This window comes from Undibacterium sp. JH2W (assembly GCF_049340425.1).
In the GTDB taxonomy this organism is placed as follows: Bacteria; Pseudomonadota; Gammaproteobacteria; order Burkholderiales; family Burkholderiaceae_D; genus Undibacterium.
In genome coordinates this window covers 229,284-281,730 of record NZ_JBMPOT010000010.1, presented here as the reverse complement: position 1 = coordinate 281,730, position 52,447 = coordinate 229,284, and the positions used below count along the sequence as shown (strand labels likewise).

General features: G+C 49.9%; 52 protein-coding genes and 1 tRNA gene. 9 read left to right on the top strand and 44 right to left on the bottom strand.

The window, feature by feature from the left end:
• Positions 1 to 962 precede the first annotated feature (962 nt).
• Positions 963 to 1,697 (top strand): MobA/MobL family protein, encoded by a 735-nt coding sequence (locus tag ACO0LC_RS17310; protein WP_423005268.1) that lies wholly within the window; start codon positions 963 to 965, stop codon positions 1,695 to 1,697.
• Between the two features lie 157 nt (positions 1,698 to 1,854).
• On the opposite strand, the gene ACO0LC_RS17305 is transcribed toward ACO0LC_RS17310, so the two are convergent.
• Entirely contained in the window at positions 1,855 to 2,967 is a 1,113-nt protein-coding gene (locus tag ACO0LC_RS17305) for a YagK/YfjJ domain-containing protein (protein WP_423005266.1), read from the bottom strand.
• An 834-nt stretch (positions 2,968 to 3,801) separates the two neighbouring features.
• On the opposite strand from ACO0LC_RS17305, the gene ACO0LC_RS17300 reads away from it, so the two are divergent.
• Complete coding sequence (locus ACO0LC_RS17300; RefSeq protein ID WP_423005264.1) at positions 3,802 to 4,500, top strand: hypothetical protein; 699 nt, start codon at positions 3,802 to 3,804, stop codon at positions 4,498 to 4,500.
• A 338-nt stretch (positions 4,501 to 4,838) separates the two neighbouring features.
• Here the strand turns inward: ACO0LC_RS17300 and ACO0LC_RS17295 are convergent, their stop codons facing one another.
• The 7 genes from ACO0LC_RS17295 to petA form a co-directional block, all read right to left on the bottom strand.
• The gene (locus tag ACO0LC_RS17295; RefSeq protein ID WP_423005262.1) at positions 4,839 to 6,086 is read right to left on the bottom strand and encodes a tyrosine-type recombinase/integrase; all 1,248 of its coding nucleotides are present in this window, start codon (positions 6,084 to 6,086) and stop codon (positions 4,839 to 4,841) included.
• A 152-nt stretch (positions 6,087 to 6,238) separates the two neighbouring features.
• A tRNA-Thr gene (locus tag ACO0LC_RS17290) sits at positions 6,239 to 6,314 on the bottom strand.
• Between the two features lie 58 nt (positions 6,315 to 6,372).
• Entirely contained in the window at positions 6,373 to 6,864 is a 492-nt protein-coding gene (locus ACO0LC_RS17285) for a ClpXP protease specificity-enhancing factor (RefSeq protein WP_423005260.1), read from the bottom strand.
• 107 nt (positions 6,865 to 6,971) lie between these two features.
• Complete coding sequence (locus ACO0LC_RS17280) at positions 6,972 to 7,583, bottom strand: glutathione S-transferase N-terminal domain-containing protein (RefSeq protein WP_423005258.1); 612 nt, start codon at positions 7,581 to 7,583, stop codon at positions 6,972 to 6,974.
• A gap of 151 nt (positions 7,584 to 7,734) precedes the next feature.
• Complete coding sequence (locus tag ACO0LC_RS17275; RefSeq protein WP_423005256.1) at positions 7,735 to 8,499, bottom strand: cytochrome c1; 765 nt, start codon at positions 8,497 to 8,499, stop codon at positions 7,735 to 7,737.
• A gap of 22 nt (positions 8,500 to 8,521) precedes the next feature.
• On the bottom strand, positions 8,522 to 9,934 hold the full coding sequence (locus ACO0LC_RS17270; RefSeq protein WP_423005290.1) for a cytochrome b: 1,413 nt from the start codon (positions 9,932 to 9,934) through the stop codon (positions 8,522 to 8,524).
• Positions 9,934 to 10,548 carry a ubiquinol-cytochrome c reductase iron-sulfur subunit gene (gene petA, locus ACO0LC_RS17265; RefSeq protein WP_423005254.1) on the bottom strand — a complete coding sequence of 205 codons (615 nt, stop codon included), beginning with the start codon at positions 10,546 to 10,548 and terminating at the stop codon, positions 9,934 to 9,936. Before petA ends, ACO0LC_RS17270 begins: the two co-directional genes overlap by 1 nt.
• A 392-nt stretch (positions 10,549 to 10,940) precedes the next feature.
• Here petA and mscL point away from each other — a divergent pair, with 392 nt between their 5' ends.
• Positions 10,941 to 11,360 (top strand): large conductance mechanosensitive channel protein MscL, encoded by a 420-nt coding sequence (gene mscL, locus ACO0LC_RS17260; protein ID WP_423005252.1) that lies wholly within the window; start codon positions 10,941 to 10,943, stop codon positions 11,358 to 11,360.
• A gap of 275 nt (positions 11,361 to 11,635) precedes the next feature.
• Here mscL and ACO0LC_RS17255 read toward each other — a convergent pair whose 3' ends face one another.
• The gene (locus ACO0LC_RS17255; protein ID WP_423005250.1) at positions 11,636 to 12,397 is read right to left on the bottom strand and encodes a Nif3-like dinuclear metal center hexameric protein; all 762 of its coding nucleotides are present in this window, start codon (positions 12,395 to 12,397) and stop codon (positions 11,636 to 11,638) included.
• Positions 12,398 to 12,408: 11 nt separating this feature from the next.
• On the opposite strand from ACO0LC_RS17255, the gene ACO0LC_RS17250 reads away from it, so the two are divergent.
• Both ACO0LC_RS17250 and ACO0LC_RS17245 read left to right on the top strand, forming a co-directional pair.
• On the top strand, positions 12,409 to 13,584 hold the full coding sequence (locus ACO0LC_RS17250; protein ID WP_423005248.1) for a Do family serine endopeptidase: 1,176 nt from the start codon (positions 12,409 to 12,411) through the stop codon (positions 13,582 to 13,584).
• 6 nt (positions 13,585 to 13,590) lie between these two features.
• Positions 13,591 to 14,265 carry a DUF2461 domain-containing protein gene (locus ACO0LC_RS17245; RefSeq protein WP_423005246.1) on the top strand — a complete coding sequence of 225 codons (675 nt, stop codon included), beginning with the start codon at positions 13,591 to 13,593 and terminating at the stop codon, positions 14,263 to 14,265.
• Here ACO0LC_RS17245 and tatC read toward each other — a convergent pair.
• The 30 genes from tatC to ACO0LC_RS17095 all read right to left on the bottom strand — a co-directional run bounded on the left by tatC (position 14,251) and on the right by ACO0LC_RS17095 (position 42,799).
• Entirely contained in the window at positions 14,251 to 15,024 is a 774-nt protein-coding gene (gene tatC / locus ACO0LC_RS17240) for a twin-arginine translocase subunit TatC (protein WP_423005244.1), read from the bottom strand. The genes ACO0LC_RS17245 and tatC overlap by 15 nt on opposite strands.
• Before the next feature lie 44 nt (positions 15,025 to 15,068).
• Positions 15,069 to 15,554, bottom strand: a complete 486-nt coding sequence (tatB, locus tag ACO0LC_RS17235) for a Sec-independent protein translocase protein TatB (RefSeq protein WP_423005242.1) — start codon at positions 15,552 to 15,554, stop codon at positions 15,069 to 15,071.
• Between the two features lie 46 nt (positions 15,555 to 15,600).
• The gene (tatA, locus tag ACO0LC_RS17230) at positions 15,601 to 15,819 is read right to left on the bottom strand and encodes a Sec-independent protein translocase subunit TatA (RefSeq protein WP_423005240.1); all 219 of its coding nucleotides are present in this window, start codon (positions 15,817 to 15,819) and stop codon (positions 15,601 to 15,603) included.
• 78 nt (positions 15,820 to 15,897) lie between these two features.
• Positions 15,898 to 16,269, bottom strand: coding sequence for a histidine triad nucleotide-binding protein (locus ACO0LC_RS17225; RefSeq protein WP_423005238.1), 372 nt, complete (start codon positions 16,267 to 16,269; stop codon positions 15,898 to 15,900).
• A gap of 75 nt (positions 16,270 to 16,344) precedes the next feature.
• Positions 16,345 to 16,701: a phosphoribosyl-ATP diphosphatase gene (locus ACO0LC_RS17220; RefSeq protein ID WP_423005288.1), complete on the bottom strand. Its 357-nt coding sequence runs from the start codon at positions 16,699 to 16,701 to the stop codon at positions 16,345 to 16,347.
• A gap of 19 nt (positions 16,702 to 16,720) precedes the next feature.
• The gene (hisI, locus tag ACO0LC_RS17215) at positions 16,721 to 17,122 is read right to left on the bottom strand and encodes a phosphoribosyl-AMP cyclohydrolase (RefSeq protein ID WP_423005236.1); all 402 of its coding nucleotides are present in this window, start codon (positions 17,120 to 17,122) and stop codon (positions 16,721 to 16,723) included.
• Positions 17,119 to 17,883, bottom strand: coding sequence for an imidazole glycerol phosphate synthase subunit HisF (gene hisF, locus ACO0LC_RS17210; RefSeq protein ID WP_423005234.1), 765 nt, complete (start codon positions 17,881 to 17,883; stop codon positions 17,119 to 17,121). Before hisF ends, hisI begins: the two co-directional genes overlap by 4 nt.
• Positions 17,880 to 18,671, bottom strand: a complete 792-nt coding sequence (gene hisA, locus ACO0LC_RS17205) for a 1-(5-phosphoribosyl)-5-[(5-phosphoribosylamino)methylideneamino]imidazole-4-carboxamide isomerase (RefSeq protein ID WP_162043493.1) — start codon at positions 18,669 to 18,671, stop codon at positions 17,880 to 17,882. The genes hisF and hisA overlap by 4 nt, the downstream gene beginning before the upstream one ends.
• A 111-nt stretch (positions 18,672 to 18,782) precedes the next feature.
• The gene (hisH, locus tag ACO0LC_RS17200; protein ID WP_423005232.1) at positions 18,783 to 19,421 is read right to left on the bottom strand and encodes an imidazole glycerol phosphate synthase subunit HisH; all 639 of its coding nucleotides are present in this window, start codon (positions 19,419 to 19,421) and stop codon (positions 18,783 to 18,785) included.
• Positions 19,422 to 19,476: 55 nt separating this feature from the next.
• Complete coding sequence (gene hisB / locus ACO0LC_RS17195) at positions 19,477 to 20,079, bottom strand: imidazoleglycerol-phosphate dehydratase HisB (protein WP_110256500.1); 603 nt, start codon at positions 20,077 to 20,079, stop codon at positions 19,477 to 19,479.
• Complete coding sequence (gene hisC / locus ACO0LC_RS17190; RefSeq protein ID WP_423005230.1) at positions 20,076 to 21,152, bottom strand: histidinol-phosphate transaminase; 1,077 nt, start codon at positions 21,150 to 21,152, stop codon at positions 20,076 to 20,078. The genes hisB and hisC overlap by 4 nt, the downstream gene beginning before the upstream one ends.
• A gap of 69 nt (positions 21,153 to 21,221) precedes the next feature.
• Positions 21,222 to 21,998, bottom strand: a complete 777-nt coding sequence (locus tag ACO0LC_RS17185) for a DNA-methyltransferase (RefSeq protein ID WP_423005228.1) — start codon at positions 21,996 to 21,998, stop codon at positions 21,222 to 21,224.
• A 34-nt stretch (positions 21,999 to 22,032) separates the two neighbouring features.
• Positions 22,033 to 23,349, bottom strand: a complete 1,317-nt coding sequence (gene hisD, locus ACO0LC_RS17180; RefSeq protein ID WP_423005226.1) for a histidinol dehydrogenase — start codon at positions 23,347 to 23,349, stop codon at positions 22,033 to 22,035.
• A gap of 17 nt (positions 23,350 to 23,366) precedes the next feature.
• On the bottom strand, positions 23,367 to 24,020 hold the full coding sequence (gene hisG, locus ACO0LC_RS17175) for an ATP phosphoribosyltransferase (RefSeq protein WP_423005224.1): 654 nt from the start codon (positions 24,018 to 24,020) through the stop codon (positions 23,367 to 23,369).
• Positions 24,021 to 25,271: a UDP-N-acetylglucosamine 1-carboxyvinyltransferase gene (gene murA / locus ACO0LC_RS17170; protein ID WP_423005222.1), complete on the bottom strand. Its 1,251-nt coding sequence runs from the start codon at positions 25,269 to 25,271 to the stop codon at positions 24,021 to 24,023.
• Positions 25,271 to 25,507: a BolA family protein gene (locus tag ACO0LC_RS17165; protein ID WP_110256495.1), complete on the bottom strand. Its 237-nt coding sequence runs from the start codon at positions 25,505 to 25,507 to the stop codon at positions 25,271 to 25,273. The genes murA and ACO0LC_RS17165 overlap by 1 nt, the downstream gene beginning before the upstream one ends.
• 65 nt (positions 25,508 to 25,572) lie before the next feature.
• On the bottom strand, positions 25,573 to 26,328 hold the full coding sequence (locus ACO0LC_RS17160; RefSeq protein ID WP_423005286.1) for an ABC transporter permease: 756 nt from the start codon (positions 26,326 to 26,328) through the stop codon (positions 25,573 to 25,575).
• Between the two features lie 5 nt (positions 26,329 to 26,333).
• Complete coding sequence (locus tag ACO0LC_RS17155) at positions 26,334 to 27,254, bottom strand: ABC transporter ATP-binding protein (RefSeq protein ID WP_423005284.1); 921 nt, start codon at positions 27,252 to 27,254, stop codon at positions 26,334 to 26,336.
• 193 nt (positions 27,255 to 27,447) lie between these two features.
• Entirely contained in the window at positions 27,448 to 27,723 is a 276-nt protein-coding gene (locus ACO0LC_RS17150) for an STAS domain-containing protein (protein ID WP_110256492.1), read from the bottom strand.
• A 15-nt stretch (positions 27,724 to 27,738) separates the two neighbouring features.
• Entirely contained in the window at positions 27,739 to 28,398 is a 660-nt protein-coding gene (locus tag ACO0LC_RS17145) for an MlaC/ttg2D family ABC transporter substrate-binding protein (RefSeq protein ID WP_423005219.1), read from the bottom strand.
• 108 nt (positions 28,399 to 28,506) lie between these two features.
• The gene (locus ACO0LC_RS17140) at positions 28,507 to 29,142 is read right to left on the bottom strand and encodes an MlaA family lipoprotein (RefSeq protein ID WP_423005282.1); all 636 of its coding nucleotides are present in this window, start codon (positions 29,140 to 29,142) and stop codon (positions 28,507 to 28,509) included.
• Positions 29,143 to 29,276: 134 nt separating this feature from the next.
• Complete coding sequence (gene mlaD / locus ACO0LC_RS17135; RefSeq protein ID WP_423005217.1) at positions 29,277 to 29,753, bottom strand: outer membrane lipid asymmetry maintenance protein MlaD; 477 nt, start codon at positions 29,751 to 29,753, stop codon at positions 29,277 to 29,279.
• Between the two features lie 113 nt (positions 29,754 to 29,866).
• Positions 29,867 to 30,637 (bottom strand): lipid asymmetry maintenance ABC transporter permease subunit MlaE, encoded by a 771-nt coding sequence (mlaE, locus tag ACO0LC_RS17130; RefSeq protein ID WP_423005215.1) that lies wholly within the window; start codon positions 30,635 to 30,637, stop codon positions 29,867 to 29,869.
• Complete coding sequence (locus ACO0LC_RS17125) at positions 30,634 to 31,437, bottom strand: ABC transporter ATP-binding protein (RefSeq protein WP_423005213.1); 804 nt, start codon at positions 31,435 to 31,437, stop codon at positions 30,634 to 30,636. Before ACO0LC_RS17125 ends, mlaE begins: the two co-directional genes overlap by 4 nt.
• Positions 31,438 to 31,768: 331 nt before the next feature.
• Positions 31,769 to 33,232, bottom strand: a complete 1,464-nt coding sequence (locus tag ACO0LC_RS17120; protein WP_423005211.1) for a glutamate synthase subunit beta — start codon at positions 33,230 to 33,232, stop codon at positions 31,769 to 31,771.
• Positions 33,233 to 33,366: 134 nt separating this feature from the next.
• Positions 33,367 to 38,055: a glutamate synthase-related protein gene (locus ACO0LC_RS17115; RefSeq protein ID WP_423005209.1), complete on the bottom strand. Its 4,689-nt coding sequence runs from the start codon at positions 38,053 to 38,055 to the stop codon at positions 33,367 to 33,369.
• 447 nt (positions 38,056 to 38,502) lie between these two features.
• Entirely contained in the window at positions 38,503 to 39,201 is a 699-nt protein-coding gene (locus tag ACO0LC_RS17110) for a transposase (RefSeq protein ID WP_423005207.1), read from the bottom strand.
• A gap of 222 nt (positions 39,202 to 39,423) precedes the next feature.
• Positions 39,424 to 39,765 (bottom strand): hypothetical protein, encoded by a 342-nt coding sequence (locus tag ACO0LC_RS17105; protein WP_423005205.1) that lies wholly within the window; start codon positions 39,763 to 39,765, stop codon positions 39,424 to 39,426.
• A 220-nt stretch (positions 39,766 to 39,985) separates the two neighbouring features.
• A complete protein-coding gene (gene phnD / locus ACO0LC_RS17100; protein WP_423005203.1) occupies positions 39,986 to 40,963 on the bottom strand; it encodes a phosphate/phosphite/phosphonate ABC transporter substrate-binding protein in 978 nt (325 codons plus the stop codon).
• A 579-nt stretch (positions 40,964 to 41,542) separates the two neighbouring features.
• Positions 41,543 to 42,799, bottom strand: coding sequence for a DEAD/DEAH box helicase (locus ACO0LC_RS17095; protein ID WP_423005201.1), 1,257 nt, complete (start codon positions 42,797 to 42,799; stop codon positions 41,543 to 41,545).
• Positions 42,800 to 43,032: 233 nt separating this feature from the next.
• Here ACO0LC_RS17095 and ACO0LC_RS17090 point away from each other — a divergent pair, with 233 nt between their 5' ends.
• Positions 43,033 to 43,569, top strand: coding sequence for a GNAT family N-acetyltransferase (locus ACO0LC_RS17090; protein ID WP_423005199.1), 537 nt, complete (start codon positions 43,033 to 43,035; stop codon positions 43,567 to 43,569).
• A 35-nt stretch (positions 43,570 to 43,604) separates the two neighbouring features.
• On the opposite strand, the gene msrA is transcribed toward ACO0LC_RS17090, so the two are convergent.
• From msrA to msrB, 3 genes are read right to left on the bottom strand one after another with little or no spacing between them, the layout of a single operon-like run.
• The gene (msrA, locus tag ACO0LC_RS17085; RefSeq protein ID WP_423005197.1) at positions 43,605 to 44,312 is read right to left on the bottom strand and encodes a peptide-methionine (S)-S-oxide reductase MsrA; all 708 of its coding nucleotides are present in this window, start codon (positions 44,310 to 44,312) and stop codon (positions 43,605 to 43,607) included.
• Positions 44,313 to 44,336: 24 nt separating this feature from the next.
• Positions 44,337 to 46,217 carry a cytochrome c biogenesis protein DipZ gene (locus tag ACO0LC_RS17080; protein WP_423005195.1) on the bottom strand — a complete coding sequence of 627 codons (1,881 nt, stop codon included), beginning with the start codon at positions 46,215 to 46,217 and terminating at the stop codon, positions 44,337 to 44,339.
• A gap of 55 nt (positions 46,218 to 46,272) precedes the next feature.
• The gene (gene msrB, locus ACO0LC_RS17075) at positions 46,273 to 46,749 is read right to left on the bottom strand and encodes a peptide-methionine (R)-S-oxide reductase MsrB (protein WP_423005193.1); all 477 of its coding nucleotides are present in this window, start codon (positions 46,747 to 46,749) and stop codon (positions 46,273 to 46,275) included.
• A 153-nt stretch (positions 46,750 to 46,902) separates the two neighbouring features.
• Here msrB and ACO0LC_RS17070 point away from each other — a divergent pair, with 153 nt between their 5' ends.
• From ACO0LC_RS17070 to ACO0LC_RS17060, 3 genes are read left to right on the top strand one after another with little or no spacing between them, the layout of a single operon-like run.
• Complete coding sequence (locus tag ACO0LC_RS17070; protein WP_423005191.1) at positions 46,903 to 47,619, top strand: response regulator transcription factor; 717 nt, start codon at positions 46,903 to 46,905, stop codon at positions 47,617 to 47,619.
• Positions 47,616 to 49,085, top strand: coding sequence for a HAMP domain-containing sensor histidine kinase (locus ACO0LC_RS17065; RefSeq protein WP_423005189.1), 1,470 nt, complete (start codon positions 47,616 to 47,618; stop codon positions 49,083 to 49,085). The genes ACO0LC_RS17070 and ACO0LC_RS17065 overlap by 4 nt, the downstream gene beginning before the upstream one ends.
• 23 nt (positions 49,086 to 49,108) lie before the next feature.
• On the top strand, positions 49,109 to 49,528 hold the full coding sequence (locus ACO0LC_RS17060; protein WP_423005187.1) for a VOC family protein: 420 nt from the start codon (positions 49,109 to 49,111) through the stop codon (positions 49,526 to 49,528).
• 174 nt (positions 49,529 to 49,702) lie between these two features.
• Here ACO0LC_RS17060 and ACO0LC_RS17055 read toward each other — a convergent pair whose 3' ends face one another.
• Positions 49,703 to 50,575 (bottom strand): hypothetical protein, encoded by an 873-nt coding sequence (locus tag ACO0LC_RS17055; RefSeq protein WP_423005185.1) that lies wholly within the window; start codon positions 50,573 to 50,575, stop codon positions 49,703 to 49,705.
• Positions 50,572 to 52,305, bottom strand: coding sequence for a caspase family protein (locus ACO0LC_RS17050; RefSeq protein WP_423005183.1), 1,734 nt, complete (start codon positions 52,303 to 52,305; stop codon positions 50,572 to 50,574). The genes ACO0LC_RS17055 and ACO0LC_RS17050 overlap by 4 nt, the downstream gene beginning before the upstream one ends.
• Positions 52,306 to 52,447 lie beyond the last annotated feature (142 nt).

Genomic DNA, 52,447 nt, shown 5'->3' with positions numbered 1-52,447 from the left:
TCGGCCAGTTTGAGCAATTCCGGGTCAGGCTTGGCCCGCTTGTTACGCTTTGCAACGGTCATCATTTCTCCTTGAAGGTAGCAGTGTCCTGCTAAATGACCGTTTACACAAAATTAATTACACCCTCAAATTAACCCCAGCATCACCTCGAAAATTTAATCAAAGATAGGATAAGAATTCCATTCAAATCCCGTGTCAGAATACAGTGCAATCTAACAGCATACCTAGTACGGTATCTTCAGCAACTCCGCGTGGAAGCCCATATCTCCCAATCGTTGGGAATACTGCGTGAGATTCACTTTGCTAAAGAATGGCATGCGGATTTCGCCTGCACGCTCCTACATAATCGTAAGGATGATCTTGCTACGTAGCGGTAGGACTCTACTATCAAATTCAAATGCACACCGTCTGGCAGATATGCGTCTATTTGAACCACGATATCAGGACTGTGGAGAAGTGTCTCTACGGAGGCATACGCCTGTGAGAACAAATGGCTTAGTACGCCACACAAATTAGTTTACAGGATAATCCATCTTCAAATACAAAACTCCCAATGCATTGTATCAGGTATCTTAACTTCAATTTCCTCTACCAATTTACTTTTGATTGAACATTTCATTAGATATCAACCCTGATATTGACAGATGGTTTTCTTCAAATCAACCTTTGCCCGTCATGTCATTGATGAGTGAATTTCATTGAGATGAATTCACTCAGTTATCTATTGGCTTTACTACTGTAAGTATTTTTTACTCTCAAGTACATGTTATGGAAGAGAGTCAATTCATTGATCATCTACGAGCCATATCATCCTTCACAGATGACAGAGGAAATAAAGGGAGGCGCACTTACCCTTTCTCATTTTCTTATTCATTTTTGATCAGTTTCCTCTTCCGATTTCGGTTGTGCACCAGTGGCAGTCTGGTACACAGCATCGTCCAAATAACAGGAAGAGCTAAAAAATGGCAATATTTCATTTCAGTTTAAAAAGCGGTAGAAAAGGCAGTGCAGCAAATCACGCGAACTATATTGCCCGTAAAGGAAAATATTCCAGTGACGAGTCCAGCGATCTGAAGGCAACGGCACACGGCAATCTGCCTGACTGGGCAGAAAATGATCCGGTGACATTCTGGAGAAAAGCTGATAGTTACGAACGAGCCAATGGAGCTGCGTACCGTGAATACGTTGTGGCACTGCCGAATGAACTCACCCTGGAACAACATCGTCAGGTAGTGCAAGAATTCATTGAGAAGGAAATTGGTAATAAACCTTATCATTACGCCATTCACGATCCTCAGGCATCGATAGGCGGAGGGCAGCAACCTCATGCCCATGTGATGTACTCTGATCGGCTACCTGATGAATTCGTCCGAGCACCAGAATTACATTTCAAGCGCTACAATTCGCACGACCCAGAATTGGGTGGATGCAAAAAGGATAGTGGTGGCAAGGATCGGGGCTCCGTCCGAGAAAAGCTGATCGAGCAGCGTGAAACCTGGGCAACCATTTTGAATACTGCCCTGGAACAGAGCGGTCATTCAGATAGGGTCGATCACCGCAGCCACCGGGACAGAGGACTCGTGCATGCACCGGAAAAACATATTGGTCAGTACGGTGTCAAGAAAATGTCTGAGACGGAAAAGAGCCAGTTGAAGCAATCACGGCAACGCCGAGCGGATTCACCGTCACCTCAATAATCTGCTAACCTGCAGACCAAAATGCAAAAAAAAAAGGAACTTCAATGATGCCTGCCATTTGTAGCAAAAATGGCAGAGCACGGTGTTACACTCGGCGAAGAAGGTGTAAATAAATTTGTGCAAACGGTCATTTAGCTGGATAGAACAGTTACACTTTCTAAGTCTCTTGTGCTTGTGCTGTCGTGCGCATGTGCCCTGCTTTAGCTGTAGCTTTACCCGAATTTGGATTAGGCATATTACCTTTGCCAAAAGTCCGGCCTTTTTCAGGGAGCACCAATTTGATGTAGTAGTCCGTTTTTGTCATGTAACGTATTGCCCTTTGCAATCCGTGCATCGCGCCCAAATCGCTACTATTGACAGTCCCAATTCCCGATTTTTTATAACCAGATTTGTACGCATTGCAGTTGTAGTATAGCCCTCTGCCATCGCTGTTCACTTCCCATTGCTCGCCAATCATTTTCGCGATGTTATCGTCCTGATGCATCTTGGTGCCATCCAAAAAAACTATCAAATGATATTGAAACGATTTTTCCAAACCATACTCTAACTTCCAGGCAAACCCTATTACACCTTCCTTCGCGAGCTTCGCCCTTAAAAAACGTTGGAGCTTTTCACGATGCCCCTTTACAACAGTAGGTGTCACACCTCTGTCGTGTACAGCAGGCCATCTTTTTGGTATTTGATAGCCCAAATCAATCCGTATAATTTTAAGCCTCGAATGCTGTAAAAATAGAGACTTCACGTACGCCATCATTTCCTTAGAATTTTTATTCGATGATCGGTGATAGTTGTTCAATACATTTTTGAAATCTGAGCTCCTGCTGTCATTTCTAACCGCCTGTCCGAATGCATTAAGTGTTTCAATTTGTACTATTAAATCAGCAACGTCCTGGTTTTTTTTTCCAAAAGAGTTTCCCAGCAAGTTGCGAATTTCAGCATGCCGAAAAAAAAGCTCTAAAAATGGATTAAAACAATGCATTGGAAAATATATTTTCAGGTTCACAACATCAAACTGTAATGCCTTCAAAATTTCCAAACCAAGTGGTGTCGCATGAAGATAGCTGAACTGTATATTTTTTTCCTTTTTCTCTGAAAATAGATTACCGTTTGTTTTTGCAAGTCGAGTAACAACAGTTTCTAATCTGCGGATACCATAAGCAATTGAGTTTTCTTCTGTAATAGCCAAATTTACTTTCTCGCCGATATTTGCGTAAGCAAAGGTACTTGCGCACAATGCTTCGCCGATTTCCCATTTTATTTTCTCATTCATATTTACGACTTTACAGTCCCGTAAGTATCCGTGTAATCGCTAATTTTTCGTTTATGGCCTCCACAATTAACGTTGCGACGTCACGTTAGATTCAAGTTCAGCACGCTCTATAAGTAAGCGAATGTCTTTCACGCTCCATACTGTGACGCCTGGGCCAAAGAACTTGTTCGGCTTTGGAAAGCGGCCTGTCTTTATGCCTGCCCACCAAGTAGATTTCGAGACAGGAATGGGACCTTTGGGGCCAATTATCTGCGAGATTCGTACATATCCCTCCAGCGGGAAAGTTGATTTGATTTGCTCCATATGACCTCCAAAATTGGCTTATAAGCCTTGTTAAGATATGGTTATTTTAGGAGTTGGGGAAATACACGACAACGCTGTTAGCTAGTTCACGGACTCCGTTTGCTAGCAAACAGGTACAGAAATTTCTGTTAATTCAAATTTTGACAGTTATGCCAATGCAAATTTTTTCAGAAGTTAATGTAAAGAGCCAATCAGCTTAGAGGGTTGCGCGCAAATTGAGGAACGGTCTATTTGAAAAAACTAGATCGACGCTTAGAAGAAAACAGGTACTTCGTATGTAAGGAATACTTAACCAACTACGCAATAGACCTCTATTGCTTGAGGACTGTGTACTTCACCAGAATAAAGAACCGACAAGCAAATAACTCAAATATGAATTTCAGTGAACCATGACATGTCAGGGCCTGAATCAGACATTGCGAATACTTAAAATATATGTGAATTTGGCTACATTCAGTTTGAATAAGTTTCTTTTCTATGTTTCACTACCAATTGAACATTGGCCCAATCGTAATCGTGAAATTTGTAAAAATGAATAATCAAACTCTACCAAAAAGCGAGGACCGTAATTTGAATAGGTCTTTGGAGATCACAATGAAATACATGAGAACTGTATATCTACGTAAATCCCCAAAGAAAAACTCGGATAATTTTTTGTTAGAGTATCTAGCTCCCATGTCTTCGAATGAAGATACATCTGGCGATACTTTTCTTGCCAACATGATAAATCTAGAAAAGGACTCTCGAGCATATCGACACGGTTTTTTGGTGGTTGCTTGTGCCTACTTTACTCAGGCATTAAGAGCACGCGATAGAAATGAAATTGAGACTTCTTGGTCGTACCTCTGTGATGCAAGGTACTTTTGTGGTGTTGCGATGGCAGATACAACCATGGATCAAATTGCAGACAATATCGGAAAAGCAACCAGAAAAATAACTGCAAAAAATGCTGGGGCTGCACGTACTATTAAATACGATAAGGTCAAGGAAAAATTTTTTGAGTTAGTGATCGGAAAATGTCCCCCTGGGAATGGCTGGCAAACTAAAAAGCAAGCCATTTATGAACTTTCCGAAGAAGTATTTACATTTGCAGAAAGCGTAAAAACCCCCCTTTCTCGTGATCAATTTGAACGGACTGCATACGAATGGCTAAAACTGATGCCAAACCAAGCAAGATACTTCCCAGACTCAAAAGGGAAATTCGATAAGAAAAATGAAACAACGGGCTAACCAGCAGGATAGAATTTATTGGTGACCCGGGGGGCTGGAGCGCATCAAGTTTATCCAACGCCAGATCACCAATAGCTTTGGAGAAACTTACTAAATAGAATTCTATTTCCAGGCTCTTCGACTTAGTTCCTTTTTGGATGTCAAGATAGTTCCGATCCTTAATCTGCGTGGCTTTCCACTACGATGTTTTTTTATCATTAATAGGCGCAACCAGTATGAGGTCCCAACGTTATCTTGAAGATACCGATATCCGTCACACGCCGTAAATTGTAAATGCCTCAAGCGCAGATCGAATCATTTCGGAGGCTAGTATTGCGGGCAGAAAGTGTGTCGCCACATTACCCTGCCGTTCTTACTTGTCTGATAGGAGGAACAACTGCTCCCTCTTTCAGAGAGTCAATATAGTTTGCCCAAGCTATCATCATCATCCGCCGATCCTCAAGATATTTTGCCTTTTGGTATTTCCCTTTAACACCTGGTACAACGTGCGATAACTGACGTTCAATCTTATCCTCACCCCAACCAAGCTCAGCAAGCGCAGTTGCCGCAGTATGCCGAAAACCGTGCGGTTGTATCACGTCGTTTTGATAACCTAAAAGCTTGAGTGCTTTATTTAAGGTACCATCACTAATCGGTTGACGACCGGATTTGGTACTGAAAATATATTCACCAGCTCCATTAAGTGGTCGCATGGATTCCAAAATTTGGATCGCTTGATCTGAGAGTGGAACAATATGGTCTATACCAGTTTTTGTAACAAGAAAGCGCCACTCTTTAGTTTCAAAATTTACATCACTCCATCTTGCATGACGAAGCTCTCCAGGGCGAGTGAACACCAACGGCAAGAGTTTTAATGCTGCTTTGGTGGCTAATGATCCGTCATATGAGTCAATATCACGCATCAATTTCCCCAGTATTTTAGGGTCAACAATATGCGCAAAATTCTTAGAAACATGCTTTTCCAGTGCGTCGAGCAAGTCACGGGCAATATCACGTTCAGCCCTACTTGTTTGTATTGCAAAACGCCATAGCCCAGACATGAGTGATCGAACGCGATTTGCAGTTTCAGTAACTCGCTGCCCCCGATTATTTTTGCGTGATTCAATTTTACGAAGACAGTCGAGCAGTTCTTTTGCCTTGATGTTTGCAATATTTTTTTTGCCCAGATATGGGATTAAGTCATTTTCGAGATATGAACGTGTGCGATTTTGATGCGTTTCAGATAGTGTTTTTATTTTTATGTTAAACCACTCCCACGCAACCTCTTCGAAACTATTTGAAAGCGCCTGAATCTTAGCTACCTTCTCGGCCTTCTTGCTTTCGCTTGGGTCGATACCATCAATTATTTGTTTGCGTGCCGCTGATCTCTTTTCTCTGGCCTCCAGAAGAGATACCAACGGATAAGCGCCGAAGCTCAAACGATTTGTTTTTCCGCTGGTTTGTTTATAGCTCATCCGCCATATTTTCGAGCCGGTGGGTGCAATCTCAAGATACATGCCGCCGCCATCTGCCAAGGTATAAGTTTTTTCCTTTGGCTTAGCATTGCGAATTTTTGTATCGGTTAGCGGTATAGCGAGTTTTGGCATTTTGTATCCATGGTTTTTCTATGGATTTATTATGGATACAAAAATCTTGGATGGCAATGGATGCCATTAAACGGCATAAAACAAAAAACCCTCGTTCCTCATAGAGGAGCAAGGGTTTTTTGCACGTCTTTGAACTGCTTAAGACGCTTATTTGGTGCCGACTGCCGGAATCGAACTGGCCACCTGATGATTACAAGTCAACTGCTCTACCAAATGAGCTAAGTCGGCGAAACTTTTTTCGTTTTTGCTACGTTGCCGTTGCATTCCCGAAGACCAAGATTATAGGCTACTTTATTATTTTTAGCGAGGGCTTTTCTGATTTTTTTTCAGATTTTTTTGGTTCTTCTTCAGAAAGCTGGTTTTCTAATGGGGCAGGCGCACTTTTTACCGATGCCAGGCCAAGTACAGGCTTGCTGATTTCTTCCACTTCTGCAGTAATTTCCTGGCCTTCTTCTTCGGCTTCGCTGAGATCAACTTCAAAAGCCATGCCCTGGCCATTTTCACTGGCATAGACTGCCAGTACGTTTTCTACCGGCACATAGATCTCACGGGAGACGCCACCAAAACGGGCTTTAAAGACCACGGCATCATTATCCATCTTCAGGCCGCTGGTTGCACCGAAACTGATATTGAGTACGATTTCACCATTCCTGACGAATTCCATGGGGACACGGGCGGCATGGTTGACCTTGACCGCCATATAAGGCGTAAAGCCATTGTCGGTGCACCATTCATAGATGGCACGCATAAAATAAGGTTTGGTAGATATTTCTTGCATGTTTATACAGTCGGTGAAAATGTACATTAAGAATAGGCGGACAGCCCAAAAACAACAAGGCTGACGTATACATCAGCCTTGTTATCTTATCCTGAAACAGGTCTTGCTTATCTGCGCATGACTTTTTCAGAAGGTGTCAGTGCTTCAATGTAGGCAGGACGGGAGAAAATACGTTCTGCATATTTCATCAAAGGTGCAGCTGTCTTCGACAATTCTATACCGTAGTGATCGAGGCGCCACAACAATGGAGCAACGGCCACATCCAGCATGGAGAATTCATCACCCAGCATGTATTTGTTCTTGACGAACAATGGGGCGAGCTGGGTCAGGCGGTCGCGGATTTCTGCACGTGCCTTGTCCTGTACCTTGACCGACGCTGTGTTCTTGTCGTTTTCCAGGGTATGGACATGGATGAACAATTCTTTTTCGAAATTGAACAACATCAGACGTGCGCGGGCGCGTTGCAGCGGGTCTGCCGGCATCAGTTGCGGATGCGGGAAGCGCTCATCGATGTATTCGTTGATGATATTGGATTCATACAATATCAATTCACGTTCAACCAGAATAGGCACCTGACCATAGGGATTCATGGTCGAGATATCTTCAGGCTTATTAAACAGATCAACATCGCGGATTTCAAAATCCATGCCTTTTTCGAACAGAACCAGACGGCAACGTTGAGAGAATGGGCAGGTTGTACCCGAATAGAGAACCATCATTTTTATAGTTCCTTAGAAACGATCAGGGCGAGGAGCCTGTTTTGCGCACCTCACCCCAGGGATTACACGTCCGCTTACGACGGAGAAAAACGGACGATCTCAAAAAATTCCTGGCTCATACCAATAACAGCATAAGCCTGAAACCTTACATTTATTTTACTTCTTTCCAGTAGGATGCGTTCAAACGCCAAGCCAGAGTTGCCAGACTTGCCAGGAACAAAATAACCCAACCACCCAGGCGTTTGCGTGTACTTTGTGCTGGTTCCCCCATCCACTGCAGGTAAGCAACCAGGTCACCAACGGCATTGTCATACTCTATCTTGCTCATGGTGCCGGGCTTGACAGTTTCAAAGCCCGCGAACTTGTGAACCTTTTTCGATTCATCATGCGGATCGCTTTCTTCTACCATCTTGACAGTACGTGTACCTTGCAATTCCCACAGTACATGCGGCATGCCTACGTTAGGGAACACCATATTGTTCCAGCCTGTAGGACGAGTATCATCCTTGTAGTAAGTACGCAGATAGGTATAAATCCAATCAGCGCCTGTGCCATCACCAGATGCCTTGGCGCGGGCAATCACGGACAAATCAGGTGGCACTGCGCCAAACCATTCCTTTGCATCCTTAGGAGCCAAAGTGGTTTTCATCAGGTCACCCACTTTTTCGCCAGTGAACAAGAGGTTCTGCTTGATTTGTTCATCTGTCAAACCAATATCTTTCAAACGGTTGTAACGCATGGCCGAAGCAGAATGGCAGTTCAGGCAATAGTTGACGAACAGCTTGGCGCCATTCTGCAGCGCTGGAATGTCAGTGGCACGATCAGGCGCACGATCCAGTGGGAACGTTCCACTATTCGCCATTGCCAATGCAGGAGCAATTGCCAGCACAGCGATCATTTTTTTAAGTAATTTCATGCTTGTTCTTCCTCGCTTTTTCTCAGTGCGCTGCAAATGTTACGCGCTTGGGCACGGGCTTGAATGTGCCCATTGCACTCCACCATGGCATCAGCATGAAAAAGCCGAAGTAAATGATCGCGCAAACTTGGGAAATACGCTCGCGAACTGGTGAAGGCGGTTCGACACCAAGATAACCCAGGGTCACGAAGGCAATACCAAAGACGATGTACACATATTTGTGCCAGTCTGGACGATAACGTATTGATTTAACTGGAGAAACATCCAGCCATGGCAGGAAAGCCAGGATCACGACGGAACCACCGAACAATACCACACCCCAGAATTTTGCATCGAGCGCACCTGGCATCATGCCCGCAACAGCAATCAACGCAATTGCTGCAATGGCAATCTTCAGCAATTGTGGCAATTTAGTCGTCAGCCAGATCAGGGCCACATAAGCAACAGCACCGGCTTGCACCACGAACAGGAACTCAGACGTAGTCGCACGCAAAATCGAATAGAAAGGCGTGAAATACCAGGTCGGCGCAATATGGGACGGCGTTTTCAGTGAATCAGCCGGGATGAAGTTATTGTACTCTAGGAAGTAACCACCCATTTCCGGTGCATAGAACACGACTGCACTGAAAATAGTCAGGAACACAGTCACGCCGAAGATATCGTGGAAAGTGTAATAAGGGTGAGAAGGCACGCCATCAACAGGGTGGCCATCAGGGCCGATATTGTCCTTGATTTCTATGCCGTCAGGATTGTTGGAACCCACTTCATGCAAGGCGATCAAGTGAGCAACCACCAGGCCCAGCAAGACCAGAGGGATAGCGATAACGTGGAAAGAGAAGAAGCGGTTCAATGTCGCATCAGACACCACATAGTCACCACGTATCCACAATGACAGATCAGGGCCTATGAAAGGAATGGCGCCAAACAGGTTAACAATAACCTGAGCACCCCAGTAAGACATCTGACCCCATGGCAGCAGGTAACCAAAGAAGGCTTCGGCCATCAGGCACAGGAAAATCGCAAAACCGAACAACCAGATCAATTCACGTGGCTTGCGGTAAGAACCGTACAGGAAGGCACGGGTCATGTGCAGGTACACGACGATGAAGAATGCCGAAGCGCCTGTCGAGTGCATATAGCGCACCAGCCAGCCCCAGGGCACATCGCGCATGATGTATTCAACTGAAGCAAACGCCAGCGTTGCATCTGGTTTGTAATGCATGACCAGGAAAATACCGGTAACGATCTGGATAACCAGGACCAGCATGGCCAGGGAACCGAAGATGTACCAGAAATTGAAGTTCTTGGGTGCGTAATACTTGCCCCATTGATCATTCCACAGCTTGGTCAGCGGGAAACGTGAGTCTACCCAGTTCAAGGCCTTATCCACAACAGGTGCGTCTGCCGGGAGTTTTTTCTCAACAAATGCCATGATTAAGCCTCGCCTTTCTCATCTTTACCGATGATGATTTTGGTATCCGATAAAAACATGTGACGAGGCACATCCAGATTTTGCGGGGCTGGCTTGTTTTTATATACACGGCCAGCCAGGTCGAAAGTCGAACCGTGGCATGGGCAGAGGAAGCCGCCTTTCCAGTCATCTGGCAGGGACGGTTGCGCGCCTTCCTGGAATTTGGAACTAGGGGAGCAGCCCAAATGCGAGCAAATACCCACGGCAATCAGGATGTCACTATGTTCTTTGCGTGAGCGGCTTTGCTTGTCACAATAGTCTGGCATATCCATGGTGTAAGGCTTTTCCGATTTTGGATCGGCGACCTTGTCCTCAGTCTTTGCCAGACTTGCCATCATTTCTTGTGTGCGTTTCAAAATCCACACTGGTTTACCGCGCCATTCCGTGGTTTGCATTTCGCCTGGTTTCAGGGACGAGATGTCCACTTCCACCGGCGCACCTGCAGCCTTGGCACGCTCGGATGGCTGGAACGTACTTACCAGCGCACCTGCCGTAGCCAAGCCTGCCACACCGCCTGCCGCGCATGTGGCGACGAGCAAACCGCGACGGCCGGAATCGACCTGCTTTTCGATACTCATACCAACCCCAATCTGTCAATAATCAAAACTTGATGAAGCAAAACCCAGCTTCTAGCAACCTTAAATTATAAATGACCCGGATATGGTTTTAAAGAAAAAGATATCCGAAACGCCAACTTGCTGGCTTTTTTCAACAATTCAAGTCCGATTTGTATGTTCAAGCTGCTTGAAATAGGGTATTTAACACAAAATCGGTTGTAATAATGCTTAATTGCAGACTTAATTGAGTACTTCATTGCAAGCCCTATTGCATGGAGCAGGGAAAAGAAAATTGACAAAAAACCGCAGGTTTTTCATGCTCTTTGCGCATTAAAATCTTGCTACTTGAATTTTGAGCATGTAGCTTCCTGCCTGGACTACATCTTTATCAGCCCCTTAACCGGAGATTTTCTATGGGTATGTTGCAAGAATTTAAAGCCTTTGTCAGCCGTGGCAACGTGGTTGATCTGGCCGTCGGTGTCATCATAGGCGCGGCCTTTGGCAAAATCGTGGATTCCCTGGTGGGCGACATAGTCATGCCTGTCATCGGCCGCATCGTCGGTGGACTGGACTTTTCGAATTACTACATCCCCTTGAATGGCCAGGGTACACATCTGGTATTGGCGGAAGCAAAAAAAGCCGGTGGCGTTATTGCTTACGGCAATTTCATTACCGTAAGCGTCGGCTTCATTATCCTGGCTTTCGTGATTTTCCAGATGGTGAAACTGGTCAATGCATTGAAAAAGGCAGAACCAGCACCGGAACCGGCACCAGAAGTCACGCCTGAAGATGTGTTGTTACTGCGTGAGATCAGGGATGCCTTGAGGAAGTGATTATCTCAAGGCTGGACTGCAAACCAGGGGGACGCGCGATCAACGCTCTCCCTATCCCCGCAGGAGCGGCTTCAGCCGCGAATGTGTGACTTCAGCCGGGTGATCGCGGCTAAAGCCGCTCCTACGAAATCAGGCGATTCCAGCATGGCCAGGTTCAAACGGATAGTAATGATTTGATGGGGGAACGGGTTTTCCGCGTAAATTCATTTATCGCTCTTCAAGCAAAACCCATCCCCTCCCTACCCCTTCCTTTGAAAGGGAGGAAAATTCTCGCCTCACACCGGATTATCAATATCCACAAAAGTATGCCGCACCCCAAACCTGTCAGCGATAAACGCCCCCAGGCTCTGCACCCCGAAACGCTCAGTCGCATGATGACCGCAGGCGATGTAAGCCACGCCTGATTCGCGTGCCAGGTGCACGGTAGGCTCAGATATTTCGCCACTCAGGTAAACCGAGGCACCGGCAGCTATCGCCTGGTCCAGCATGCTCTGCGCAGCGCCGGTACACCAGGCCACCCGCCCCACGGCAGCTGCCGGATCACCGATCAGCAAGGGTTCGCGACCCAGCTTTAACTCTATATGTAGTGCCAGGTCGGCCAGCGTAGTGACAGTTTCATCCTCTACCTTACCCAGCCAGCCCAGGTCATTTTCACCAAAACGTCCGTCTGCGGTCAAACCCAGTTGGCGAGCCAAACCTATGTTATTACCCAGCTCTGCATGATTATCCAGCGGCAGATGGTAAGCAAACAGGGAAATATCATTTTCCAGCAAGAGTTTCAGGCGGCGCTGCTTTTGTCCTATGACACGCATATCCTCACCACGCCAGAAGTAACCATGGTGGACCAGAATGGCGTCGGCTTGCATTTCCACGGCTTTTTCCAATAATGCTAAACTGGCAGTCACACCACTGACTATATGTTTAATGGTGTTGCGCCCTTCCACCTGTACGCCGTTTGGGCAATAATCACGAAAGTAAGTTACTTGCAATTCTTTTGCCAGGAATTGCGCCAATTCATCCCGATTCACTGATTTCATACATTCTCTCTATGCGTCGTCTTTGGTTATTGTTTGCCCAAACTGTTACTGTAGGTCTGGCGATCTGGTTTATTGTAACCACCTTGAAACCCGATTGGGTAAAAGCAGGTTATAACTCCAGGCAAACCCAGACGCTGAATGCCGGTGCCATCGTCAAGGAAGCGCCCGCCAATAGCGTACCCGCGCAAAGTTCTTATGGAGCGGCCGCCAAGCATGCCATGCCTTCCGTGGTGAACATTTTCACTTCGAAAGAAGTGCGGCAACGTCGCAACCCGCTCCTCAACGATCCATTTCTGAGACGGTTTTTTGGCGACCAGCAAAATCCGCAGACCGAGCGCCTGTCCAGTCTGGGCTCAGGTGTCATCGTCAGTTCCGAAGGTTATATCCTGACAAATAACCATGTGGTCGAATCTGCGGACGATATTGAAGTTGCCCTGACAGATGGCCGCAAAGCCAGTGCCAAGGTAGTCGGCACTGATCCTGAAACCGATCTGGCGGTCATAAAAATTAATTTACCAGATTTACCGGCGATCACCTTTGGCCGCTCGGACACGGCCAGTGTAGGTGATGTGGTACTCGCCATCGGCAACCCTTTCGGTGTAGGGCAGACTGTCACCATGGGCATTATCTCGGCCCTGGGACGCAATAACCTGACCGACAATGCATTTGAAAACTTTATCCAGACGGATGCTGCTGTCAACCCTGGCAATTCTGGTGGTGCGCTGGTGGATGTGAACGGCAATCTGCTGGGCGTCAACACGGCGATTTATTCCCAGACCGGTGGTTCGGTAGGCATAGGCTTTGCGATACCTGTTTCCACTGTCAAACAGGTCATGGAATCCATCATCACCAATGGCCATGTAGTGCGCGGCTGGATAGGTGTGGAACCGCAAGACATCACGCCTGAGCTGGCCGACAGCTTTGGATTGAAACAAAAATCCGGTGCCATCATTGCCGGCGTGATACGCGGCGGCCCGGCTGACAAGGCTGGCATGAAGCCTGGCGACATCCTGATCGCGATTGAAGGTAAACCGGTAGGCGACACCACCCAGATGTTAAACCTGGTAGCGCAACTAAAACCCGGCAACAAGGCCAAGATCACCGTCTTGCGCGATACCAAGGAACCGACGCTGGAAATCCTGATAGGCAAGCGCCCGGCGGCGCGTAAAGAAGAAACCAAGGAATAGAAATCCATGCATTTGATAGACTTGCAAGCTTATTTGTCTGAACTGGGCGACAACAATAACCGTGCCTGGTTCGTCATGAACAAACCGCGCTATGACATTTTACGGGCAGAATTTTTGCAACTGGTGACTGAACTGATTGCCGAGATCAGCAAATTTGATCCTGCCATCCTGGGCTTGGAACCAAAGAAAGCATTATTCCGTATCAATCGCGATGTGCGTTTTGCACATGACAAATCACCATACAAGACCACCTTCTCTTCTTCCATCGTCCCCAGCGGACGCAAGAAACCCAGCGAAGGCGGCGGGCCAGCCTATTATTTCCAGATGGATGGTACGGGCCGCCTGTTTTACGCAGTCGGTGAATACATGCCGCCATCCGACCGTTTGAAGGCCATCCGCAACCACATCGTGGCCGACCCGGACGGTTTTGCCAAGGTCTTGAAGGACAAGAAACTGAAAGCGCAGTTTGGTACTTTACAGGAAGAAGGCAAGCTGCAACGCCCGCCCAAGGGCTTTGATGCTGACCTGCCGCATATAGAGCAGATCAAGCTGAAGAACTTCATGGTGTGGACAGAATGCCCGCTCAAGGGCATGGATACGGATGAACTGAAAACCACCCTGCTGACAGCTTACAAGAGCGCGATGCCGCTGGTAAGCTGGCTCAGGTCAGCTCCCGTTTGATTCTGTCGATTCTGGTGCCTGGGTTGCTCTTACAAACATGGGGGCAACCAGCAAACCCAGTTCATACAATATCCACATAGGTATAGCCAGTGAAAACTGGCTGACGATATCCGGCGGTGTGACTATGGCCGCAATCACAAAGGCACCAACGATGACATAAGGGCGTATGGCCTTGAGTTTTTCCAGTGGAACCAACCCCATGCGTACCAGCACCACGACAACAACTGGCACTTCAAAGGTCACGCCAAAAGCGAGACACATGGACATGATGAAGTCCAGATAATTTTCTATATCAGGCGAAACATTGATGGACGCCGGGGCAAATTCATTGATGAATTTGAAGACACGACCAAAAACCAGGAAATAGCAAAAGGCTACGCCACACAGAAACAGCACCGATGAAGAAATTACCAGGGGTGCTACCAGGCGTTTTTCATGGGTGTACAGACCAGGCGCAACAAAGGCCCAGACCTGGTACAGTATCCATGGCAGAGCCAGCATAAAAGCCAGCAATAAAGTGACTTTCATTGGCACCAGAAATGGCGAAATGACACCCGTAGCGATCATCTTGGAACCGGGAGGCAATGAGGCCAGCATAGGCTGCGCCAGAAAATCATAGATAGCCGATGGCCCCGGCCAGGCCATCAAGGCAGCACAGGCAATCACCAGGCCATACATGGCCTTGACCAGACGATCGCGCAACTCCACCAAATGGGAAATGAAACTCTCTTCCGGAGCTTGTTCTGTGTGCTCGCTCATGCAAATACCGCCAGATTATAAAAACGCAAAGACATAAGCGAAAATTAAAAGAAGCTGCCGCCAGAACGGGGCGAAGCGCGGTGACGCGCCATTCTTGCCGATCCGGAAATAATATGCTGACGCTGGCCGTTGCGGTTTTTATACCAGGCAGGCAGCGCAGAAGTACGGGCGAGCTTTTTACGGCGGAAGTTTTTTGCCTTGATCGCCAATTGCTCAGGCGATGCCGTATGCAACATGGCGCTATCAGTCTCCTGCCCCAGATTGCGCAATTCCTGTTCGGTCTCAGACCATGTCTGGTGTATGGACTGCTCTACACCGTGAACAGCTTCCTGTACATCCTTTTGCATCTTGCGCAATTCTTCAAGCTCAATTTCACGGCTGACTTCAGACTTGACTTCATTGATATAGCGCTGCGCCCGCCCCAACAGGGTACCGGCCATTCTTGCCACTTTGGGCAATTTCTCAGGGCCGATCACGATCAGGGCAACGACACCTATCAGAGCAAGTTTACTGATTCCCAAGTCTATCATGGGTGCAACCTACGCAAAAAATCCAGATTACCAGTCAATAAAGCAATCACAGCTTGGATTTTTCTTTTGCATCGACGTCAATAGGGGTCTTATCCGCAACTTGTTGAGATGCCACAGGCTTTTCGTCGCGGTCTTTCATGCCTTCCTTGAAATCCCTGACGATTTTACTTGCATCAGTGCCAACATTGCTCAATTTCTTGGTGCCGAAAACCACAATCACGACGACCAGGACGATCAACCAATGCCAAATACTCAATGAACCCATTATTTACTCCTTACGAGAGTTTCATTCCCGAAAATTAATTTGAAAGCTACTGCAAAATAGCAGCCACATGACCAGAAATCAGCGTTGTCCACGCCAAGGCTTGGGGCCGCCTATCACATGCATATGCAGATGATACACCTCTTGCCCGCCATCCGGCCCAGTGTTGATGAGGGTTTTGTAACCACCTGTCAAGCTGCCATCAGCCTCTTGTACGAGAGCACAACCTTGCTCTTGCGCCAACTTTGGCGCCAGCGCCAGCATTTTACCCAGTAAGACCGTATGTTCCGGCTGCACTGAAGACAAGGTCTCTATATGTACTTTGGGGATAATCAACAGATGCACAGGGGCGGCAGGGTTGATATCTTTAAATACCAGCAATTCTTCATCTTCATAGACGCTGGTAGAAGGAATTTGTTTTGCTGCAATCTTACAAAAAATACAGTTATCCACGTTTTATCCATTCATCAACAAGGCGTATGCTTATTTAATGCCACTAATACCCGCTCAGACTAAAGCATTTGCGTCTCACGCATCCTTGCGCGCTGCTTTTTCTTCTATGCCTGAAATACCTTCACGCCTTGCCAGTTCATCCAGCACCTGTTGAGGGCTAAGATTATACTGGGCCAACATGACAAGTGAATGAAACCATAAGTCAGCACATTCATATAAAAGCTTGCTGGTATCACCGGAAACCCGGGCATCCTTGGCAGCCATGACGGTTTCCGTTGCCTCTTCGCCTATCTTTTTCAAGATAGCATCGTCACCCTTGGAAAACAGGCGCGCGACATAGGATTTGTCCGGGTCGCCGCCATTGACCAGCTTACGGCTTTCTATGATCTCTGCCAGACGCTGCAGGGTCTGTTCCTGGGTATTGCTTTGCATATCACTCATTGTGCATTACTCATTTGTAGATGCTTTCCGGATCTTTCAAGACCGGATCGACTGCCTGCCAGTCACCGTCATTGAGGCTGCCTTCAAACTTCTGGAAGAAGCAGGAGTGGCGGCCAGTATGGCAGGCGATGCTGTCAGTCTGTTCTATCTTCAGCAAGACCACGTCTTCATCACAATCCAGGCGGATTTCCTTGACCTTTTGGATATGGCCGGATTCTTCCCCCTTGTGCCAGAGCTTCTTGCGGGAGCGGCTCCAATAGACAGCTTCGCCCAGCTCCACGGTTTTGGTCAGGGCATCGCGGTTCATCCAGGCAAACATCAATACATCATTGCTGCTGGCTTCTTGCGCAATGACAGGCACCAGACCGTGCTCATCCCACTTGACCTTGTTCAACCACTTTGCCGCGCTCATGACAACCTCATCGGTATATGTTGTGCTGCCATAAATTGCTTTGCTTCACCTACTGTATGTTGTCCATAATGGAAGATGCTGGCAGCCAAGACCGCATCTGCGCCTCCGATTTTGATACCATCGGCCAGGTCTTGCAAACCACCCACGCCGCCTGAGGCGATGACGGGTATAGATACTGCATCTGACACCGCGCGCGTCAAGCCCAGATCAAAACCGGAACGGGTACCATCCTTGTCCATGCTGGTCAGCAGGATTTCGCCAGCCCCCAGTTTGGCCATGTGTTGCGCCCATTCGACGGCATCCAGGCCAGTGGCATTGCGGCCACCATGGGTAAACACTTCCCACTTGCCTGGCGCTACATTCTTGGCATCTATGGCCACGACTATGCATTGCGAACCATATTTATGCGCCGCATCCGCCACCAGCTGCGGATTGGTCACGGCAGAAGTATTGATGCCCACCTTGTCAGCACCGGCATTCAGTAAACGGCGTACATCAGCCACCGTACGTACACCACCACCAACAGTCAGCGGAATAAACACTTGTGACGCAACGGCTTCAATAATCGGCAAAATCAGGTCACGGCCATCCGAAGATGCAGTGATATCAAGAAAAGTAATTTCATCTGCACCCTGCCCGTCATAACGGCGGGCAATCTCTACCGGATCACCGGCATCACGCAGTTCCTGGAAATTAATGCCCTTGACGACGCGACCAGCGGTCACATCCAGACAAGGGATAATACGTTTGGCTAAGCTCATTCAGTTTCTTCTTCATCATCGAACTCACCGCTGAGTTCATCGGCACGGTCTTGTGCCGACGACAGATCCAGCGTGCCTTCGTAAATCGAACGGCCACAGATCACACCTTCTATGCCTTCGTCCTGTACAGCGCACAGGGCTTCGACGTCTGCCAGTACATGCACGCCACCAGAAGCAATCACAGGGATGCTGACGGCTTGCGCCAGTTTGACAGTGGCTTCAATATTCACGCCACCCATCATGCCGTCACGGCCTATGTCGGTATAGACGATGGCTTCGACACCATAGTCTTCAAATTTCTTGGCGAGGTCTATGACTTCATGACCAGACAATTTACTCCAGCCATCGGTAGCGACCTTGCCATCCTTGGCATCAATGCCAACGATGATCTGACCAGGGAAGGCGCTGCAGGCATCCGCCAGGAAACCAGGGTTCTTGACTGCGGCTGTGCCTATGATGATGTAGGACAGGCCATCGTCAAGATAACGTTCTATGGTATCGAGATCACGGATGCCGCCACCGAGTTGTACCGGGATTTCTTCGGTATCGGTTTCTTCTGCGTAGTCACGTACCGCTTGTATGATGGCCTTGACCGCCGCCTCGTTCTTGGGCTTGCCGGCAAAAGCACCGTTCAAATCCACCAGATGCAGACGACGCGCACCCTGGCGCAGCCAATGGCGCGCCATTTCGGCAGGGTCTTCAGAAAATACGGTGGCCTGGTCCATGTCACCTTGTTTAAGGCGTACGCAGTGGCCATCTTTCAGGTCTATAGCAGGGATGAGCAGCATGATATGAGAAAAAGTAGGGACGTCAATTAAACAATAAAAGAAGACAATAAGAACGGACAATACCAGTTAACAATCAGGGTAAACAATTTACGTCAGACATTAAATCGGCACTTATGGTTTCCAGTGTACAAAATTCTTATACAGTTGCAAGCCAGTCGACGCACTCTTTTCAGGGTGGAACTGGGTAGCAAAGATATTGTCACGCGCTACTGCGCAGGCAAACAGACTACCGTAATCCGTCATGCCGACTGCATGTTGCGCATCTGCGGGCTGGGCATAATAGCTATGTACAAAATAAAAATAGGCATCATCGGCAATGTCTTGCCACAGAGCATGAAACTGCGATTGCTGCACACGGTTCCAGCCCATTTGTGGCACCTTGTAACGCGAGCCATCTGCCTGTAATTGCCCATCCAGTGCAAAGCGCACCACCTTGCCGGGCAAAAGGCCCAGACCAGGCGTGTCACCTTCTTCACTGACATCAAACAACATTTGCTCACCGACGCAAACGCCAAACAGGGGTTTGCTGCGAGCAGCTTCCAGCAGGGCATCTTGCAGGCCGGATTCGCGCAGGCAGCTCATGCAGTCAGGCATGGCACCCTGCCCTGGTAAAACGATACGATCCGCACTGCGGATATCGGCGACCTCGCCGGAAATCAGGACATTCGCTTCAGGCGCAACAGCACGCAGGGCTTGCGCTACCGAGCGCAAATTACCCATGCCGTAATCTACTACTACAATTTTATTCATAATGAATCACCAGCAAGCTGGTATCTCGTGTCTGCTGTCTGTATTTACATTACGATCAAAGGCTGCCTTTGGTCGAGGGTATGGTTCCTGCCGCACGTGCATCCAGCTCGGTCGCCATGCGCAGGGCGCGGCCAAAGGCTTTGAATACAGTTTCGCATTGATGATGAGAGTTGTCGCCGCGCAAGTTATCGATATGCAAGCTGACTAAAGCATGATTGACGAAGCCCTGAAAAAATTCACGGGTCAGGTCCACGTCAAAATTGCCTATCATGGCACGGGTAAAGGGTATATGGTATTCCAGGCCCGGGCGGCCAGAAAAGTCGATGACCACGCGTGACAATGCCTCGTCCAGAGGCACATAGGCATGACCATAACGGCGTATGCCTTTTTTATCACCAATTGCCTTGGCAAATGCCTGGCCCAGGGTAATACCAACGTCTTCTACCGTGTGATGGGCATCGATATGCAGGTCGCCTACCGCTTCTATGTCCAGATCAATCAGGCCATGACGGGCAATCTGATCCAGCATATGATCCAGGAAAGGGACGCCGGTATTGAGTTTTTGCTGGCCTGTGCCATCCAGATTGATGGCAACACGGATTTGTGTTTCATTGGTATTGCGGGTAACCGCCGCAATGCGTTCTATGGGCTTATTCATTTTGATGATAAAGATGCTGCCAAGGCAGCAAGAAAAAGAGCATTCTCTTCCCGGGTGCTGACTGTAATACGCAGACAGTCGCCCAGCAGATTATGCATTTTACCTACATTTTTGACTAAAATTTTTTGTTCGCGTAATTTCACAAAGACTTGTTCGGCATTCGCAACACGTATCAGCACAAAATTGGCAGAAGAGGGAAAGACTTGCACCTCTGGCAAGCTTGCCAGAGCAGCCATTAATTCCTTGCGTTGCTGGCGCAATTCTGCTGCCTGCGCATCCAGCACTTCTACCCTGTTCAACACAAATTCTGCCGCTGCCTGCGTCAAGACGTTGATATTGTAAGGCGGGCGCACTTTTTCAAATTCATGCATCAGGGCATTATTGCCAGCCATATAACCCAGACGTATGCCTGCCAGGCCCAGCTTGGACACAGTGCGCATGACGACCAGATTATCAAACTCTGCCAGGCGTGACATAAAGCTGGCCTGGGCAAACGGTTGATAAGCTTCATCAACGATGACGATGCCATTCTCACCAACCGCCTGCAGAATAGCGACCATATCGCCAACATTGTAAAGCGTGCCGGTAGGATTGTTGGGATAAGCCAGGTAAATGATGGCTGGTTGATGCTCAGCAATCGCCGCCAGCATGGCTGCCTTGTTCAACGTGAAATCCGGGTTCAGGTCCACGCCAACAAATTCCAGCCCGGCAAACAGAGCGGACATGGCATACATGACAAAGCCTGGCACAGGCGCGAGCACCTTGGCACCCGGTTTGGCACAGGCGATGGAGACCATGCTGATGAGTTCATCCGAGCCATTGCCAAGGACAATGTCATGACCCGCAGGCACACCGAGTTTGTCGGCAATTAATTGCTTGAGACTGGCATAGGCAGGTTGTGGATAACGGTTCAGTGCCACGCCTGCCAGATGCTGGGCCAGTTCCTTCTGCATATCAGGCGGCAGCAGATAAGGGTTTTCCATCGCATCCAGCTTCACAAAACCGCTGGCGTCCGGCACATGATAGGCGGACAGGCTGGCGATTTCAGGGCGTATCAGTTTGGTGATGCTCAATTCTTTGCTCCATGTTCAGGCTTGTACATTGAAAATTTCGCAGACCACATATCAGAACATTTCATGCCATCAGGCAGAAAGTGCTTCCGTATCGATCAAAGCCAGGCGATTTTCTATCATGGCGCAATAGTCGGGATTTAATTCAAATCCGACAAAATCACGCCCGCAACGTTTGGCAGCTACGGCGGTAGTGCCGCTGCCCATGAAGGGATCGAGTACAACACCGCCGGGTGGGCAGGAAGCCTTGATCATGCGCTCGATGATTTCGAGCGGTTTTTGGGTAGGATGTTCTTCACGTTCGGCATGCTCTCTGTGCAGGCGCGAGACACTCCAGACATCCTTGGGATTGAATCCCATTTCCAGCCACTTCGCACCCTCAAAAATCTTGCGGCTGCGGGCTTTCTTGGTGGCTGCATCATACGGGATGCGTATTGCATCCAGGTCAAAATAGTAATCCTTGGCTTTGACAAAAAAGCCTATGGTGTCATGCACCGATGAATATTTTCTTACGGTACCACCCATCGACGGTACGCGCCTGTCCCAGATGATTTCATTCATCATGCTCATGCGCTGCTTGAGCATGACAAAGACTTCCGGCGAATAGCGCCAGGTCAGGAAGATATACAGGCTGCCATTGGCTTTCAGCTTGGGCAAGGCCAGGTCTATCCATTGCGCCATCCATTCCAGATAGGCAGCCGACTCCATCTTGTCTGACTCATTGCCGTAATCCTTACCCAGACCATACGGTGGGTCGGCCAGCAATAAGTCTATGCTGGCATCAGGCAGACGCGCCAGACCTTGCAGCGCATCTTCACAAAAAACCTGGTTACGCCATTCGGCCTTCATATGCAGGTATTCATAGCAGACAGCAATTTTGCTTTCATGACTTGAGCCGCAATTCTGCACTACGCGCGTGGGCTTGCAAGCCTTCGCCATAGGCCAGTTCAGCGGCTACTTTACCCAGGGTTTGAGCACCCTGCTCACTGACAAAAATCATCGATGAACGCTTTTGGAAATCGTAGACACCCAGCGGTGAAGAAAAACGCGCCGTGCGTGAAGTTGGCAAGACATGGTTGGGGCCAGCGCAATAATCACCCAGGGATTCAGATGAATAACGACCGAGGAACATGGCACCGGCATGACGTATCTTGTCTGCCCATTGCTGCGGGTTTTCTGCAGAAATTTCCAGATGCTCAGCCGCGATACTATTCGCAATTTCACAGGCTTCATCCATATCGCGCACCTTGATGAGCGCACCGCGATTGGCCAGAGAAGTACGTATCACTTCATGTCTGGGCATATCCGGCAGCAGTTTGATGATGCTGGCTTGAACAGCTTCTATATACGCTTCATTCGGGCACAATAAAATGGATTGCGCCAGTTCATCATGCTCAGCCTGCGAAAACAAATCCATGGCAACCCAGTCCGGGTCTGTCGTACCATCGCACAAGACCAGAATTTCGGATGGGCCGGCAATCATGTCTATGCCCACCACGCCAAACACGCGGCGCTTGGCAGCAGCCACATAGGCATTGCCGGGGCCTACGATTTTATCAACAGGCGGTATCGTTGCCGTACCATAGGCCAGGGCACCGACAGCCTGCGCACCACCTACCGTAAACACGCGGTCAACACCGGCAATCGCGGCAGCGGCCAATACCAAAGGATTTTTTACACCGTCTGGCGTAGGCACGACCATGATGATTTCTTTGACGCCTGCCACCTTGGCCGGTATCGCATTCATCAATACCGACGATGGATAGGCAGCCTTACCGCCTGGCACATAAATACCAACGCGGTCCAGTGGTGTGACTTTCTGGCCGAGTACGGTGCCATCAGCTTCGGTATAACTGAAACCGGCTGAACCACATTCTGCTTTTTGAATTTCGTGATAGGCGCGTACGCGTGCTGCGGCAGTTTCCAGCGCAGTACGGCGTTCTACATTCAGGGACGCCAGTGCAGCCTGCATTTCTTCCTGCGTCAACTCCAGCGCGGCAACGCTGCTGGCATTGAGGCGGTCAAAACGATTGGTCGCTTCCAGCACGGCAGTATCACCACTGGCTTTGACGCTGGCCAGTATCTGCGCAGCGGCGCGGTCTATTGCTTCATCTTCACTGGCTTCAAAGGCCAGCAATGAAGTCAGTTTCCTGGAAAAATCTGCATCAGTCGTATCAAGCCGGGTAATCAGGGATGCCATGCTTTTCTCTTCATTAATTATGCGTTGGCTTTGGAGGCACGATCAAATGCTTCCAATATCGGTTGCAGGCGTTCACGCTTCAATTTCAATGCAGCCTGGTTAACCACGAGGCGCGAAGAAATTTCCATGATGTGTTCCACTTCCACCAGATTATTCGCACGCAGGGTGCTGCCAGTGCTGACCAGATCAACAATCGCATCTGACAAGCCAACCAGTGGTGCCAGTTCCATAGAGCCATACAGCTTGATCAGATCGACGTGCACTCCCTTGGCAGCAAAATGCTGGCGCGCAGTTTCGGTGTACTTGGTCGCAACGCGAAGGCGCGCACCCTGGCGTACGGCATTTTCATAATCAAAACCCACAGACACCGCAACTGACATGCGGCATTTGGCAATGTTCAGATCGATAGGCTGGTACAGACCAGCGCCGCCATGCTCATGCAAAACATCCTTGCCGGCCACGCCAAAATCAGCAGCGCCATATTGCACATAGGTGGGCACGTCAGACGCGCGCACGATGATGACGCGCACATCAGGATCATTGGTCGCCAAAATCAGCTTGCGCGATTTTTCTGGGTCTTCGGTCACGCGTATGCCTGCTGCTTCCAGCAAGGGCAGGGTTTCTTCAAAGATGCGGCCCTTGGATAAGGCCAGTGTCAATTGTGCAGACATTTATTTGACTCGCTGTATTTGTGCACCGACTGCGGAGAGTTTGACTTCCATGCGGTCATAGCCGCGGTCCAGATGGTAGATGCGGTCTATCAGGGTTTCACCCTCGGCCACCATGGCGGCGATCACCAGCGAGGCAGAGGCGCGCAAGTCAGTTGCCATGACGGGCGCTCCGACGAGCTTGTCTACACCATTGACGATGGCTGTGTGGCCATCAATTTCTATCTTCGCACCCAGGCGGTTCATTTCCTGCACATGCATGAAGCGGTTTTCAAAGATGGTTTCAGTGACGATACTGGTGCCTTGAGCGATGCAGTTCAGCGCCATGAATTGCGCCTGCATATCAGTCGGGAAACCTGGGTATTCAGTCGTGCGGAAACCAACTGCCTTGGGGCGGCCACTCATTTGTGCACGTATCCAGTCCGGGCCTGATGTCAGTATCACGCCTGCTTCGCGCAGCTTATCGAGTGCGACATCAAGGATGTCACTGCGAGTATTTTTCAAGGTGATGTCACCACCAGTGGCAGCTACAGCACACAGGAAGGTTGCCGTCTCTATACGATCAGCGATGACTGTATGGGTCGCGCCGTGTAGGCTCTCAACACCCTGGATGACCAGGCGGTCTGTGCCTATGCCTTCTATCTTCGCACCCATGGCCACCAGCAGGTTGGCCAGGTCAGTGACTTCCGGTTCGCGCGCGGCATTTTCCAGCACGGTTTCACCTTCGGCGAGCGTCGCTGCCATCAGCAAATTCTCTGTGCCTGTCACGGTAATCATGTCAGTGACGACGCGTGCGCCTTTGAGTTTCTTGGCCTTGGCGTGGATGTAACCGGCTTCAATATTGATCTCGGCACCCATGGCTTGCAAGCCCTTGATATGCTGGTCAACCGGGCGCGAACCGATCGCGCAACCACCGGGCAAAGACACTTTCGCTTCACCAAAACGCGCCAGCAGGGGGCCGAGCACCAGTATCGATGCACGCATGGTTTTCACCAGGTCATACGGCGCTTCCAGCTTGTCTATGGCTGCGCCATTGAGTACGGTCACACCATTTTCCTGCGTGACTTGCAAACCCATTTGACGCAACAGCTTCAGCATAGTGCTGACATCTTGCAGAGAAGGCACATTGTGCAATTCGACATTACCAGAAGTCAGCAAGCCTGCGCACAGGATAGGCAGTGCGGCATTTTTTGCGCCGGAAATCGTGATATCACCATTCAGGCGATTGCCGCCTGTAATCAATAATTTATCCATTATGCAGCGTACTCTTCAGGCGTCAGGGTTTTCATGGAAAGGGCGTGTATTTCTTCACGCATGCGATCACCCAGCACGGCGTAAACAATTTGATGACGCTGTATCGGGCGTTTGCCAGCGAAAGCGGCAGACACGATCACTGCTGTGAAATGCTGGCCGTCGCCTTCGACTTCCAGGTGCGTACATTCCAGACCAGCTGCAATGTAATTTTTAATTTGTTCGGGCGTAGGAAACACGGCTAACTCTCTTGATCAAAATGGTGAAGCTGTTGTTGTATTCAGTACTGCGTTCAGTGTCGTACTCAGTGTCTCAACTTATATCCACGTTTCAACATCTGGATGGCAATCGTAGCCAGCAATAATGAAAACACGGTAACGATCATCAGGCTATGCAGAGGATCAACATCGGACTTACCGAAGAAACCAAAGCGGAAGCCATCTATCATGTAGAAAAACGGATTGAAACGCGAAATACTTTGCCAGATGCCAGGCAAGGAATGGATGGAATAAAACACGCCAGACAGGAAGGTGGCAGGCATGATCAAAAAGTTTTGGAAGGCTGCAAGCTGGTCAAATTTCTCTGCCCAGATACCGGCGACCAAACCCATGGTGCCCAGCATGGCAGCACCAAGGAAAGCAAAAATCGCTATCCACCATGGCGCAACGAAATGCAGGTCAGCAAACCAGGCAGTGACGATGAAGACACCGGCGCCGACAGCGACACCGCGCAAAATCGCTGCCAGTACATAGGCACTGAAAATTTCCCAGTGCGACAGCGGTGGCAACAGGATAAATACCAGATTGCCGGTAATCTTGGATTGGATCAGCGAAGAAGATGAATTTGCGAACGCATTTTGCAAGACACTCATCATCACCAGCCCAGGCACCAGAAAGGCCGTGTATTTGACGCCAGGATAAACCTGTACATGATCTTCCAGCACATGGCCAAAAATCAGCAAATACAGGATGGCCGTCATGATGGGTGCAGTGATGGTTTGCGTTGCCACTTTCCAGAAGCGCAAAACTTCTTTGTAGAACAGGGTATTAAAACCGGTCAAGCTACTCATTTGCTGCCCTCCATGATTTGCAGGAAGACATCTTCCAGATCAGCTTGCAATAAATGCATATCTTCGATGACACAACCATCAGCACGGAAGGCAGCCAGCATGCCTTCTACCTGGTTGTAGTCAGTCACGCGCAGGGCAAACTGGCGTGGGTCTGCCTGGATTTCATGGCTGATGACTTTGTCGCGCAAGCTGGCAGGCAAAGTCACCACGCCACTGGCAGCCAGGGTGATGCGTAATTGCGAACCCGAGATGCGCTTGATCAGATTGGCGGTGCTATCCAGGGCCACGACCTTGCCCAGTTTCAGCATGGCGATGCGGTTACACAAAGCTTGCGCTTCTTCGAGGTAATGTGTGGTCAGCACGACAGTATGGCCTTCGCGATTCAGGCGGGCGATGAATTGCCACAGGGTCTGGCGTAATTCAACGTCTACACCTGCAGTCGGCTCATCCAGCACGATGACGGGTGGCTTATGCACCAAAGCTTGCGCGACCAGCACACGGCGCTTCATGCCGCCAGACAGGGCGCGCATATTGACGTCAGCCTTATTCGTTAGATCGAGGTTTTCCATGACCTCGTCTATCCATTTGTCATTGTTCTTCAGGCCAAAATAACCGGACTGCATGCGCAGGGTTTCGCGCACAGTGAAAAAAGGATCAAACACCAGTTCTTGCGGCACCACGCCCAGCTTCTTGCGGGCGTTACGGTAATCGCTGACCACATCATGACCTTGCACAGTGATATTTCCAGCATCAGCTCGGTTCAAGCCTGCCAAAATGGAAATCAAAGTGGTCTTGCCCGCACCATTTGGCCCCAGCAAACCGAAAAACTCACCCTCTTCTATCGTGAGCGAGACACCACCCAGTGCTTGTAGCGACTGGTAGCGTTTTTGTATGTTGCTAATTTGTATGGCTGCCATCTGGCGTGTTTGCACTAAGTGCTCATCAGGGAATTAAGAACCGGAAAACCCGGTTTCTTGTCACTAGTTCACTATTACAGTTCACTAGAATGACGAAACCTTTGATTATAGGGGATTTTCGGGATTTGATCTGAATTGGCATGCCGGTATTGTCAGCATGCATGCCACACAGAAATAGAAACTCAGGATGCGATCAATGTCGCTCTGGTGTATGAAGCTGGAATTGCTCGTTGAGACCGTACAATGCCAATAAACTCAGCAAGCTGGCAGAATAACCACTGAACTGCAGTTGCACGCCCTTCTGGATAGCCTGACGTTGCCAGGCGATCATGACCGCCACAGCACTTGAGTCAATTTTAGTCAGCGCCGACAAGTCGAACGCTGACTGACCTGCAGCTATGGCAGACAAGCCAGCAGCAACAACTGCATTGGCATTATCATGGCTAAGCTCACCTGTTACTGTATACACAATACGTTCCTGGTTTTATTTTGCTGCGGTTTTTGCTGCACCGGATGCCGCCAGTTTTTTATTCTTTTCAGACAGTGTCTTGATCAAGCCATCGATACCAGACTTGCTGATTTCTGCAGAAAAACTGCCTTTATAAGTTTCCACCAACCAGGCACCCAGGACATTGATGTCAAAGATTTTCCAGCCAGCTGGCAATTTTTCCAGGCGATAGTTCAGGACGATAGGCTCGCCACGGCTTTGTATCACTTGGGAACGTACTTCCACTTCCGTATCTTCTGGGGCAGAACGCATAGGTTTGAACTCTACACGTTGATCCTTGATCTGGGAAATCGCGCCAGAATAAGTAAATACCAGCAGGGTACGGAATTCATTGGTCAATTGCTTTTGCTGTTCAGGCGTGGCTTCTTTCCAGCTCTTGCCTGCAGCCAGTGAAGTCATGCGTGGAAAATCAATGTACGGCAGTATCTTGCTCTCCACCATGTCATAGACTTTCTTTTGATTGCCGGCTTGTATGTCTTTGTCATTCTTTGCCAGCTCCAGGATTTCCTGGCTCAGGCGTTTGATGAGGACATCCGGTGCTTCCTGGGCTTGTGCCTGAGCTACATTAGCCAGCATGGACAAACCTAGCAAGCCAGCAAATACCAGTTTAAAAAATTTATTCACAGATCGTTTCATTTTTTGTTCCTATTTGTGCAGTATCTATACTGCCAGTTAACTTTGCAGGCGCCAAACTGGTTGACGCCTATTTACAATCCTTACAATTATTCACACCCGGAGTGGCGCTCAATCCTCGTCAGGATTGATCTGGCCAGCACGGCGCTGCAGATATGCATCGCGGAAGAATACATACTTGTCGAGCGCAGCTTCTTCCAGCAAACTACCTGCATCAAGTACTGATGCACGCTTATCAACCAGACGCACTACCGAACCTATGTTTTTGATATACATGGGGCGCTTGTAGTACCACAGATCACCGCGCATATCGACAGGCGTAGCCAGGGCATCACGCACCGTTGATGGTCCTAGCACGGGCAAGACCAGGTAAGGACCAGACTTGACACCCCAGCGCCCTAAAGTCTGCCCAAAATCTTCATTATGCTTGGGCATGCCAGCCGCCGAACTTATGTCTATCAAACCACCTATACCTATGGTGGTGTTGATGGCAAAACGCATAACGTCTGTGACACCATCATTAACCCTGCCTTGCAGTAAATTGTTCACTGCATTCCAGACATCACCAATATTGCTAAAAAAATTGCCGACACCAGTTTGCACAAACCCGGGTGTAGCACTACGATAAGCTTGGGCTACTGGCTTTACGACCGCCGTGTCGACGGTATCGTTGAAGCTGAACATGGTCCGGTTGAAGCCTTCGAGAGGATCGCGCGGGTTCTTGCCTATATTGGTTTTCGTGCTCAAAACATCAAGTGTCTGGTCAGCCTTGTCCTTGAATTTCTCTACTGTCACAGTACTGCAACCGGTCAGTAAAACACTGGCCAGTAAAAGGAACATGGCCAAGATCCTGCTACGGGCAGGAAATTTATCTGTTCGTGTCATTTTTTCTCTTCCGTATTGCCTTCTGCCGCCTTGCTGAACAAGAACTGACTAATCAGGTTTTCCAGCACGATGGCGTCTTGGGTAAATGTAATTCTGTCACCGGCAGCAAGTATTTCGTCTTTACTGCCTGCACTCAATCCTATGTATTGCTCGCCGAGCAAGCCCGCTGTCAAAATCTTGATTGATGAATCCTTGGGGAATTTGTAACGTTTTTCCAATGCCAGGACGACAGTCGCCTGGTAAGTTTTGTCATCAAATTTGATTTCACTGACGCGGCCTATTACCACGCCCGCACTCTTCACAGCAGCCCTGGGCTTGAGCCCACCTATATTGTCAAAGCGCGCAGTTACAGTATAGGTCTGCTCAAACGATAAAGAACTTAAATTGCCTGCCTTGAGTGCCAGAAACAACAGCGCTGCTGCACCCAGCAAAACAAACAGGCCCACCCAAAAGTCGAGAGATTTTTTTTGCATTTTTCTTATCCACCATTTCTTACAATTTTACCAAGTCCCTTGCTTCAGTGAAGGTCTTGACAAATAATTCATTTGCGCCGCCCACATAGCACAGGCTGCGGGTCAGAGCGGGATTATTGAAACATCCACGCAGTCAACAGGAAATCCAGCCACAACACCAACAATGAAGAGATGACTACGGTCCTGGTGGTGGCACGCGCTACACCCTCGGGGGTAGGCTGTGCTTCATAACCCTGGAACAATGCCACAAAGCTGACTGCAAAACCAAAGACTATGCTTTTGATGACGCCATTGCCTATATCCTGGAACACTTCCACACCCGCCTGCATTTGCGACCAGAAAGCACCATTGTCGACACCTATCAGTTTCACACCAACGACATAACCACCTATGATGCCCATGGCATTAAAGATGGAAGTCAGGATAGGCATGGCAATGATGCCCGCCAGGAAACGCGGTGCCAGCACCCTTTGTATGGGATTGACTGCCATCATTTCCATTGCCGCCAGTTGCTCACCGGCCTTCATCAAACCTATTTCTGCCGTTAGTGAAGTACCAGCGCGCCCGGCAAACAACAAGGCGGTCACCACCGGCCCCAGTTCACGGGTCAGTGACAAAGCCACCAGCAAACCCAGCGCTTCTTCAGAGCCGTAGCGGTTCAGAGTGTAATAACCCTGGTAAGCCAGCACGAATCCGACAAATAATCCCGACACGGCAATAATCACCATGGAGTAATTGCCGATGAAATGAATCTGGTCTGTTACCAGGCGTGGCCTGCGCCACAAGCCCAGGCAATTGGCCAGTATGGACAAAAAACTGCGGGCTGCATAACCCACATCATCCATGGTTGACCTGACAAAACCACCAATTTTTTCTACGATCATGTGCGCTTCTCCAAACCCAGGTCCGCCTGCAAGGATGCACCGGGATAATGGAAAGGCACGGGTCCATCGGCCTCTGCATGCACAAACTGCTTTACATACGGGTCTTCTGATACCTGCATTTCTTCTGGCGTGCCTTGCGCGACGATTTTGCCCTTGGACAGGAAGTAGACATAGTCAGCAATCGCAAAGGTTTCATGCACATCATGCGACACCAGGATGGAGGTAGACCCCAAAGCGTCGTTCAAGTTCCGTATCAAATTGGCAGCAACGCCCATAGAGATAGGGTCAAGACCTGCGAAAGGTTCATCGTACATGATCAATTCAGGGTCCAACGCAACGGCACGAGCCAGAGCCACCCGCCTGGCCATACCGCCAGATATTTCGGCAGGCATCAAACCGGCTGCATTACGCAAACCCACTGCCTGCAACTTCAGCAAGACCAGGTCACGTATCATGGCCTCGCTGAGATTGGTATGTTCACGCATGGGGAAAGCCACATTATCAAAAACACTTAAGTCTGTGAACAGGGCGCCATGCTGAAACAGCATGCCCATTTTCCTGCGTATCGCATACAGACCCTGGGTATCAAGTTCAGCAATCTCTTGCCCATTCACCTTGATACTGCCACGCTGCGCGCGAATTTGCCCACCTATCAGGCGCAAGATCGTAGTCTTGCCCGAACCTGACCCACCCATGACGGCAATCAGTTTACCGCGTGGGAAATCCATACGGAGTTCAGACAGGATAGTCCGGTCCCCATACCCAAACTGGATATCGCGAATTTCTACAAGATTTGGCACAGCAATGGAGGAGATAGTTTATAAAACCTAGATTGTAATGCAGAAAGGCAAAGAGGGTTGTACAGACAACTATGTCGAAAAAACAAGATATTGATGAATATTCAGAATATTTCAATTATTTCGCGCAAAACGCTATAAATTAAAAATTTTCCAAATTTTATTCAAACAAGAGGAATGAAAAATAATTTTTTAAATGAACGAAGAGTCAGTTATTTACAATTTCCCTATGTAAACTGGCTTAATAACGACTGAGCATGACTGATTTGCCCCAGATTTTACTCAAAGTGGCAAATCAGCCTGGTATTACACAAATACAGATTTCAAGCGCATCTTAACGAGGCAAAACTGAATCGCCCATGAGGAAGGCATCCACTTCACGCGCACATTGACGTCCTTCGCGTATCGCCCACACTACCAGCGACTGACCGCGACGCATATCACCCGCTGCATAGACCCTGTCGACATTGGTCTTGTAGCAGCCCACGCCATCTGTGGTCGCCCTGGCATTGCCGCGGGCATCTTTATCGACGCCGAAAGCATCCAGCACTTGTTGTACGGGTGAGACAAAACCCATGGCCAGCAAGACCAGATCGGCCTTCATCTCGAATTCAGAATCCGGCACTTCCTGCATCTTGCCATCTTTCCACTCGACACGGCAGGCGATCAATTTTTCTACTTTGCCTGCCTTGCCTTCCAGACGCTTGGTCGCTACTGCCCAGTCACGGTCGCAACCTTCTTCATGTGAAGAAGAGGTGCGCAGCTTGGTTGGCCAGTAAGGCCAGACCATGGGTTTGTTTTCTTGCTCAGGCGGTTGCGGCATCAGTTCAAACTGTGCAACTGATTTAGCGCCATGGCGGTTGGATGTACCCACGCAGTCAGAACCGGTATCGCCACCACCGATGACAACGACATGCTTGCCACTGGCCATGATCTGGTCCTTGACCTTGTCACCGGCATTGACCTTGTTTTGCAGGGGCAAAAAGTCCATGGCGAAATGCACGCCTTTGAGTTCACGGCCAGGCACAGGCAAGTCGCGCGGGGTTTCTGCGCCACCGGCGATGATGACGGCGTCGTAGTCTTTTTGCAGTTGTTCAGGCGAGATGGTTTCCTTGGCCCAGTTGGTCACTGTTGCTGGGAAGTCCTTGCCGACAAATACACTGGTGCGGAAAGTCACGCCCTCTGCCACCATCTGATCGACGCGACGGTCGATATGGGATTTTTCCATCTTGAAGTCAGGAATGCCATAACGCAGCAAGCCACCAACACGGTCATTCTTTTCAAACACAGTCACATCATGGCCGACACGTGCCAGTTGCTGGGCGGCTGCCAGGCCCGCAGGACCAGAACCGACCACGGCAATTTTCTTACCCGTTTTAATGGATGGCACTTGCGGCAGGACCCAGCCGTTTTCCCAGCCTTTGTCGATGATGAAATGTTCTATCGACTTGATGCCAACCGCGTCGCTATTGATACCCAGGGTACAGGCAGACTCACAAGGCGCAGGACAAATACGGCCAGTGAACTCAGGGAAGTTATTGGTGGAATGCAGGGTATCAAGTGCCAGTTTGTAACTACCGTTGAACACCAGGTCATTCCAGTCAGGGATGATGTTGTTCACGGGGCAGCCGTTGTTACAGAAAGGAATGCCGCAATCCATGCAGCGTGCAGCCTGCACCTTGGCCTGGCCATCATCGAGATGCACCAGAAATTCCTTGTAATGTTTTTTGCGTGACTGTGGAGCTTCGCTTGCTTCCTGCAAACGCTGGTATTCCATGAAGCCGGTAACTTTACCCATTTTCTAACCTCAATTTTGTTGCGGGCATCTGCCCTGTCTTAATTTCAAATAAGCTGAAATAAGCTGAATAAGCTAAATAGTCTGAAGAACACAGGAAGACGTGACCGCAGCCAGTCTGCAGCACGCTCACTCGACTATGCCGTGACTTTTTCCTTTTTCGCTGCGAGCTGTTTTGCTGCATACATTTCACCCAAGGCGCGCTTGTATTCGGTAGGGAATACCTTGACGAATTTGGCACGACTACGGGCCCAGTCATCCAGCAAATTGCGGGCGCGGGTACTGCCCGTGTGTTTGAAATGACGCTCTATCAGATTACGCAAGATGGCTTCATCGGTCTCGCCTTCACCGCCACGCAGGCGGCTGTGCCAGATAGATTTATCCAGGGTAGCCACTTGCACATCACCTGCCAGAACCGGCTCCAGTGTCACCATGGACATATTGCACTTTGCTTCGAATTCGCCTTCCGGGTCATACACATAAGCGATACCGCCCGACATACCGGCAGCAAAGTTGCGACCGGTATTGCCGAGAACGATGACAGTGCCGCCTGTCATGTATTCACAGCCATGGTCGCCAGTACCTTCAACCACGGTCACCGCGCCAGAATTACGCACAGCAAAACGTTCGCCAGCAACACCATTGATAAAGGCTTCACCAGAGATGGCACCGTACAGGACGGTGTTGCCGCAGATGATGTTGTCCACTGCCCAACCGCGGAATTCTGTGTTCGGGCGGATGATGATGCGGCCACCGGACAAGCCTTTGCCTACATAATCATTACCTTCACCGACCAGATCCAGCGTCACGCCATGTGCCAGGAAAGCGCCGGCAGACTGGCCAGCCGTACCTTGCAACTGTATGTGGATAGTGTCATCCGGCAAACCGGCATGACCATATTTTTTCGCCACTTCGCCAGACAACATGGTGCCTACAGTGCGGTTCAGGTTTTTGATAGGCGAGATGAAGGAGACTTTTTCACCCGTATCCAGAGCAATTTTTGCCTGAGCGATCAGTTTATTGTCCAGCGCTTTTTCCAGGCCATGGTCTTGTACATCAACATGGCGTATCGCTGCGCCCTCAGCCAGTTCTGGCTGATAGAAGATGCGGCTGAAATCCAGCCCTTTGGCTTTCCAGTGCGATACTGCCTTGGATTTATCCAGCAGATCAACACGGCCTATCAAATCATCATAAGTGCGTATGCCCAGCTGTGCCATGATCTGACGCAGTTCTTCCGCAACAAAGAAGAAGTAATTGACGACGTACTCAGGCTTGCCAGAGAACTTCGCACGCAAGACCGGGTCCTGTGTTGCCACGCCTACCGGGCAAGTGTTCAGATGGCATTTTCGCATCATGATGCAGCCTTCGACCACCAGCGGTGCTGTCGCAAAACCGATTTCATCGGCACCCAGCATGGCGGCAATCGCGACATCACGGCCAGTTTTCATCTGGCCATCCGCCTGCACACGGACACGGCCACGCAAGCCATTCAAGACCAGGGTTTGCTGGGTTTCAGACAAGCCCAGTTCCCACGGTGTACCGGCATGCTTGATGGAAGACAAAGGTGAAGCACCTGTACCACCATCGTGACCAGCGATAACGACGTGGTCGGCCTTGGCTTTGGACACGCCGGCAGCCACTGTACCAACACCAACTTCAGACACCAGCTTGACCGAAATAGAAGCTCTTGGATTGGCGTTTTTCAAGTCATGGATCAACTGCGCCAGATCTTCAATCGAATAAATATCATGATGCGGTGGTGGGGAAATCAAGCCCACGCCAGGTACAGAGAAACGCAGCTTGGCAATGTATTCAGAAACCTTATGACCTGGCAACTGGCCGCCCTCACCCGGCTTGGCACCTTGCGCCATCTTGATTTGTATCTGGTCGGCAGAACTCAGGTACTCGGCCGTAACACCAAAGCGGCCCGATGCAACTTGCTTGATTTTCGAGCGTAGCGAATCACCATCCTGCAAAGGAATATCCACTTCTATCTGGTCTTTGCCGATGACGGAAGCCAGGGTCGCACCCTGTTTGATAGGGATGCCTTTCAGTTCTTGCTGGTAACGCGCAGGGTCTTCACCACCTTCACCAGTATTTGATTTTCCACCTATGCGGTTCATGGCCACAGCCAGTGTCGCATGTGCTTCTGTACTGATGGAACCCAGGGACATCGCGCCAGTCGCGAAACGCTTAACGATTTCTTTCGCAGGTTCTACTTGATCCAGCGCGATAGCTTTGCTCGGGTCTATCTTGAATTCAAACAGGCCACGCAGAGTCATATGACGCTTGCTTTGGTCGTTGATGATCTGTGCGTATTCTTTATAAGAATTGTAGTTGTTGGCACGGGTGGAATGCTGCAGCTTGGCGATTGCATCCGGTGTCCACATATGGTCTTCACCACGTACACGGAAGGCATATTCGCCGCCAGCATCCAGGGCATTTTCCAGTACCGGGTCCTGGCCAAAAGCTGCCTTGTGCAAACGCAGGGCTTCTTCTGCAACTTCAAATACGCCTATACCTTCTACATTCGATGCCGTGCCTTTGAAGTATTTGTCGACCAGGGATTTGTTCAAACCAACTGCTTCAAAAATCTGCGCGCCGCAATAAGACATATAGGTAGAGATACCCATCTTGGACATGACTTTCATCAAACCCTTGCCGACTGCCTTGGTGTAGTTATAAACGGCTTTTTCTGCCGACAATTCACCTGACAAATCCTTGGCCATGTCAGCCAGTGTCTGCATTGCCAGGTAAGGATGGACAGCTTCTGCACCATAACCTGCCAACAGGGCAAAGTGATGGGTTTCGCGTGCAGAACCAGTCTCGACTACCAGACCAGTGGTGGTACGCAAACCCTTGCTGACCAGGTGCTGATGTACGGTAGAAGTTGCCAGCAAGGCCGGGATTGCGACGTAGTTGGCGTCCATCTTGCGGTCGGTGATGATCATGATGTTGTGGCCAGACTTGACCGCATCAACAACTTCAGCACAGATGGATGCCAGACGTGCTTCGATACCATCCTTGCCCCAGGCGATGGGATAACAGATATCCAGCTCGTAGGACTTGAACTTGCCACCGGTATTGGCACTGATATTGCGCAACTTGGCGATGTCAGCAAAGTCCAGTATCGGTTGCGCGACTTCCAGACGCATCGGTGGATTGATGTTATTGGTATCGAGCAAATTCGGTTTCGGGCCTATGAAGGAGACCAGCGACATCACCATCGCTTCGCGGATAGGATCGATAGGCGGGTTGGTTACCTGCGCAAACAATTGCTTGAAGTAGTTATACAGAGGCTTGAGCTTGTTCGACATGACGGCCAGCGAAGAATCATTGCCCATGGAGCCTATGGCTTCTTCACCTGCCAGTGCCATTGGCGCCATCAGGAATTTCAAATCCTCCTGCGTATAACCAAAGGCTTGTTGCCTGTCAAGCAAGGTCGCTGAGTATTCGGTCCTGTCTTCTGCTGCCTTCAGCTCATTAAGCTTGATACGGACAGACTTGATCCATTGCTTGTAAGGCTTGGCATTGGCGTAGGTGTCCTTGATTTCCTTGTCATCGATGATGCGGCCAGCTTCCAGGTCGATGAGGAACATCTTGCCTGGTTGCAGACGCCATTTTTTGATGATCTTGGATTCTGGGATGGGCAAGACACCGGATTCAGATGCCATGACGACCAGGTCATCATCGGTAACGATGTAACGGGCAGGACGCAAGCCATTGCGGTCCAGCGTGCCGCCGATCTGGCGGCCATCGGTAAAGGCCATGGCGGCCGGGCCATCCCATGGCTCCATCATGGCGGCGTGGTATTCGTAGAAGGCGCGACGGTTTTCATCCATCATGGTGTGGTTTTCCCAGGCTTCCGGGATCATCATCATCATGGCTTGCGCAATTGGATAACCAGCCATGACCAGCAATTCCAGCGCATTGTCGAAGCTGGCGGTATCAGACTGGCCTTCAAAAATCAGCGGATACAGTTTTTGCAGATCGTCGCCGAGTACGGCAGATTTCATCACGCCTTCACGGGCACGCATCCAGTTGAAATTGCCTTTTACCGTGTTGATTTCACCATTATGCGCAATCATGCGGTAAGGGTGGGCCAGCGGCCATTCAGGGAAGGTATTGGTAGAAAAGCGCTGATGCACCAGGGCCAGTGCAGAGACGCAGCGCTCATCCTGCAAGTCTTTATAGTAGACACCGACCTGGTCAGCCAGCAGCAAGCCTTTGTAGACGATGGTACGGGCGGACATGGATGGCACGAAGTACTCTTTGCCATGCAAGAGATGCAGGGCTTCAATCGCATGCACAGCCGATTTGCGTATCACATACAGTTTGCGTTCCAGTGCGTCAGTGACCATGATATCAGGGCCGCGACCGATGAAAATCTGGCGTATGACCGGTTCTTTTTCACGTACGGTAGGTGACATGGGCATATCGCGGTCTACTGGCACATCACGCCAGCCAAGTACAACCTGACCTTCCGCGCGCACGGCACGTTCTATCTCTTGTTCGCAAGCCAGACGGGATGCATGCTCCTTGGGCAGGAAAATCATGCCTACCCCATATTCACCAGGTGGCGGCAGGTTGATACCCTGCTTGGCCATCTCTTCACGGTAATACTGGTCAGGAATCTGGATCAGGATACCGGCACCATCGCCCATCAGGGCATCGGCACCAACCGCGCCCCTGTGGTCAAGATTTTTCAGAATCAACAAACCCTGGTCGACGATGGCATGTGTCTTCTTGCCTTTGATATGGGCAACAAAACCTACGCCACAGGCGTCATGTTCATTGGATGGATCGTATAAACCTTGAGCGTGCATAGTGGATCTCCGGAGGACAATTTCAATATCAGGACTTACGTGAAACAGCTGTCGGCTTGAATAGCGATCTTGGCTATCCAGGCAATTTTGCTGGCTGCGGATGGCAGCTTGATGACTTTGGTTTGAAGGGTGTTCAAACCGAGCTGGCCAGGCTTCCGGGTAAGGGCATGGCGCTACGCTGGACAAATGTGCCAGGCATTTGTTGATTGTTAATGCCGGCACGACAGTTTGGCGTAAATCCTGTCAGGACAAGACAGAGAATAGTGCACTGCAAAATATTACGCAACTGCTTTAATTGGGGTCAGTGTCAATTAAAATAAATCATATTCTAGAAAATATTTAAATGGGGACATAGTAAAAATCATCGTGTTCATTGAGTTTTGCAGTGTTTTAGTCAGAATTTTCTGGTATCAGAGCAGCTCGCAGACGTGCTCGAGTGTAAGGAACTCAGGTGATTTCCTGGGCTTTGCGGGGCCGGCCACGCTTGACTGGCTCTACCCGTCTCTCGGTCAGCTTGCTCATTTCTATCTTGAATCTGGCCGAGCCCAGCATCCATGCCTTGGTGGTGGCCTGGGTAATTTCTGTGATTTGCGTGCTGGACAAACCATTTTCCAGGCTTTGCTTGTAGGCAGCCTCACGCTGGAAAGGAGTATTACCCAAAGCCCAGTAGCAACTATGGTCGGTAATCAGGGGGTCAATGATCAAGCCTACGTGATGACGGTAGCTGGACCAGGTGTAGTCGAGCAAATCCTGCACCAGACCGGCACGCTGAGGATTGCTTTCCAGATAAATACTGCAAGGGATGAAGTAAGTCGCGGACTCTATCACCGTGGCGCGGTAACGTCCCTGCCATAGCGTGCCGCTGCGCTGATATTTGCGATTAAAATAAGGGACATAGTGCCGCCCCAGCCATTGCATCATCTTGCCCAGGCCAGTTTCATCACCAGGTGTCAGCAATAAATGCAAGTGATCAGGCATCAGCACATAGGCATGGATGGCCACATCAAACAGTTTCGCAGCTTGCCTGAGCCAGTCCAGAAAGTTACTGTAATCCTCGGCATCCTGAAAGATCACAGTACCAGCATTGCCACGCTGGATAACATGATGTTGCTGATGCGGGATAACTAAACGGGCTAATCTGGCCATGTGTATGCAGGCAATCCAAAAGAGTTTGGATTGTGCTTGGCATCTGGCTATCTTGTCAAAACTTATCTGCGCGATGCCATAGGCATCGTCCGCACATCAGAAAAATACAGACAACCCTGCCATGCCCTGGTAACAGGGCACGGGTCTGGCTATGGTCTATATAGTCTTTTGGGATGAGTTTCAACTTTCCGGTGTAGCCGGAAAGCCTGCGATCCCGCTTTATCAGGCCGCGATGAGTTCTTGAACCGGGCTTTTCAAGCGGAAAGCTTTGAGTGCACGGGATGCATCCGGCACTGCGACGATTTCAGGTACGCCAGTCATCAATTCAGAAATACGGCTTTTCAAGGCTTTTGCCTGGGTAGCCAGATTGAAATGCGCAGGACGCTGAGTCTGCACTATGCTCCAACGTGCTACCGGCGCATGGCCACTACCATCCAGCAAGGATTTTTCGCGCAACCAGTTCTCGAAAGAACGGGTGGTCATATTGCTTTCTATCCAGATCAAATGATCGGAGGTCATTTTCTTGCTGTTGTCCGAAGGGCGAACCAGTATTTCGTAAATCATTTTCTGACTCCTTAAAGGGAAACTTTGCTTAAAGGAAGGTGTCAGCAAAGATTCTTTAGTCCAAAAACGCACTGATTCGCCATTCAGTTGACATGCTAAGTTACAAAAAGTGGGCTTTTTTCATATTTTTTTATGAAAAAATAATAAATAATGTGAAATTAAGCAGAAATTCCCGAATTTATTGTGTTTTTTTCAGCTATTTGTAACAAATTTGTAAGCATCATTTAATGCGTGAAGCTTCCAGCACGAAACTCAGTTTGCCAAAACGGGCACTGACTTCATCAAATTTCTTTTGTTTTTGTACATCAGTCAGGCTAGGGTTATTCAAGTTTTCGCGCAAAAGACTGAACAATGTCAAATCGGCAATTGGTTTCAATTGCGCATCGGTGGAACGCTGGAAACCAGACAAATTCAGGATATCTTTCAATACTGCATGGGCTTGTTTTTGCTTGCCATAATTAACAAAGAAATCTTCGACACGGGTTTTCAAGGCGGGTGACAAATCCTTGCGATACAAGATAGGGTCGTTTGGTATCAAAGGAGAAGTCCAGATAACACGTACTTTGCTGACCTGATCAGGCGCTTCCTTTTTCAATCTATCCATCTCTTCGGAGTTAAACGTGGCTACGTCAGCCTCGCCGTGCAAGATCGCTGCAAAATTGCTTTGGTGATTACCAACATTGACTTTCTTGAACAATTTGGCTGGTTCTATTTTATTTTTTGCAAACAAATAATAAGCAGGCACCAAATAACCAGAAGTTGATTTTTTATCGCCATCGGCAAAAATATAGACACCAGGCTTGGCTGAAACATCATCAAAACTATTCAAGCTGCTCTTGGCAGAAGCAATGAGCAGAGAGTTATAACCGCGCGAGCCATCACTCTTGACCATTTGCGCAAATACAGTGGCCTTGCCATCCTCCACCGCATCCAGGGCAACCTTGCTGCTCAACCAGGCGATTTGTATCTTGTTTTCTTTCAAACCAGCGACGATATCGCTGTAATTGGAAGAGATAGCCGCAGTCACTTCAGTACCTGTGCTTTTTGCCAGATCATCCAGTAAAGGCTGCCAGCGCTTGCGGGTATCTTCTATGCTCGTGGTGGCGATCAAGCCAACGGTGATTTTTTCTGCAGCTTGTGCAAATGACATGAGCATGCTGCCTGCAAACAGGATCAGGGTAAGGATTTTTTTTAACATAGTGCCTCGATAGAGAATACAAATACCCAAAGCATCAAGATGCTGATGACCGGTCAGACATGTATGCGATAGCAGACAAACAAGTGACGTCAATGACGTACTTTGGGACAGGAATGGGGGGTGATTGGGTGCGCGCCGTATGCGTTCTGCACATCAATTAGGCAGAATTATAGCACCAGATGAATTGGAGCAACTATTTTCCACAAAGCAAGTTTTTTATTCGAGCTTGTCACCCAATATGTCTGCACTGCTAAAAAAATATGCAAACTCACTTTAAAGACCAGGCAAATTCAATGCTTGAAACACCAGAAAATCAAGCGCAAGACAATGAGAAATTTATTTATAAGTCCTTGATTTATATCAAATAATAAGCAAAATCCACAAACCGGACTGCGACTACTCCTACGACAAACAATAACAAATACATGACAGACATGGTTTTCCACTTGCTGTTGTAAATTTATCTCTTGTATAAGCCAGAACTTGACAACTACTAGCGTAGTTGGAACAGGTATGGCTCGTTATCTCAAGGGACCCGGCTAAGTTGTCCAGGCATAGTCCAGTCATAAACCAGGGTTATCACTTATTTTGCGCAGCCAGCTCACGTAACTTGTCTTTTTTACTCTTGCGCTTGCCCTTGATACCACCAGTGGGTGCTTCAGACTCAGTAAGCACAAGCTCGCTGGCAGTCTGGCTGGGTTCAAAACCTGCAATAGTTTCGCGCGCAACGCGCTTGTCCTGGCGTTTTTCTATCAAACGGAAATGCATTTCATGTTCGGCCAGAATAAAGCTGACCGCTGTACCACTGGCACCAGCACGGCCGGTACGACCTATGCGATGGATATAATCATCTGCCGAGCGCGGCAAATCATAGTTGACGACCGCAGGCAAACCAGCAACGTCTATGCCACGTGCGGCCAGATCGGTAGCAACCAGTACCTGTATGCGATTGGCTTTAAAATCGGTCAGCATATGCTGGCGTGCACCCTGGCTGGCATCACCGTTAAAAGCTTCGGCCTTGATACCGGCTTTCTTCAATTTATTCGAGACGGTATCGCTGGCGTATTTGGTGGCGACAAAGACCAGCACACGCTCCCATTGTTGCTCCTTGATCAGGTGCACCAGCAAGCGAGTGCGCTTGTCAGCATCGACGGCAATTGCCCTTTGTGCAATGTCGGGCAAGTTTTCAGTGAGGTCAGCAATCGCAATACGCCTGGGTTCATGCAATAAAGCCAGTGCCAGTTTTTTTACTGCAGGTGAAAAGGTCGCCGAGAAAAACAGATTTTGTCGTTTGGCTGGCAATTGTTCCAGTATGCGCTTGATTTCATCGGCAAATCCCAGGTCCAGCAAGCGGTCTGCCTCATCCAGCACCAGAGTGGCAACATCGCGCAGTTGCAGCGCATTATTATCGAGCAAATCCAGCAAGCGCCCTGGCGTGCTGATAACGATGTCAGCACCACCACGCAAATGCATCATTTGCGGGTTAATAGAGGCACCGCCATAAATCACGGCTATCTTCAACTTCCTGGGTAAATGCTCGGCCAGGGTTTCCATGGTTTGCCCCACCTGCCCTGATAATTCACGCGTAGGTACCAGCACCAGCACTTTCACCTTACGCTGCTTGCCGCCTTCCTCTGCGTCTTGTTGCAGGCGCTGCAATAGTGGCAAGGCAAAGGCTGCCGTTTTACCCGAACCAGTTTGCGCCAGCGCCATGACATCCTGATTTGCCAGCACCGCTGGTATGGCCTCGGCCTGCACTGCGGTCGGCGCTGCATACTGGCGCGCTGCAATGGCTTGCAAGAGTTCGGGGATCAGGCCTAAGGAAGCAAAATTCATGGGTAAATATCAGGAAGAAAAATATAATCAGGATGGCATGAGCAAGAATGTAAATAGCGCCAGGCCCAAAGAAAAGGAATTTTTATTTGGGAGTTATCCTACTACCATGCATGTATCAAAGCATACAAGCTGCAAGATTCCTCCGTTGTGCGCACATTGTAGTGCAAAACAGCCGGATGTCAGCACTTGCCTGGCCCTACAAGAACTGCACCACATTTCCAGGAGTCGCTATTTTGACAACAATCACTTTGATACAGGCCGACCTGGCCCGGCACAAACAAGTACTCATCGATCTCAATCTTGACTACATGGGCTGGGTAGCAAGCCACATAGAACAGCATTTTGGGATTTCCACACCTGCCTTGCTGGGCATGACCCTGGCTGAGTATGTCCCAGGTGCGCTGGAAAAAATTTGCGGGAAAGATAGCCCTGACAGTCGGTTTTATCTGCTCCAAATAGATGGCCAATTTGCCGCCATGGGTGGTATGCGCAGCCTTCCAACTGCTGCAGGCAAGATGGCAGAGATCAAGCGCCTGTATGTATTGCCCGCTTATCGCGGCTTGCATCTGGGTGAGCGACTATTGCAAACCTTGCTGACCGATGCGCGCAGCCTGGGCTATCAAGCTGCCTGCCTGGACAGCGCCCCTTTCATGCATGCCGCCCACCGCCTGTATGAAGCAGCAGGCTTTAAAGATTGCCCAGCTTACGAGGGTGCCGAAGTACCCGCAGCTTTGCATGCGGGCTGGCGCTTTATGGAGGTGAGCTTATAAGGTGAGCTTATAAACGGGCATCTATCGTCTTCGATTCAATTCCCCCTGCGCACCAGGACAGGATCGGGTCTATATACTGCGGGCATGACACGCTTCAAGCTCTCAACCTTGGGAACATCGTTGATGGCGATATAGGGTTCGGTGGGATGTAGGGTCAGATAATTCTGGTGATAAGCCTCAGCTGGAAAAAATCCTGCGTCTGCTTCCAGGGTAGTCGCCAGTTTGTTGCGGAAGGCGTGCGAGGCATTCAGTTGGGCGATGTATTTTTCTGCCACCTCGCGTTGTGCAGGCGTAACCGGGAAAACCGCAGAACGGTATTGTGTGCCGCTATCCGGCCCCTGGCGGTTCAACTGGGTAGGGTCATGTGCGACTGAGAAAAATATCTGCAATAGCTTGCCATAGCTGATCTGGGATGGATCATAGCTCACCTGCACCGCTTCTGCATGGCCGGTTGCACCTGAACCCACCTGTTCATAATGCGCAGTCGCGGCCTTGCCACCGGCATAGCCAGAGACTGCATTGCTGACGCCTTTCACATGCTGGAATACACCCTGCACACCCCAGAAGCAGCCACCGGCAAAAACTGCGGTCTCGGTCTTGGCGTTACCTGCTGGCGTGTCCACCACAGGCGCAGCAATGACCACTGCTGCTTCGCCAGCGCGCACCTGTCCATTGAATACCAGTGTTGAGGCGACGCCGCCTATGCCCAGCACCAGGGCTGTGAATCTGTTTGCTAATTTCATGTCGTACTCCTTGTAGAAGGAAAATCAACCAAAAGTGAAGGCATATGCCTCTACTGCTGGATCAAGAAACTCTATGCTGAAAGTGTGTTCGGCCACTTTGACGGACTGCCGCAACAGTTGGTACAAGCGCTGAGCAGTCACTGTGCCAGTTCCATCGGCTGCTACGTCACTGCCATGCGCTGCACCAGGTGCTGCACCGTCGATAGTGACGCGAAAGCGCACAGGCTTGCCGTCTTTGCCTGGACCCAACACTAAATGCAGGTCGCGGGCATGGAAGCGGTAAGTGATGCGCCCGCCCTTTTGCGTCAGGGCTGCATGTTCTTCCTGCACCTTCCAGTTACCTGTCAGACCCCATTGATTAAGCGCCAGTTGCGCTGGCAGGTTGTAATCAGCATTACTGTTTTTCTGTACGCCACCAGTTGAAACAAAATTTTGTACGCGGCTGTAACCAAGGTAAGTCTCTGGCGATTTCACCTGGCTATCATCCGCTGCCATTTGCGCGCCTGCAGCGCCAGTCTCGATGACGACATCATTGGCGACATTTTTCTGGCCTGCTTCCTCAAGCAATTGCTGTATCACCTGCTCAGATTGCACATAGTCGCCTTCACCAAAATGATGGTGACGTATGCGGCCAGTGGCATCGATGAAATAATGCGCAGGCCAGTACTTGTTGCCAAAGGCACGCCAGATTGCATAGTTGTTGTCGATGGCAACCGGGTAACTGATACCCAGGTCGCGCACAGCCTTGCTGACATTCGCTGGGTCGCGCTCAAAGGCAAATTCAGGCGCGTGTACACCAATCACGACCAGGCCCTGGTCACGGTATTTCTTGGCCCAGGCCTGCACATAGGGCAGGCTGCGCAGACAGTTGATGCAAGAGTAAGTCCAGAAATCGACGAGCACGACCTTGCCTTTGAGCTCTTGCGCAGTCAGTGGTTTGGAATTAAGCCATTGTGTTGCAGCATCCAACGCTGGCATGACCCCTTCTTCTGGCAAAGCGCCTGCCGTAGCTGTATTGCGACCATGCGCAGACATCATGGCATTCGATGGTGCCATGGTGTTGGATGCCATTTGCTGGTTCGATGCCATCATGGCATTGGACGCCATCATTGCATTCGAGGCCATCATAGCCCCCTGCTGCGGGGCAACCTGTGCTGGTGCAGGACTGGCTTGCACATCTGGTAAAGCTGGTGAATAACGGTCTATCAATTGCTGCTCCAGTCCTGAGGTGGCAACAGTGGACAGGCGTGTCAGCAAGCCAGTATCCAGGCCCAGCGCAATCGCAGCAACCCCGGCTATCATGGCAGCGCCCAGAATGCGGCGTACCCATTCACCAGCGCCCAGCGAGCGCTTCATCGCGGCAAATACCTTGCCACCTATCAGCAAGGCAACGGCCAGTGAAGTCGCGGCACCAGCAGCGTAAGCCAGCAGCAGGAAAGTTGTCTGTGCACTGGCACCATTCAACGCAGCACCGGTAAGCAGCAGACCCAGTACAGGACCAGCACAGGGTGCCCACAACAGGCCCGTCGCCACACCCAGCAATAGTGATGACCCAACGCCACCACCATCCGCCTGCGCGGAATTGGAAAGACGATTCCCCGCAGCCACCAGTGGTTTGGTGAGTTTGTCAGCCAGATGCGGAAACAATAGCGTCAGGCCAAAGAAAGCCAGCAAGGCCATCGCCAGCCAGCGGCCATACTGGTTAGTCTGCAACACCCAGTTACCGCCCACCGCAGCCAGCGTGGCAACGGCAGCAAAAGTCAGCGCCATGCCCACCAGCAGAGGCAAGCCACTGCGACGGAAAGGCTGGCCAGTGCGAGCAAAGACAAAGGGCAACACCGGCAAGATGCAGGGGCTGATTATGGTCAGCACACCGCCAAGATAAGAAATAAGTATCAACAACATGTTTACTTTCTGTATGCCGTTCAGGCGCAATCAAACTTACCTCAATCAGACTTAATTACGCTTTACCCGGTGTGAATGTCATCGCCACGCCATTCATGCAATAACGCAAACCAGTAGGACGCGGGCCGTCGTCAAATACATGGCCGAGATGCCCGCCACAGCGGCGGCACAGTACTTCTGTACGCAGCATGCCAAAGGTGGTGTCGGTCACATTGCTGACGGCGCGCTCCAGCGGTGCATAAAAACTGGGCCAGCCTGTGCCGCTGTCAAATTTGGTCTTGGATGAAAACAAAGGCAATTGGCAAGCAGCGCAATTGAACTGGCCACTACGGTGCTCATCATTGAGCGGGCTGCTAAAGGCACGCTCGGTAGCACCACGGCGCAAGACTTCATATTGCATGCCGGTCAGCAGGCGACGCCATTCGGCATCGGTGTGCTGCACTTCAAACACATTACCCACAGGGGCAGCTGACAACATGCGGCTCATGGCCAGCAGACTGCCAGCCAGTAGAAATTGACGTCGGTTTTGCATATATCCTCCTTGGTGTTTGTACTGCATCTGTGCCATGGTTCTTATTGTGCGCTTCAATCGCTGTCCAAGTCTTCACGTAAAGTTAAACGATTTGTGATACTTTTTTATTCACAAATCCTGCACAATGAAGGCATTCAGCCAGCCGGAGACTATGTGGATACAGCTAAACATATATTGATCGTCGAAGATGACATGCCCATCGCCGACCTGCTGCGCCTGCACATGAAGGACGAGGGTTATCAGGTCACCCATTGCGCTGATGGCAGACAGGGTCTCGCACAATTGTGTGTTGGCAACTGGGACGCCCTCATCCTCGACATCATGCTGCCCGGTGTCGATGGGCTGGAAATCTGCCGCCAGGCGCGCGCCATGGAAAACTATGTTCCGATTATCATCATCAGCGCCCGTTCCAGCGAAGTGCACCGCATCCTGGGTCTGGAACTGGGAGCAGACGATTACCTGCCCAAACCTTTCTCGGTGCTGGAACTGGTAGCCCGCGTCAAGGCCATGCTGCGCCGTGCCGATGCGATGGACAAGAGCCGCCGTACCGAAGCCGGGGATGTAGCCGTAGATGGCGTAGCCTTGTCAGCAGTGACACGCGTTGCCACTGCCGATGGCAAGCTGCTGGACCTGACGCCGCGCGAATTTGACTTGCTCTACTTTTTTGTGCGCCACCCCGGCCAGGTCTATTCACGCCTGGATTTGCTCAACAAGGTCTGGGGTTATGAGCATGAGGGTTATGAGCATACCGTCAATACCCACATCAACCGCCTGCGCGCCAAGATAGAGAGCAACCCGGCTGAGCCTCAGCGCATACTGACGGTGTGGGGCAAGGGCTACCGTTATGCATTGCCGGGAGAGGCGACGTGAAGCTGACCTTGTCCCAGCGCTTGTCGCTGGTATTTTCTGTATTGTTGCTGGCCAGTTGCGGTGTCTCTGCCTGGTTGCAGATACGCGCCAATGACATGCGTGAGATGGAAGTAGTACAAGGCCTGTCACGCGGCCTGGCAGGCAGCATTGCTATCAATGCGCAATTGACGGGCACAGAAGACATGGGGCCAGATTCTGTACGCCGCCTGTTTGACCAGTTAATGACCGTCAATCCCAGTGTAGAAGTTTATCTGCTGGATGAAACCGGCAAGATCATCGGCAATGCGGCACCACCTGGCCGTCTGAAGCGCCAGCAGGTTGACCTGGCACCGGTACGTAAATTCCTGGATGGTCGCATGCTGCCCATACTCGGTGATGATCCTCGCAGCTCCAGTGGGCGCAAGGTATTCAGCGCGGCGGCACTGCGCAGCAACAGACCCGAGACGCATTACATCTATGTGATACTGCAAGGCGAAGAGCATGACCGCTATGTTGCACATGCAGGCATCAATGCGGTATTACGTGTCACCTTGCTCTCCATGGCACTGGTGGCCTTGCTGACACTGGTAGCGGGCTGGGCCGCGCTGCGCTGGGTCACTCGCCCACTGCACAAGCTGGCCGATACCATGCGCCGCTTTGATACCCGGGCTGAACAGCCCGCTATACCGCCACCACCAACGCAGGCAAGCAACCAGCGCGATGAAATCGCCGTGCTGGAAACCAGCTTCGGGCAAATGGCGGCGCGCATCAATGAGCAATGGCATACCCTGAAACAGATGGACCATGACAGGCGCGAAGTGGTGGCAAATATCTCGCACGATCTGCGCACCCCGCTGACTTCCATCCACGGTTACCTGGAAACCCTGGCCGCCAGAGATGCAACGCTGGATGCGGCTGAGCGCCAGCGCTATCTGGCAATTGCACTGGGCCAGAGCCGCAAGGTCGGCCGCCTCGCGCAAGCCCTGTTCGATCTGGCAAAGCTAGAACATGGCGGCGTAGCACCCGAGCCTGAAGTCTTCATGCTGAATGATCTGATACAGGACGTATTTGAAAAGTTTGAACTGCAGGCGCAAACCGGCCAGGTCAGGCTGGCAGCAGAACTGGATGGCAATGCCATGGTGATGGCAGACCTGGGCATGATAGAGCGGGTGCTGACCAATCTCATCGACAATGCCATACGCCACACTCCAGTTGGCGGCACTGTGACTGTCATTATCGACAAACAGCCGCAAACGGTGGCGATTTGCATCCGCGACACTGGCCCCGGCATCCCGGAAAATTTACTGGACCAGCTCTTCAAGCGCCCTTTTGCACTCAGTGGCGGCAGCCATGGTGGCGGGCTCGGACTGCTGATCGTACACCGCATCTTGCAACTGCATCATCGCAGTATAGAATTGCGTAGCGAGCCCGGAGGCGGTGCCTGTTTCTGCTTTGCATTGCCATTGGCAACAACAGCAACAACTTGAGAGATCAACGTAGGGGAATTGTCATGCAAATCATAAGCATCCTGGCCTTTGCCGGCCATAGTGAAGCCGCCATACAATTTTATGTCGAGGCACTAGGTGCAGAAGTCATCACTCTGATGCGCTGGAAAGACAGCCCCGACCCGGCAATGCACACTGTCTCGTCCGATCCGGACAAGATCATGCATGCATCATTCCTCATAGGCGACACCATACTGATGGCAACCGACGGCATACAAACCCTGGCCCAGCCTGACATCAAAGGCGTCACACTGAATCTTGAAGCCAAGGATGATGCAGAAGCCAGGCAATTATTCACCGCCCTCAGCGAGGGCGGGCAAGTGCAGATGCCTTTGGCCAAAACTTTCTGGACATCGCTGTCCGGCATGGTGACAGATCGCTTTGGTGTGTCGTGGATGGTGAATGTGGCTTCGTCTGAAGAATAGTAATACATAATTCGCTGTCAGGCACAAATTTCAAAAAAGTTCGGCTATGGCTTGCGACAATTTCCCCCTGACTCACAGTCATCGGAAACTTATGTGCTGAATTACATGGAGCTGCGATGTACCTCAAGAAGACAGTTAAGCCCAACTTATCTCTGGACTAACCTTGGGTCAGTGTTATAAAACACTTTTCAGTGCATCGATAACTCCTTTGTGAGGCAGGTAGCCAACAATTCCGTGGGCGTTGAAAGTATTGTTATCAACAGTGCCATCGTTATGAATGTTGCTTGCGAAATTTTTCTCATCCAACGATTTGCCAAGTGCAACAAAGTCAGAAGGGTCATAGAAATTTAACCACTGCTCCACAAAAGCTGGTTTGCGCCGAGGCGCGCCAAGTTTTGCCTTGAAAGCTTCCAGGCCAAGAGGTGATCCCATGGTTATGAGAAGTGGAATCTTAACGTCAGCTCTCATTTTTTCCATTTCTCGCAACAGCTTGAAGGCAATGACGGTTCCGAGCGAATGGGTAATCAGCACTTGCGGACTTTTTTGCAAGAGTGGTCGCACGATGTCATCGACTGCCTTCGCTGCCCCCGGCGAATTAAGGTAGCTATGTCCCTGTTTTATAACCCGAAGAAGAATAGAACCTTTCTCCGGAGAAATATGTTCGATCACACGCATCAGCGCGACGAGACGCCTGGCGATGAAGTTGTCCATTGGCACGACATTGCCTTCCACCATCTCCATCGCCGTTTCAATCCCTACTTCGTCGATGCCGCAGTTTCTGACGAATTCCTCCATCACAGCGCAAAGGAACTTCAATTCATCAGCATTACCGACATCAATCACTGTCGATTCTGCCCCCATACCAACTGCTGTCCCGGCATGGCCATTAGCCCAGTTTGCAAGCGTCGTACCGTAATACGCCATTTCGATCGACTGATGATCAAGCAATTCTGGCTGAGCGGCATGAAGGGCCCCAGTCCACGTATTCAGAAGTTCTTCCTTAGTTGACGCCTCTTGACCAATCCCATGAATCATCAGAATGTTCATACGCTTTCCTTCAGATGAAATTTCCTAATCAAAATTTGCGCGCCTTCTTTTTTGAACGAAGAGAACTGCGAGGGCAATAGGAACTTGGCGACATCACTCAGTCCAGCAGCAGTTGCCTTCTCTTCCGGCTCAGGATTCTCCATAAATTGCCATCCTTGGCGAAGCCAAGGCCATAACCCAGCTACTTTCCCCGACGTTCCCATAGTCTCTCTCGTAACCCAGTCCGGTAACTTATCATTTGTTGGTGATTGCAGCCTCGCTGGGACCAATGGTACTTCTGCCTCAATGTGACCTTCTCCCATGTCTTGGGTTGAAAGTAAGCCCATGAATGCCACGTCGAACGGCATAGGCTGATCGTAGTAACAGTAAAAGTAAGCCATACGGCGTATGCTATCTACATCCCCCGTGTAGTCGTACAAATAGCTAGCAATGGCACCAAGCGTTGGATTCACGTGCTTAAATTCTCGCAGGTGAGCAGCAATATGGTCCACCTGGTCAGCAGAAAGCTTACCTTTCTGAAGACTTTCGATCGCGCGGAAAGACTCTCCCCAAATTTCCTCGGATTCCGGAAATTCAGAAACACAGGTCCAACTTATATCGCCACTCTTGTCTCGATTTATTAGTGTGATGAGGCGCCCATAAACTACGGCCGATGCAAACACGTCACTGTCAAATTCGACAAGTATCTGAACTGCGTCACCCATCATGCAATCTACTAAATAGATTCCTCCATCATCATCACTTGACCTTTTTTTGATTAGAGATGTACTCCAGATATTCTTAGGCACGGCACCACTAATAACGAGATTGCAGTTCAGCGGATAATCAAAACGCCGCCAAATTTCTCCGAAGGACCGACGAGCAACTGAATATCTGATATCAAGGTGAGTCGACTGCGGTTCTTCGTGAACTTTATCTTGTACTTGCTTGCATAAAGATGGGGCAGGCCATTTGAGGGAAGGTTGGCCATTTGAATTCCCACCACGCTTGAAATAAACCACATGGTCCCTGGGAGTACCAGTAGCGCATTCGGGAGAGCATTGTAGATCGTATGTTTCACCAATCTCCTTTAATCGCTGCTTCGAGAATAAGGCAAGCGACTCCGGAATCACGAAATCCGTTTGATACTTGTCAAATGCCTCTTCCTTGAGGCCGCACAATCCTTCGAGTAAGACAGTAGAAAAAATACACCTAGACGGGGCATTGTCATCCCCTTTCAGCATGTACGCTTGTTGACCATCGATTACTGCATTGAAACGATCAATAACGGGGGGCACTGGATCGTACGGCCCCCTTGGAAGTACCGGGTCACCGAAAATATCCGCAGTTTCAATATCCGATGGTAGCGAGCGGCAGGCATCGCTGAAAATCGATAAGTTTTTTATTCCATGTCTGTAGAGCTGTCTTTTCAACGCCTCCACAGATATCGCACGCGTTTCCTCGTACCAGTTACTAGTGAGCCAAACGTTCTGTTCCGCTCCAGATCGGAATCCATGTCCCGCAAAGTGCAAAATGAAACATTCCACCTCTTCGTTTTCTGGAAGCATTCCAAGCAGCGTTTCACGGATGCGCGTAATCGTGACGGGTGTTTCGTTTTCATCAGTAATAACTTCCGTAATGAATCCAGAATTTCGAGCCCAATCCCCCATTTCATGAGCTACTGTAATCGCTCCCGGTAAAGGCGAAAGCTGTGATGCTTTTGAAACCCCGATGGTCAGACACAGTTTCATAACTTCCCCTTTGTTGCCAAATTACAGCGCACATTTGATGTGACGCTTTTTCTTTGTGTATGTTCAGCACTAATGCGCGAAACCATCAGCTTTCTTGTAACCAAGAACTTTGTACCCGAATCCTAACTTCTCCAAAATATTT

Bases quoted from the DNA above. Each gene is read 5' to 3' on its own strand.
- ACO0LC_RS17310 (WP_423005268.1), top strand. From the start codon at position 963: ATGGCAATATTTCATTTCAGTTTAAAAAGCGGTAGAAAAGGCAGTGCA.
- ACO0LC_RS17305 (WP_423005266.1), bottom strand. From the start codon at position 2,967: ATGAATGAGAAAATAAAATGGGAAATCGGCGAAGCATTGTGCGCAAGT.
- ACO0LC_RS17300 (WP_423005264.1), top strand. From the start codon at position 3,802: ATGAATAATCAAACTCTACCAAAAAGCGAGGACCGTAATTTGAATAGG.
- ACO0LC_RS17295 (WP_423005262.1), bottom strand. From the start codon at position 6,086: ATGCCAAAACTCGCTATACCGCTAACCGATACAAAAATTCGCAATGCT.
- ACO0LC_RS17285 (WP_423005260.1), bottom strand. From the start codon at position 6,864: ATGCAAGAAATATCTACCAAACCTTATTTTATGCGTGCCATCTATGAA.
- ACO0LC_RS17280 (WP_423005258.1), bottom strand. From the start codon at position 7,583: ATGATGGTTCTCTATTCGGGTACAACCTGCCCATTCTCTCAACGTTGC.
- ACO0LC_RS17275 (WP_423005256.1), bottom strand. From the start codon at position 8,499: ATGAAATTACTTAAAAAAATGATCGCTGTGCTGGCAATTGCTCCTGCA.
- petA (WP_423005254.1), bottom strand. From the start codon at position 10,548: ATGAGTATCGAAAAGCAGGTCGATTCCGGCCGTCGCGGTTTGCTCGTC.
- mscL (WP_423005252.1), top strand. From the start codon at position 10,941: ATGGGTATGTTGCAAGAATTTAAAGCCTTTGTCAGCCGTGGCAACGTG.
- ACO0LC_RS17255 (WP_423005250.1), bottom strand. From the start codon at position 12,397: ATGAAATCAGTGAATCGGGATGAATTGGCGCAATTCCTGGCAAAAGAA.
- ACO0LC_RS17250 (WP_423005248.1), top strand. From the start codon at position 12,409: ATGCGTCGTCTTTGGTTATTGTTTGCCCAAACTGTTACTGTAGGTCTG.
- ACO0LC_RS17245 (WP_423005246.1), top strand. From the start codon at position 13,591: ATGCATTTGATAGACTTGCAAGCTTATTTGTCTGAACTGGGCGACAAC.
- tatC (WP_423005244.1), bottom strand. From the start codon at position 15,024: ATGAGCGAGCACACAGAACAAGCTCCGGAAGAGAGTTTCATTTCCCAT.
- tatB (WP_423005242.1), bottom strand. From the start codon at position 15,554: ATGATAGACTTGGGAATCAGTAAACTTGCTCTGATAGGTGTCGTTGCC.
- tatA (WP_423005240.1), bottom strand. From the start codon at position 15,819: ATGGGTTCATTGAGTATTTGGCATTGGTTGATCGTCCTGGTCGTCGTG.
- ACO0LC_RS17220 (WP_423005288.1), bottom strand. From the start codon at position 16,701: ATGCAAAGCAATACCCAGGAACAGACCCTGCAGCGTCTGGCAGAGATC.
- hisI (WP_423005236.1), bottom strand. From the start codon at position 17,122: ATGAGCGCGGCAAAGTGGTTGAACAAGGTCAAGTGGGATGAGCACGGT.
- hisF (WP_423005234.1), bottom strand. From the start codon at position 17,883: ATGAGCTTAGCCAAACGTATTATCCCTTGTCTGGATGTGACCGCTGGT.
- hisA (WP_162043493.1), bottom strand. From the start codon at position 18,671: ATGCTGCTCATCCCTGCTATAGACCTGAAAGATGGCCACTGCGTACGC.
- hisH (WP_423005232.1), bottom strand. From the start codon at position 19,421: ATGAATAAAATTGTAGTAGTAGATTACGGCATGGGTAATTTGCGCTCG.
- hisB (WP_110256500.1), bottom strand. From the start codon at position 20,079: ATGAATAAGCCCATAGAACGCATTGCGGCGGTTACCCGCAATACCAAT.
- ACO0LC_RS17185 (WP_423005228.1), bottom strand. From the start codon at position 21,998: ATGAAGGCCGAATGGCGTAACCAGGTTTTTTGTGAAGATGCGCTGCAA.
- hisD (WP_423005226.1), bottom strand. From the start codon at position 23,349: ATGGCATCCCTGATTACCCGGCTTGATACGACTGATGCAGATTTTTCC.
- hisG (WP_423005224.1), bottom strand. From the start codon at position 24,020: ATGTCTGCACAATTGACACTGGCCTTATCCAAGGGCCGCATCTTTGAA.
- murA (WP_423005222.1), bottom strand. From the start codon at position 25,271: ATGGATAAATTATTGATTACAGGCGGCAATCGCCTGAATGGTGATATC.
- ACO0LC_RS17155 (WP_423005284.1), bottom strand. From the start codon at position 27,254: ATGGCAGCCATACAAATTAGCAACATACAAAAACGCTACCAGTCGCTA.
- ACO0LC_RS17145 (WP_423005219.1), bottom strand. From the start codon at position 28,398: ATGAAACGATCTGTGAATAAATTTTTTAAACTGGTATTTGCTGGCTTG.
- mlaD (WP_423005217.1), bottom strand. From the start codon at position 29,753: ATGCAAAAAAAATCTCTCGACTTTTGGGTGGGCCTGTTTGTTTTGCTG.
- mlaE (WP_423005215.1), bottom strand. From the start codon at position 30,637: ATGATCGTAGAAAAAATTGGTGGTTTTGTCAGGTCAACCATGGATGAT.
- ACO0LC_RS17120 (WP_423005211.1), bottom strand. From the start codon at position 33,232: ATGGGTAAAGTTACCGGCTTCATGGAATACCAGCGTTTGCAGGAAGCA.
- ACO0LC_RS17115 (WP_423005209.1), bottom strand. From the start codon at position 38,055: ATGCACGCTCAAGGTTTATACGATCCATCCAATGAACATGACGCCTGT.
- ACO0LC_RS17110 (WP_423005207.1), bottom strand. From the start codon at position 39,201: ATGGCCAGATTAGCCCGTTTAGTTATCCCGCATCAGCAACATCATGTT.
- ACO0LC_RS17105 (WP_423005205.1), bottom strand. From the start codon at position 39,765: ATGATTTACGAAATACTGGTTCGCCCTTCGGACAACAGCAAGAAAATG.
- phnD (WP_423005203.1), bottom strand. From the start codon at position 40,963: ATGTTAAAAAAAATCCTTACCCTGATCCTGTTTGCAGGCAGCATGCTC.
- ACO0LC_RS17095 (WP_423005201.1), bottom strand. From the start codon at position 42,799: ATGAATTTTGCTTCCTTAGGCCTGATCCCCGAACTCTTGCAAGCCATT.
- msrA (WP_423005197.1), bottom strand. From the start codon at position 44,312: ATGAAATTAGCAAACAGATTCACAGCCCTGGTGCTGGGCATAGGCGGC.
- ACO0LC_RS17080 (WP_423005195.1), bottom strand. From the start codon at position 46,217: ATGTTGTTGATACTTATTTCTTATCTTGGCGGTGTGCTGACCATAATC.
- msrB (WP_423005193.1), bottom strand. From the start codon at position 46,749: ATGCAAAACCGACGTCAATTTCTACTGGCTGGCAGTCTGCTGGCCATG.
- ACO0LC_RS17060 (WP_423005187.1), top strand. From the start codon at position 49,109: ATGCAAATCATAAGCATCCTGGCCTTTGCCGGCCATAGTGAAGCCGCC.
- ACO0LC_RS17055 (WP_423005185.1), bottom strand. From the start codon at position 50,575: ATGAACATTCTGATGATTCATGGGATTGGTCAAGAGGCGTCAACTAAG.
- ACO0LC_RS17050 (WP_423005183.1), bottom strand. From the start codon at position 52,305: ATGAAACTGTGTCTGACCATCGGGGTTTCAAAAGCATCACAGCTTTCG.